The organism is Lyngbya sp. PCC 8106, assembly GCF_000169095.1.
Taxonomy (GTDB): Bacteria; Cyanobacteriota; Cyanobacteriia; order Cyanobacteriales; family Microcoleaceae; genus Capilliphycus.
In genome coordinates, this window is sequence record NZ_AAVU01000054.1 from 1 (window position 1) to 41,412 (window position 41,412).

Below are 41,412 nucleotides of genomic sequence, written 5' to 3' on the forward strand. Positions count from 1 at the left end.
ACAAAATTTAGTAAAACTCCACATGAAAACCCTCTCACTCCCGGTTAATCAGGGAAACAATTCAACAACTAAATTTAATACAAAAAAAGTTGATATTTATTCCTCTCAGAATTCGTAAGTGTAGACGAAAAAAACATCCGGCGATTCACCCCTCGTTATCCTTTTGTAGTGCGACATTCAGCCTAGAACGGGATAGGTCATCCCCCAATTTTATCAGTCAAAATAATTTGATCAAAAGTTCAGTGTTAATACTGAAGCCAAATTCCCGGCTCAATGAAATAATAAAGTTAGAACAAGGTTCATTAAGCAAGTTAACAGATGACTTGGCAATTTCTGAACTTGCTATGAAATAGGAACTGCGATCAAAATTAGTTTTTCAGTATTCAATGGAGAAATCAATGGCTCAACAATTAGATCTGACAAAAGAGCTTGTTCATCCGGACTCTGAAGTCCAAAGTGGTCTACACGGTGAAAATCATATTGACCCCCAAAACTTGAGATATTTTCTAGGTAAAGTTTATCTAGAAATGATCCGGCAAGATAAGTTTGCAGAATACTTATTTTTAAGAGACCTAAAACTCAAAGAAGAGACAAAATTACCGCGAATTCTTCAAGTTCTGCGATCCTTTATACCTTTACTTTGGTTAATTGTCATTGTAGTGGTTATTATTCCTTTAATTGGTCAAATTGTCATTGCTAAAGCGTTTCAAACTCCCGATTCTGTTTCTTCTGAGTCTACAACAACTTTAGTTCAGACAGCCGGAACTTATGCTTCTACAAATGAACCTCAAAAAATTAACTGGGATCGGGTAGATTATGAAATTAAACTTTCTATGAAAAAAGCTCATAAAGTCGCGGAAGACTACGCTGAAAAAGAGCTAGAGATTTGGAAAGAAAGTTTAGTTGAGCGAGTCGATAACAATTTTTTAAATTGGTACTTTGGTTACTTTAATCAAAAGCAATTAGAGTATCAAAGTTTATTTTCAGGTCTTTCTGGTGGTGTTAATCATTGGTTAAATCCAGATAGTCCAACTGCTGAAGAAAAAATTGCTGAATCCGTCACAATTAGCTTTCAAACTGAATTTGCTAAACGAGTTATTGTTCCTACTATTTCTCAACTCCGACTGGAGTCAATTACGGATAGAACTGCAAAAGTTTATATGAATGAGTTGAATACGAATATCAGTCAAATTCCAACTCAACTCAAGATTCCGAAAGGAGATTGGAATCGCTACTTAGAGGACACATCTATTAATTTTGCTGATGTAGAAGGAAAAATGCTTAATCTTCCTTTAAAAGAGTTGGTGACGGCTGGTGCTTATGTTGCAATTAAACCTATAATTCTTCCTCTCGTTCCAAAAGTTGGTAGTGCAGTTGTCGCCAAACTTGCGGGTAAAGCCGGAGCCAAACTTGCTGCTAAAACCGGTAAAGTTCTAGCCGGACAAATTGGAGGTACAATGCTGGACTGTACGGTTGGTGTGGGAATCTTAATTTGGGATATTTGGGAGACCAATCACACTGCTAATATCGAAAAACCTATTCTACGTCAAAACTTAGTCGAGTATCTAGACGTAGTAAAAGATTCAATCTTAACCAATCCAGAGCATGGAATTATGGGAATAATTGATCAGATAGATCGGAGTATCCTTGACAGCATTCAACTGGCGAGAAGTGTGTCGTACAACTATTTTGATTAGAGAAAAATGACCGGAAAAATGTCAAGAAAAATATTGTCTTTAATTTTAGCAACTTTGTTTCTTTGGAGTAGCATTTTTTCTAACTTTAGATCGGTTGCATTTGCTTCTCCAGTAGCTAATTCACCGATTCAACCTACACTAACTTCAGTATTTACTGAATATGAACCCAGTTCAGAAGATAATTGGTACGAGATCGATACTTATCTTACAGAAGCCATCCGAAATGCTTACAAAATCACTGAAGAATTTGCTACGTCAGAATTCGATGGATGGGTATCTGATTTAATGGAGAGTGTTGACGATGAATTTTTGGATTGGTACTTTAATTACTTTAACCAAAAAGCGATGGAGTTTGGTGTTCCGTTTGCTTGGTTAGCTTTTAAAGTAGATTTCCTTGATGTCCTGAAAAATCAGGATGAGAAGAATCTAAATGCTGAACAAGTAATTCAAAAACGGATGCTAGAAGATTTCAATCACCAGTTTCGAGAATTAGTGATGAATGAAAAGGCAGAACAAAAACTGAGTAAAATTATTGAAAGAATTGGTCGAACCTATTCTTCTGCTATTGGTTTCCAGTTTGCTGCAATTCAATTTCAATATCAAGTTCCTGAAAAAGATTGGCAAAGACATCTTCAGAGTATTTCTGAGATGGTTTTTGATACGGGAAACAGTAAGGGAGCTTTAGACTCGGCTAGCTTTAATAGTAATTTGTCTACAAAAGTTTTGGCTGCCACAACGGCTATTATTAGTAGCAAGCTAGCCTTCAAGTTTGCTGCAAAAGCTGGAGCTAAATTAGCTACCAAATTTGGAGCATCTGCTGCCATTAAAATGGGTGCAAACTTGATCGATCCGGCTCTAGCGATCGCATTTCTGGCGTGGGATTTTTGGGATTATCATCATATGGTTGCCGAGTCTTGTCCCGCTTTACGCAAGAATATTGAGGATTATTTGAATGAAATGAAATTCTCGATTTTAGAAAGCGATCCAGAAAATAGTATTATGGCTGCGATCGCAGAAGTTCAGACTCAGTTACTTCACAGCTTCCTGTCTAATCGAGCTGTTTAAAAGTCAATTAGCCGAGAACAGGAGAATTTCTCTACTCTCGGCTTTGATTGTATCAGTTTGTAGCTAAGTTAAAAAATGACGACTGATCTCGGTTCAAAGAAAAAGAAAAGGAAGACAAACCCGGCATCGGCTTCCCAGTTCTGGCTTTAACGCCTTGGAAACAGACTCTCAAACCAGTTTGTCTCACCCTGGCTCTAGATTTTAACTTTGCACTCGTACATCAATTACGGTGGCGTTGAAGTTGTAGTCTTTGCCTTCGAGTTCTACGGTGCTGCCGATTTTAATCTTAATATTACCTAAAACAGGCCCGGTATCTGTAATTTGACCATTTCCAACTAAGGTCATTAAAACATTGTTGCTGTAAGTATACTCAGCAGTGGGATCAGGTTGAGCTTTAACAGTACCATCAGGTTGAGCCACAGGGATGAGTCGGGGTAACACCTCGGCTTTTTTAATATTGACTTCTCCGTAGGGTTGGTTACGGATAATCAAATTTGTCTTTTCGTCTGCTTTGATCATGGCACTGGGGTCACGTCCCTTCAAGCCCAAAGCAATCACATCCACTTCTACAGGTTTCGTGGTGACGCCGACTTGAGCAACAGAACCAGATGTTCCGGGATAGAAAAATATTCCCACAATGACCAACAAAATGACCAAAGCAGCGCCAACATCCAAAATGCTGACTTTTCCAAACAGACGACCTTTAGAATCTAATATATTCATCAAAAAAGTAGCAGCTCCTTGTTGAGATCAGACACAACAGCAGTCGGGGAGCAGTAACCCACTATCTGTTGTCAGTTGTCAGTTACTATGTTACACGTTATGGGTTCCGGATAAATCTGAGAGATTTGCAAGTAAAAGGTCAAAATGGTAATAGAGGGTGACTCTCAATCGGATCTGGGCTGGCTGTCATACTCACGGAGTCAACTGAGTCTATGAAGCTCATCTACAGCACTTTTGTTCTGAAAATCAGAGTCTTACCCAATAGCTACGTCACCAATATCTGGTGCATCTATAAATTCCATGCGTTTTTACTCTCCCAACTCAAGATTCACCATCGAGTACCTCTCACTGCTTTCCTATGTTAATTCCCTCTATCTCTCAAGCTATTGATCGCCATCCGGTGACTACAAAGCCAGAAACACCTGTTGAAGAAGTGATTCAGTTGATGAGTCGTACAGGTGCAAGCTATGTGCTGATCATAGAGGAATCGGAAGCTGTGGGGTGTAATCCATCTCTTTTGGGAATCTTTACTGAGCATGATATCATTCAACTCAACTCTATTGGTGATTCTTTGAAGGGATTTCCGATTTCACAGATTATGATTCGCTCTGTGATTGCGGTTCACCTCTGTGAAATTCCAGATGTTTTTGCTTTAGCTTCTCTTTTAAATAAACATCAAGTGAATCATCTTCCCATTTTGGATGATTTGGGGGGATTGTTTGGTTTGATCACACCGCTTCATCTTTTGAGACTCGCTCAATCTAAAACAACAGAATCTTCCTCGAAAACAAATCATTCTGATCATTCATCACATTTTTCTCGTTCTTCAACAGATTCAAGTTCTCAGTATTCGATTAATTCTCCGACTTTAATTCCCGATCATTTAATTAAAATCAATCAAATTTCTGCTCATGCTACTCGTATTGTTCATGCACCTCATCAAGCTTCGGGAAGTGATCTAACCCAGTTGATGTTTCAATATAAAGTAAACTGTGTTGTCATTATAGAAACTGTATCTTCTAATCGAGAAACGACTTCTGATTTTACAGGAGAATCTCAATTTTCCCGGAAAAATACCAGTAAAATAAAAGGAATTGTAACCAGTCATGATCTTGTTCAAGTCCAAGCACTCGGGCTTGATCTGAGTCAAATCAAGGCGAGTATGATTTGTAATAAGCCTCCTCTGTTAGTGCGATTGCAGGCTTCGGTACAATCGGCTGTGAATTTAATGCAAAAATATTATAATCAACTCCCTTTAATTATTATCGATGAAAGTGGTTATCCGATTAATTTAATCTCGCCGCGAAACATTCTGCTCCAAATGCTTTGTCCGAAATTAATGCACTCGACTATTTTAAGTCTGCAAGGACAAGTTGATCAGATGAAAACAAAAGTTCAAACCTTATCTCATCAAGTTAAAACTCAAAAAAAATCGATAGAAGAACAGTCACAATCAATTTTATCCAGTGATCAAAATGGATTATGGGATTGGAATTTAAAAACACAATGGGTTTTCTATTCTCCTCGTTGGAAACAGATGTTGGGCTATCAAAATGCTGAAATTTCGTCTAAAATTGAAGAATGGTTTGGTCGAATTCATAGCAAAGATTTAAAAGCTGTTCATGCGACACTTAAAGAACATTTTGCTAAAAAAATAGATTCCTGTATTCTAGAATATCGGATGCGATGTCAAGATGGTCACTACATCTGGGTACTCTGTCAAGGACAGATTATTTGGGCGGAAAATGGAGAACCTCTGCGGATGATTGGGACTCATCTTGATATTACCTCTCGCAAGAAAATTCCGCCCCTCTCTCAAAACAATAATTCTCAACAGATTTTAAAAACAAATTTAAAAACCATACTATTTCAGCTTAATACTGAAGGAAACTTAACCTTTTTAAATCCAATCTGGACTCAACAAACAGGATGCTTAGTGTCTGAAAGTATAGGAACAGCATTGATTGAATATATCCATTCAGATGATCGGATACAACTCAGTTCTCTGTTTTCAGCAATTTTAAACGGGGAGATTGAAACGATTTTTCAGGAAGTTCGACTTAAAAATGCTTCTACTTCTTTAGAAGAAAATCAATCCTCATATCAACCCGTTATCCTCTCAGGCTGTGCAATTTTAAATTCCGAACATCAGCGAGTTGGAATTACTGGAACTCTTAACTCCAATGTTCCCAAAGTCGCTATTACTGAAGACCTTACTGAAAAGTTAAAAGTTATTCATCAACTCTATGAAATTGCAATAAATTCTAATGCTAATTTTGAATCTCGCATCAATCAATTATTAGTCATGGGATGCAATCGTTTTAGAATGGATATTGGTTTATTAGGTCGAGTTAGAGCTGATCGTTATGAAGTCATTTCAGCTTATTTATCCCAAGATTTTCCTTTCGGATTTACAAAAGGTGATACATTTTCTCTCGAACAAACCTTTGAAAAAGAAGCGTTACGCGCTGATGATGTTGTCTGTATTGAATCGATTAAAAATTCCCCCTGGAAAGAACACGAAGCTTATACCATTCGACGCTTAGAAGCTTATATTGGAACGCCAGTAAAAGTAGAAGGACGAGTGTATGGTACTCTTAGTTTTATGAGTCGGAAAGCCCGTTCTTCATTTCAGCCGATTGATTTAGAAATTTTAAAATTGATGGCGAGTTACATTGGAAGTGAAATTGCGCGTGAAAATTCTCAACAAGATTTACAGCGACAGAATCAATACTTATTATTAATGAAACAAATCACCCAAAAGGTGCGTTCTAAACTCGAAACACAGGAAATATTTCAAACCACCGCAACTCAAATCGGTCGTGTTTTTGGAGTAAATCGCTGTTCTATTTATACCTATATTTCTCAACCTTATCCCCATTTAGCTTGTGTGGCTGAATATTTAGAAATCAGCTATGAATCGACTTTAAATTTAGAAATTTCTGTGAATTATAACCCCTATATTGAAAGACTACTCTCTGAAGATAAAGCTGTTGTTTCACCCGATGTATTTGCTGATCCTTTGTTAGAATCATCCGCCCCCATGTGTCGGCGTATGGGATTAAAATCAATGTTGGCAATTCGTACCTCTTATAATAGTGAACCCAACGGAATTATTATGTTACATCAATGTGATAATTTACGACAGTGGACAGATGAAGAAGTTGAATTTTTAGAAGATGTTGCGAGTCAAGTCGGTTTAACACTGTTCCAAGCTAAATTGTTAGAATTTGAAGTCAAAAGTCGTCAGCAATTAGCCGATAAAAATAAAGCCTTAGAAGAAGCTAGACTCGCCGCAGAAATCGCCAGTCGTGCTAAAAGTGAATTCCTCGCAACCATGAGTCACGAGATTCGTACACCCATGAATGCAGTCATTGGGATGACAGGTTTACTTCTGGATATGAACTTAAATCCAGAACAACGAGATTTTGTAGAAACGATTCGCACCAGTGGAGATGCTTTACTCACGATTATTAATGATATTCTTGATTTTTCTAAAATTGAATCGGGTAAATTAGAACTCGAACATCAACCCTTTAAACTCCGAACTTGTATTGAAGAATCCTTAGATTTACTCTCGGCTAGAGCGTCTGAAAAAGGCTTAGAACTGGCTTATATTGTCGATCCCAATACACCGGAAGTTATGGTTGGAGATGTGACTCGCTTACGTCAAGTTTTAGTGAATTTACTCAGTAATGCGGTTAAATTTACCAATCAAGGTGAAGTGATTGTCTCCGTGACTTCTAGCTTAATTCAAGACTCTGCACAATCGTTAATATCTTCTGAAGAAAAGAATGAAAGTCAACCCTCAATCTCCCCTCCTATTTATGAAGTCCAATTTGCCGTTAAAGATACAGGAATTGGGATTCCTCCTGATCGAATGCACCGTTTATTTAAAGCTTTTTCTCAAGTGGATGCTTCTACCACTCGACAGTATGGAGGAACAGGTTTAGGATTAGCGATTAGCCAACGTTTAAGTGAAATGATGGGTGGAAAAATGTGGGTTGTGAGTTGGGTAAAACCGCTTGAAGAATCCTCAAACTCTCAATCTCTGATTTCTAGTATCACGGGAAATCCCCCTCCGTCTTTTGATATTCCTCGTTTAGATATTACCGGATCAATTTTCTACTTTACGATTAATTCATCCGCTATCGAAACCTCACTCTCTGATGAATTTGCGGATCAATTATTCACAGGTAAGCAAATTTTAATTGTCGAAAATCATGGCATCAATCAAACCGTTATCACTCGACAAGTCAAAGCTTGGGGAATGAAACCTCTCGTAGCCAAAACAGGAATTGATGCTCTAAAATGTATTCAGGAGAATCCAAACATAGATTTAGTGATTATTGGAATTAACTTACCCGATATTGATGAAATTGAACTCGCCCGTAAAATCCGGTTACTCGAAAAAGATTTAAGCCGAAATCATCCGGATAGGCAACCCGTTCATTTAGTTCTGTTTAACTATGCAAGTAATACTAATATTGTCAAACGGATTGAGCGCACGAATATTAACTGTGCCGGATTTGTCAATAAACCCCTAAAACAATCTCAGTTTTATAACACATTAGTTCAAATTTTTGCGGGAAATGAAATCATAGAACATTCATCATCCCTGAAGCTTACTGATGAGTCTGGGCCTCTTAATCCTCCTCAAAATCACGCTGCTTTACGCATTTTACTCGCTGAAGATAATGTCACTAATCAAAAAGTGGCAACAAAATTATTACAAAGATTAGGATATCGAGCGGATATTGCTGGAAATGGGGTGGAAGTATTAGATGCACTCAAACGACAACCCTATGATGTGGTTTTGATGGATGTTCAAATGCCTCAAATGGATGGTTTAGAAGCCTCTCGTCGTATTTGTAAAGAATATGGAGAGGGTTCTGATGGACGCCAGAAAAAACCTTGGATTATTGCCATGACAGCGAATGCTATGCGAGGCGATCGCGAAATGTGTTTGGAGGCAGGAATGGATGATTATGTCACTAAACCTGTTCGTCGAGAAGAACTCGCTCAAGCTTTAGCAAAATGTCAACCTTTGTATCCGCTCTCCCCGGAACATTTTCCCTTAGAAAAACACTCCTCTAATAACGGCTATTCATCACCGGAAATGACTAATACACCTAACGAACAACCCTTTTCTGATGTGCCTTCTATTGATGCTCAAGTCTTACAAACGCTAAGAGAATATGATGATGAAGATGATCCTTTTGTTGATATTTTAATTGAAACTTATCTCAATGAAGCCCCTCAACATTTAGGCGGAATTCGCTTGGCTGTTGAGTCTCAAGATGCAAAACTTCTGAAAGAATCTGCTCATACTCTCAAATCTAGTAGCGCTCAATTGGGTGCGATGAGATTTTCTCAAATCTGTAAAGAAATTGAACAAATGGGACGAATAGGAATGGAAACTAACTCCACAGAAATTGAATGTTTTGTTTCTGGCGCTGCGGCTCAAAGACTCTCAGAAGTTGAGACAGAATGGCAAAGAGTTGAAACAGGTTTACGTGAAGAAATCAAAGTAAAAGAGTAAAGAAAATATCGACAACGGAGAAAAATAGACAGATTGGGTCTGACGGTTTTCAAGTCTTTTGAGGTACAACTGCTATACACCGTTAAAAAGGTTCTTACTCAAAATACTTGATTGATCATATTGATTTGAGTTATAACTGAAATATCTGAGGGTTGATGAGTCAATATTCATGTCCATCTCATCTTCATTTTCAGGACAATTTTTAACGGTTCAAAAGTGCACCAAGGAGAAATTATGGCTAACTTAGAAGCCATTAGTTCAGTTGAAACCCCTGCAAATCAGGCGATGAGTCCAGACGATAAACTTCCCGGAATTTACCTTTTCCTCAAGATAGTTGAGTATCTGATCCTGGCAGCTTCTATTGGTACTGTTATCTTGTTATTTGCGCTAGGAGAAGATCGACTCCGCATCTATGCAGCAGTTTTTACCTCTCTATTCATTTTTCTGTTTCTCACCAATAGCCAATTGAGGCAGAATTATCAAAAAAGTGCAGTTGAGTCTAAGTTAGCTCAACATTCCGAACTATACAATTATATGTATACACCGGAAACAGACGGTCTCTCCTCAAATGCCTCCCTACAATTCTCGAGAAAAAAGGCATTAAAATATTCTATGGAGTTGATTGAAGATTACAAAAAAACCAGAGATAACTCCAGAAATATCTATTACGTTTCACAAATTGCTACGATTATTCTCTCAGGTGTGACACCGATTTTAGTCTTGCTAGAACGCTTAGATACGGGTTCAGGCTGGTTAAAGTGGCTTCCCGTGCTGTTTCCCGCATTAGCCTCCATTGTTACCAGTATCGTCACTTCTTTTCCCTTCCAAGAAACTTGGATCGCGGCTAATAAAACTGTTGAGTTATTAGAAGCAGAACAAGAGAAATTTATCTTAGGAATTACTCCGGCTTATCGTTGCTACGATATCAATGACCCTACCCAACGACAACAAATGCCGAAAAAAGCCATTGAAAACTTTATTAGTCTGGTCAACAATATTCATCTCAAGCAACTGCAACAGGGGGGTTCAGAGCAGTTAGAAACGGAGAAAAAAGAGGAAAATAAATCCGCTTCTCCAGTCGCTTAGTAAGTTATAGCTCACGTTTAACCCATTGACTCTGTATAGACGCCCTCTGAGGGCGTCTCTAACTATATGAAGAGGATTTGACTTGACATTTTAGATAAAATATGTATATGCTCAAATATATAAACTCATAACGAGTATGAGTTAACCAGCAAGGAAAAGAACGATGGCTAAACTTAAACAACGTCGCTCCGAAAACGAGAGCGGTAACTTTTACGTCGATCAAACCTGTATTGACTGCGATACCTGTCGCCCGATGGCGCCGGAGGTTTTTCGTCGAGCAGGTGAACAGTCAGCGGTGTATCATCAACCCAGTAACGAAACCGAACAATTACGAGCAATGCAGGCGTTGTTATCCTGTCCAACGGCTTCAATTGGTACGGTTGAAAAACCCGAAGATATTAAAAGTATACACCAAAGTTTCCCCATTTTAATCGCAGATAACGTTTATCATTGTGGCTACCATTCTGAAAGTTCGTTTGCTGCGGCGAGTTATTTTATTCAACGTCAAGACGGTAATATTCTCATCGACTCCCCTCGGTTTGCGCCGCCTTTAGTTAAACGTTTGGAAGAATTAGGCGGAATACGCTATCTCTATCTGACTCATCGGGATGATGTCGCCGATCATCAAAAATTTCGCGATCATTTTGGATGCGATCGCATTCTTCATGTCGATGATATTACCGCTAAAACCCAATCTGTAGAAATCCAACTTTCTGGTTTTGAAGATATTCAACTCGCACCCAATATATTAATGATTCCCGTTCCTGGACACAGTAAAGGTCATACGGTTTTATTGTACAATCACAAGTTTTTATTTACAGGCGATCATCTGGCTTGGTCAAGTCAATTAAACCAACTTTATGCTTTTCGTCGCTACTGTTGGTATTCATGGTCAGAGCAAATTAATTCAATGAAAAAATTAGCAAATTATGCGTTTGAGTGGGTGCTTCCCGGTCACGGTCATCGTCATCATACTAATAGTATCACGATGCAAAAACAAATGCAAGAATGCGTCAGTTGGATGCCTTAAAATTAGTTGGATAGGTTGCTGTAAGCGTATCTGATCACAACACTTAAACGCCTATTTTGACCTCACCCCTTCCCCTCTCCTAGAAGGCGAGGGGTTTTTGTATTCCAACCCATCACAACCCATAGACCCCAAAAATTAACTGTCGGATCGGTTAAACCCTATTTTTACCTGATCCCTTTCATACCTACGTGATCTTCACAAGTTTAAGAGTATTCTAAAATTTTTTATTTTTCAGTGGTTGTACGGATGACAGCGATAAATATTTAGCTTTAAACTAGACGCATAAGTTTAGTTAGGGGAAAAAGACAGGTTTGATCTGAAGGGGACAGCAAAATTAGTTTTGCTAAAAGACTGTATTTATTATCGTTACGTTGCCAGATTTTTATCGATTCAGAGTTCTTGTCTAAACAAGCAAAATTTGATGAATAAGAAAGACATTCATAACCTGATTGATGCTAATCAGAATCATTCATACTTTGGACGCTTATTGTATCATCGAGATCGCAAAAATAAGAAGGTCTTGCATTACTCAGTACAACTGAATGATACGGAGTCATTAGCTTGGGAACCTGTTCATAGCGATCGCCAAAAAGATCAAGGTGAAATAGACATTTGGAAAATTAACAAGCATTTTCACCCCGCTAAATACGTTCATCATTGGTCTAGAAATAAAATTATTCAGGCTTTACATATTTCTGTTGATGAGTTTCACAAAAATTGGCAGTATGAACTCTTTCGATTTAACTGTGAACACTGGGCGCGTTTAGTAACAACAGGTGATTGTCGCTGTTTCCAAATTCACGAATTTAAGAAATTGCAGAAAATCCCAGTGGCGGGTTTAGCTATCGTTGGTGTTGCCGGCTTTGTAACAGGTGCTTGGGAACATAATGGCTATCCACAAAAAGCAATTACTAAAGGTCTTTAGGTTGAGTTTTGTACAAGGTATATTTTGGAATTTAGAGGATCAATTCAGATGAATTATACAACAGCACCAAGTCAAGAAGTAGATATCAGTAAAAGTCTGGAATTGGCGATGAAAACTGCTATAAATTTACGCGGCAATGTCAATCTTTTAATAGCGGGTAAAACGGGTGTTGGTAAAAGTACCTTAATTAATGCTGTTTTCCATGAAAATCTAGCCGAAACAGGTCAAGGTAAACCTGTCACACCCACTACACGAGAGATTAAAAAAGAAGGTTTCCCCCTAACAATTTTTGATAGTAGAGGTTTGGAGGTTGCCAAGTACAAGGAAACAATTTGTGAATTAGAAAACCTCATAAAAGAACGTTGCAATCATTCAGATCCCAACCGCCATATTCATATTGCATGGGTGTGTATTTGTGAAGATATCAGACGGGTTGAAGATGCAGATCAAGAGCTTGTGGAAATGCTCAGTCGATATGTACCTGTTGTTGGTGTAATTACTAAAGCCAGAGCAGATAATGGCTTTCGAGCAGAGGTACAACAACAACTTTCTCTAGCTAAAAATGTAGTTCGTGTAAGAGCAATTTCTGAGCAGTTAGATGATGGTCATTTGCAACCCATTATGGGTTTAAAAGAATTGATTGATATAACTATGCAAATCGTTCCTGAGGGGCAAAGAAATGCAGTAGCAGCCGCTCAAAAAGTATCTCTTCGAGAAAAAGTCAAACGCTCTCATTTAATTGTAACTACCGCAGCAACGAGTGCTGCTGGTGTGGGTGCTGTTCCCATACCATTTTCTCATGCTGTAGCTTTAGTTCCTGTACAGATGACAATGTTAGCGAGTATCAGTGCAGTGTTCGGTTTAGACTTAAGCCAAGCATCTTTAGGAACACTCATCTCTAGTGTAATTGCTGGAGGAGGGGGTACACTGGGAGGTCATATGTTGCTCGGTGGTTTAGCGAAACTGATTCCGGGTGCAGGTAGCCTTGTCGGTGGAGTTTTAGCAGGAAGTACGGCTGCGTTGCTGACAACACTTTTTGGAGAAGCCTATATTGCTGCTTTATGCGCTATTTTTGGTGGACATCCTGATGCTCAACCGACACCACAGGAAGTTGCAGAAACTTTCAAGACAGAACTATCCAGAAATAATTTCCCTGTATTGTCCAAATAGCTAACTGTCGTCAATGAATGGGGTGTGTTACACGGAGCTAGCGCACCCAACACAGCACTAATTAAGTTTTTATACTTAGAAATTGAGATTTGTTTCAATTGTTGCTAGAACTTAACGCTTGTTCTTTCTCCTTAACATTGTCTATCTTGTAGGGATTTCCAAGCCTAATTTATTCGGTTAACCGCCTCCCAAAAGCTGTAACACAACTTGAAAAATTGTAAATATTCTTTGAGTGCAAATAAATATTGCAAGACCACACAATCCCTGTTATTTCCTTTATTATAAAAGAGTAGAGGATAAATATACACTTACAGAGACAGAGGTGACAAGATATGAATATTTTCCATGCACTTGCAGATATGATTGTTTATGTCTCCGAAGCAGCAGCTCGCATTTTTACACCTAGCGATAATATTTACCCAGTGATTGGTGTACAACCCTTTGAGGGCTTTATTTCTGGCAGTTCTGAATGGGAAGACTAATCTCAATACAAGTTAATTTCAGTGAGTTTTTCAATAGAGTCTAAGCAAATATAAGCCCTCAACCTACACGTTGTAGGAGAGGGTTTGATTGTTTTTTTAAAAAAGCTTGAATACAAAGTTTCATCAAAGTTTCATCCGAGATGACCCAATTCCCCCTAACCCAACAGTAGGGTTTTTTTTGCAGCTTCTTGACTATGTAGTATTTATGTACTGCAATAGATAAGCAGTAATTAAGCAAAGGTGAATGATGCGCCCTTATACAGACAGCGATCTAGATGCGATTGTTGGAATTACCATAATTTCACCGTTGAGAAATTTCTACACAATACCCAACATCCAGAGTTCAGTTCAGAGTTAAGCTTAATTGCGATTGGCTCCGCCAGTGACGCTACTGCGTCAATCGCCCCCGATGGTAAATTCGCCGCCTTTTGTGAATCTCGCATTCATACTGAAGATAACAAACGCAATGGACGTAACGAAGGCTGGATAGGGGTATTGGGAACCCGACGGGGATTTCGTCAGCAGGGGTTAGGACAAGCGATGTTATTAACCGCAATGCAACGTTTAAAAGCAAAAGGAATAGATACCGCACTTTTAGGGGTTGATGCTGAAAATCCATCCGGTGCGTTACGATTTTATGAATCAGTCGGTTTTGAGAAAGTTTACACCAATATTTCCTATGTTAAAAATTTGTAGGAAAAGTCAACTCAACCAGAAATTACGATCAGGGCTAAGTTTTAGCCCCTTTGTTGTGATGGAAATCGGGAATCTCTCCGAAAACAGCCAGAAATTTGACTAAATTTTTTTACAATTAAGATAGCAGTAATCCTCCTGCGGCTTTCTCCTTTAGACGGTTAAGTGGGATCAAATTAATAACTTAAGAAAAAATCCATGAATAAAGTTGGAATTAGTTATTTATTGTGGGCGGCTTGTTTTGTCACGCCATTTCATGGACTGCACCGTTTTTATAATGGCAAAATCGGAACAGGTGTGTTGTGGTTGTGTACCTTTGGTTTATTTGGGTTTGGGCAATTATTAGATTTATTTTTAATTCCAGGTATGGTGGAGGAACACAATGCCAAAATTAAAGCAAAATTAGGCGTTTCCAGTACGGGTGTACCTTTATATCCGTCGATTTCTACCGTTAGTTATAATATCACGCCAACTTCTCAAGAACAATACCGAGTCAAATTATTAAAAGCCGCCGCAAGCCGAGGCGGAAAACTCTCAGTAACACAAGGCGTTATGGCGACAGGAGCGAGTTTTGAGGAAGTAGAAAAGGTTCTCAATCAAATGCTCAAAAGTGGCTATGTGGGAATTGGCAATGATCCAGAGACAGGAATTATTTTGTATGACTTTTATGAATTATAGCTCAAATATTCGTTATTCTATTCCTGTAGTGGTTTTGCGTAAAAGGACGAACAATCATGTTTTTAGTAACCGGAGCAACAGGTGGACTTGGTAGCCGGATTGTACGCCGACTACGCCAACAAGAAAAAGAGGTTCGAGGATTTGTGCGGTTAACTTCTCGATATTCTGAATTGGAAAGTCGGGGAGCAAATATTTTTATCGGAGATTTAGAACGAGATAAGGATATTTCTAAGGCTTGTCAAGGGGTAAAATATGTGATTAGTTCCCATGGTTCGGGGGGTAAACCTCAAGCGGTTGAATATCGGGCTAATATTGAATTAATTGATGCGGCGAAGGAAGCAGGTGTCGAACATTTTGTCTTAACTTCTGTGTTAGGTGCTGATCGCGGTTATGAAGATTCACCTGTTTTTAAAGCCAAACGAGAGGTTGAAAAGTATCTACAAAATAGTGGTTTAAATTATACTATTTTACGTCCGTCTGCGTTTGCTTCGAGCTTATTACCTCTGGCTGAACGGTTCAAACAAACGGGAATTTATTTGTTAATTGGAGATCCTCAAAATCGGACTTCTGTTGTTAGTACGGATGATATTGCTCGTATTGCAATTGATTCGGTTTTTGTAGAAGCTGCAAAAAATAAAATCTTGTCTATTGGAGGGCCAGAAATTATTACTCGGGGAGATATTTCTCAGATTTTTAGCCGCATTTTTAACCGAGATCCGATTGTGATTAATCCGCCGTTGTTTGTATTTGATGGATTACGGAGTACAATTGGTGTATTAAATTCTGATGTTGAACGGAGTTTAGGAACATTACGAGTGTTACTCGGAAATGAGTTTTTCTGTACTCCTGAAGAAATCAACACTTTAGAAATGATGTTTGATATGAAGATGGAATCGTTAGAAAGTTTTATTCGTCGTTATTTGGGAGCGTAGTTGTTAGAATTTAACATTTTAGTTCAAGGGCTAATCTTTACGGTTAGCCTTTTTTGAGTTCTAGAAATGGGATTGATGGAGAATTAATGAAAGTTAGACTGATGTGGTATTTGGGTTGGGTTTTAATGGGTTCTGCTCTGCTTTTTCCCGCTTCTCAACGATTAGAAGTTCAGGCACAATTTATTGATAATCCTAAAAATTCTCCTAATAATATTACACAAACTCTCACCAAAGATGAACTTTATTTTGGATTATCTAAACAGCAAGGACAAGTCAGTGAAGCAGAATGGAAAGTTTTTTTAGAAGAAGTGATTACACCTCGGTTTCAAGCTGGACTCACCGTTATTGATGCAAATGGACAATACCTGAATGCTGCGGGAATTTTAACCCGAGAACAAACTAAACTGGTCATTTTAATTCACTCCGATACTCCCCAAGAAAAACAATTCATTCAAGAGATCATCACTCAATACAAACAAAGATTTAATCAAGAGTCTGTTTTGCGTGTAACCAGTTCAGTCGCTGTTTCTTTTTAAGTTCTTACTCTAGATTTAGTTTAACTTTAAAGCGCTCACCGGAACTTCATCCCAAGATTCAACCGTCCTCATTCTGGCGACCCAACCCTGTTGTTTTTGAGTGTCTGTCAAGTTATTCTCAAAAGATTCGTGACAGGCTTTGGCTTGTTCTTCGTCACAGCAAGCAATACAAGAATAAATTAATCCGGATGGATCAAGTTGTTCATTAATCCAAATTTTCATGGGTGACTCTCCCTTAAAACTCTATCGATTGATTTGAAAATTCAACCCTATCTATGTTATCATTATATTAGATTAGCGATTGGGAAGTTGTTGACTCATTTGAATCAAAGCTTCACCTGTCACCCGACAAATTCGCCATTCTTCGAGGAGAGATGCACCCATATATTTATAGAAATCAATTGCAGGTTGATTCCAATCTAAAACACTCCATTCAAAGCGTCCACAACCTCGCAACACCGCTAACTGAGCCACATAAACAATTAAAGCTTTACCAATACCCAGACCGCGATATTCAGGTAAAACAAATAAATCTTCTAAATAAATCCCCGGTTGTGTTAAAAAGGTAGAATAGTTATGGAAAAATAGAGCAAAACCAATTGCTTTTTCCTCAGACTCCGCTAGAACAACTTCAGCATAGGGATGTTCACCAAATAGATGTTGCTTCAACTCCTCAACACTACCACTGACCTGATCAGATAATTTTTCATATTCTGCTAAAGCTTTAATCAGATTAAAGATAGCTGGAACATCATCAGGTGTGGCAAAACGCAAAATAAAGTCTAAAGCCATAAAAGTAAAAAGGAGAAGGATAGATGCGAGCAAACTCATAAAATCTCTGCTCGAAAATTGTCAGTTATAGCGCTAGGGAACAGGGAACAGGGAACAGGGAACAGCGCTTGCCTTGCGGCCCGGCGCGGTTTCCATCAAGGAGCAACTTTGCAATCTTAGGGAACAGTAGACTGGGCGGGGTTTTAGGATTTAGAAATGACAATCATGTATTTGCGTAGTGCTATATCTGATCATCAATCAAAACAATCATTATACAATAAGAAGCAGATCAACACAGGAAAAATGAAGATTGACCCATGAAAAAACGTAGAGATTGATGAATCCCCTCGTTAATTTAATCCGCTACTTCTGTTTTTTGTCCGTTTCTAACCCTCTCCCCAATCCCAAATCTTACTTAATCCATCCTTTCAAGCGTTCGGCGACTTGGGGACGACGAAGTTTTCGCATGGCTTTAGCTTGAATTTGACGAACTCGTTCACGAGAGAGGCTACACATCCCGCTGACTTCATCTAAAGTATAGGGAACTCCAGTCGTTAAACCATAGCGCAGGGATAAAATATCTTGCTCTCGTTCATTTAAAACCGAACGCAACACTTCTAGCAACTCTTGTCGCATCATCAGTTCATTAATTTGCGACTCTGGTGAGAGACTTTCATAGTCTTCCAACAAATCCATTAATTCTGAGTTTTCCTCTGAACCAACTCGATGATTAAGAGATAGAGATTTGCGACGGACTTGTTCGAGGAGACGGAGTTGTTGGGGAGAAATAGATAAGGCTTCTGCGAGTTCATCTTCTGTTGGTTTTCGACGCAGAGAACGTCTTAAATCTTGATGAATTCCTTGTAATTTATTGAGTTGTTCAACCACATGAACCGGAAGGCGAACAGTCCGTCCTTGGTTGGCAATTGTGCGGGTAATTCCCTGACGAATCCACCAATAGGCATAGGTTGAGAATTTATATCCTTTATCGGGATCAAATTTTTCTGTCGCTCGATTTAAACCTAATGCGCCTTCTTGAATCAAATCTAAAAACGGAACACCTCTATTAAGATAACGTTTGGCAATAGAAACGACCAATCGCAAATTCGAGCTAATCATTTTCTGCTTGGCAATTATACCTTGCTGAAACTGGTGGTTCAGTTCGGCTTCACTCAAGCCCGTCGCCGTTGCTAATTCTGAAGATTGCGGACATCTTCCGAGTTCATGGGTTAATTCTTCTTCTAACTCCTTAAACGTCACTAACGCTTTAATCTGTCGAGCGAGTTCGATTTCCTCATTTGCTTTCAAAAGAGGATAACGAGCCATTCGTTTGAATAATGCCCCGACAGCATCATCCATTTTCGTTAAATTCTCTGCCGTCGGAATAGTTGCAGTCTCTAAGTTCATGGGAAAATTCTCCCTTTTGAGGTTGGCTTTGCTGAACGTTGTAGCGTCACTGCGTCATTTAAGCGCAGGATTTTAGCATTTGAGTTCACGGCATATTCTGACATTATAATCAAATTTTCTCATCTCTTCAATGTACCGATGTTACAATTGATCTCACGATTGATTTCAGAGTTTGAGTGAATTGAATTTAAACTTGTGAAAGTAAAATTGAGCTAAGTTTACACAATGTCATCTTAAGATTTGATGAACTGTTACTAATGAGACTGATTAACTTACACCGATCTGAAATGCAGCACGGTCAAGATTCAGGTGAATTTGGCTTTACGGTTTTGTCTGCAAATATTTCTCGCTGTTTACCTCAGTTGAAAATTGGGTTGATCGCAAACCCCAAAACCCGGTTTATTCTAGAAACAGGATTTTTAATCTCCACAATGTTCGCAATTCTCCAGATATTCTAATGATCGCGATCGCCAAAGTCAACCCTCTAGTTTTTCCAAGATCCGAATCAAATCAATTTTCTCAACCACATAAACCCCATTGATATTATTTTTAGAAAATACAACTTTAGCTTGAGTAAAACACAACATAGGAATCACCCATTTGACTTGTTTGAGTCGCGCTACCTCCGACGCTTGACCCCTCACCTTGCTTAATAAATCACCCTCATAAAAATCATAAATATTATCCCCTTTAGCCCGTTTTAACTGATTATTTTCTCTAACGATTCTCCCCCGGTGAGACTTGACATCAATCACATACCAATTTCCCCGAGGTGAACATAAAACAACATCCGCATCACCCCAACGTTTCAACGGAAGATTATATTCAACTTGCCAATTTTTAGCCGTTAAAATCCGCAAAATAACCGCAACTTCCTGTTCCGCTTTTGCACCTTGTAAAGCTTGTTCGGAACGTCTCATCCAATATTCACCTTTTTTCCAATAATAATAAGCCGCAACTCCTCCAGCGACACCCAAGAATAACCCAACATCCGATATTTTAAAGACTAAAAAGATTAACCCAACGCCGACTAAAAAAAATAACCCAATCCCATAAAAACCCATCGCCTTTTGACGACGATCTAAACTCATTTGACGAACAAATTCCCCGGCTTTTTTATTCTGGCTATGCTTTGTCATCGGTTAATCTCTCAATCAGAAATCGTTCTATTTTTGAAATCCTAGCGTCTTATGATGTTATAATCAACCTTAATCGTGAAATCCAGATAATTAGTTTCAATGATGCCAGATCCGCTTCAAATTGTGAAAACGAAAAGACCGATTGCTGTTGACTTATTTGCCGGATCGGGAGGAATGACACTCGGCTTTGAACAGGCGGGTTTTGACGTTCTTGCTGCTGTTGAAATTGATCCCATTCATTGTGCAGTTCACCAATACAATTTTCCACTTTGGTCAGTGTTTTGTGAAGATATTAGCAAACTTTCTAGTGATAAAATTAGAATTTATTCTAGTATTAAAAATCAAGACATAGATGTGGTTTTTGGAGGGCCACCCTGTCAAGGATTTTCACTGATGGGTAAACGGTTATTAGAAGATCCGCGAAATTTGTTAGTCTTTCATTTTGTGCGAATTGTTGCTGAACTAAAACCCAAATTTTTTGTATTTGAAAATGTCAAAGGAATGGCATCAGGAAAGCATCAGAACTTTATTCAAGAATTGATTAATAAATTTGAATATTATGGTTATCAAGTGCAGCAACCCTATCAAGTTTTAAATGCAGCTTATTATGGTGTTCCTCAGAAGCGGGAACGATTATTTTTACTCGGATGTCGGGAAGATTTAGCCTTACCCAATTATCCTGAACCGACTTTTCAACCGCCCTATTCTCAAGTTGCAAAACGTTATTCTCACCTTCCTCCAACCCCCACAGTTAGAGAAGCCTTACAAGATTTACCTAAAATCGAGAATTATCCCGAATTAACACAACAAGATTGGGCAGATGTTTGTTTTGATAAACCGAGTTTTTATGGTAAGATATTGAGAGGAATTGCTAAAAATGTTAATGATTATTCTTATCCTCGTCAATACAATTCTCGACGACTCACCTCTAGTTTAAGAACCGAACACAGCATAGAATCTATCGAAAGATTCGCTGCAACACCTCCCGGAAAAACCGAACCCATTAGCCGTTTTCATAAACTTGATCCTGATGGTTTATGTAATACCTTAAGGGCGGGAACTCCGAGTAGTCGAGGGGCTTATACTTCTCCTCGTCCCATTCATCCTTTTATCCCTCGATGTATTACCGTCAGAGAAGCCGCTAGACTCCATTCTTACCCAGATTGGTTTAGATTTCATGTGACAAAATGGCATGGTTGTCGCCAAATTGGTAACTCTGTTCCGCCTTTACTCGCCCAAGCTGTCGCGGCTGAAATGATTAAATTATTGAAGATTCAACCCAAAAAACCCGAAAATAAAATTAAACTCGGAGATGAAGAATTACTGCGGTTTGATATGTCAAAAGCTGCACAGTATTATGGTGTAGATCCTCATATAATTGCACCGAGAACTCGTAGAATCAATCAAGTTGCGACGATACCTTAGAACTCCTATTTTTTGATGATATTAAGCCCCATTTGGGGCAATTTAAAATTTATCCAAATCCAACACAATCAACCCATTAACTTTTTAACGGTAAGAAAATCGTCATCACTTTACCCTGTTGAGATCGTTGTCGCACGACTAATTTACCGCCAAGCGCTTCAAATAGATTTTTTGTAACCGCCATATTTAGACTTAACGCACCCGTTTCTGGCTGAAACATTAACAACCGTCCAATCGACTTCAGAGAAGACTTTGTTGCTGTTCCAAATGGACAAGGTTGCTGAGATTTAGATTGAGATTCTAGTTGTAATTTCAACTGATGTCCAGCCAAACGAACTTCCACCTGAATATGACTTCCCGAAGGTAAACTGCGAGTAAAATTTTCAATCACACCCGTCAAAACTTGATCCAACATCGTCGGGTCACTGACAACATGAGGTAACTTTTGAGGTAAATTAACTTCTAGAGTATGATTGCGTTGAGTTGCTTGTTTTTGCCAACGCGGAAGACTACTTTGTAAGATATCTCCAAGCGACATCGGCGTGAGTTGAACAGAGGGTTTTTGAGTTTTGTTGTCCGAGGCTTGTTTAGTTTGAGATAGTTCTAACTCAACCGCTCGAAAAATCAGGTTAAACCGATCAATTTGTGTGGTACATTCATGATCGATCATCTCTAACCGTTTCCGAACAATTTCCGGATCGAATTTTTGACGCTTTAACAATAATCGAGTTAACGTGCGAATCGTTGCCAGGGGTGTCCGAACTTCATGGGAGATGGCTTGGATCAACTCCACTTGAGAAGCATCCAAACTGCCATCAGCAGCGGTTTGAGAGTGGGGTAAATGACCATTAGAATGCTGAGGGCCAGAGACATTGACAAAGACTTCCTGAGACTGAGATTTAGGTTGGGAAGCCGGGTTTAGCATTCTCATGGTTTCCCGGGGTTTTTCGGAGTCTAAAGGCAAATTCTCTAATAGTAAACGAGAGAATTGCATCACAGTTTTGTAGTTTGGATCAACAAGGGGAAATTGTTCGATCCAACGGTCAAGTACCTTCACCGGATCAGGTAATTGATCAGAAGATTGACCTTCGGCTTGAGAACGAATAGATCGCGATCGCCGTCGTAACAATTCTAATGCTTGTTCAACCACATCCGGATCAAAAGAAAATTGAAACGCAGGACAACCTTTTGCATCTTCTCCCAAAACCATAACCAAACTAAACCGAGAAGTTAAAACAATACAAAACGGTTCATTCGCTTGAGGATCATCGCGCAATAAGGGAAACGCAAAAGTTGGGGGAACTGAAGTCTCAAAATCCTTAGAAGTAGATGGAAGTAAAGATAATCTTTGTCGAGTCGGTATGGAAAACTCTTCCCAATCCGGTATTTGGGGAACAAAAACTTGAGTCGCAAAATTCAACGCTAAGGCGGGATGGACTAAAACCGGAGAAGGCCCAGAAAGGACTAATCCCTGACAAGTAGAAGGGTGACTCACAGGAGGCGTTGTCAACTGAGGTGGGGGTCTATCCTCCGTTAGCGTCTCTCGTCCTGTGGCGTGAGTCAAGTCTTTTTTCCTAACTTCAGAACAAGAAGTACGTGATCGTTCCTGGCCTTGTTGGATGATCAATTGTCTGAGGAGTTGATGAATAGCTTTGATCGCCCCACACCACTCCCGTTCGGCTTTGAGTTGTTGTTTGCTGGCATAATAAACAGTGTAAGGACTAGAGCCACCAGAGGGGACTGTATTTTGATAGAAATCTAGAGAACTTTCTAACCCTTGACGCGCTAAAATTTCACTAATGGTTGGTAGAAGCTGGTTCACGGTCATTTCCTGCCTTTGACTTTAAAAACTGCAAAAACTTTATCGTTAACTTAACTCAGTTCCAGCCTACCCAATATAAACTTTTAATTTTTAATATAGAAGTTGGAAGACTGAACCTTCGACACTATTTTTTAATATTCTTAGCATCCTCTCTGACTCTCAGGATATCTAGATCGAGACGACTTGGAGATTCGTAGAACCGAACCAATTAGTCGCAATCACCGCTTTTACAGTCAACAGTGACCAATAACCAGTGACCAGTCAACTGTTTTTTCCTGATCTGACGACCTCCCCATCTCTCCATCTCCCATAGTCTGATACAAAATAGTAGGAACATACTGTTAACGTTGCTTCAAAATTATGCCCACTTTGCTCACCGATCTCAAAAATGTACTGGCTGATTTAATTAAACGCTATCGTTCTCAGGTCGATTATTTAGCAATTCGAGTCGAAGAAGCTGAAGAAACGGATATTTTACTCAGAGGCGATCGCATTGAAACCCTCAGTGAAGGACTTTCAATTGGGGGACAAGTTCGCGCCTGTCATAAAGGGGGATGGGGTTTTGCCAGTTTTAATCGACTTGAAGGACTAGAAGAACGCATTTCTGAGGCGATCACTGCGGCGAAACTCATCGGTGAGGAAGAAACCCTACTGGCACCGATTCCGATTGTACAAGAAACTCGGATTTTACCCTTAACTGGAACCGATCCCCGTCAAGTTCCTCTGGCGCAAAAAAAAGAACTCTGCGATCGCTATGGCCATATTTTACGAAGTGTTGATTCCCGAATTACCACGATTTCAGTTCGTTACAATGACAGCACTCAACGCATTCTTCTGGCGACTTCTGAAGGAACATTCCTCGAACAAGCTTGGGTAGATATGGAAATGCGCTTCGCTGCGACAGCCCGCAATGGGGAAACCGTACAAACGGGACGGGAAACCACCGGATCACGTCGAGCCTATGAAGATTTAACTCTCCTCGATGATCAAGTTCAGAGTGCAGCACAACGGGCGGTAAATTCCCTAGATCTTCCTCCCGTTAAAGGAAATACTTACACTGTAGTTATTGATCCGATTTTAACGGGTTTATTTGTTCACGAAGCGTTTGGTCATCTTTCGGAAGCGGATATGACCTATGAAAATCCAGATTTATTGGAAGTAATGACTTTAGGGCGGCAGTTTGGGCCGAAAAACCTACAAATTTTTGATGGGGCGGAACCTCCTGGACACCGGGGAAGCTATTTTTACGATGATGAAGGAACACCAGGAACAACAACGCAATTAATCAAAGATGGGGCGTTAGTAGGTCGTCTACACTCTCGGGAAACGGCTGGAAAGTTAGGAGAAGTGCCGACTGGAAATGCTCGCTGTTTAAATTATCATTATCCACCTTTGGTTCGCATGACAAATACTTGGATCGAACGGGGAGATACTGCGGTTGAGGATTTATTCAGTGAAGTCAAGCAAGGGGTTTATGCGCGAAATTGGTTGGGGGGAATGACGAATGGTGAGATGTTTACGTTTAGTGCGGGTGAAGCTTGGATGATTCGCAATGGTAAGCTCGCTGAACCTGTGCGAGATGTGACGTTATCAGGAAATGTGTTTACGACTTTAGCTGATATTGAAGCGATTGGAAATGATTTTTATTGGGATGAATCTGGCGGTTGTGGAAAAGGCGGACAAAATGGTTTACCAGTCGGTTGTGGCGGGCCAAGTTTGAGAATTCGGAATGTGGTTGTCGGAGGCGAAGTTTCCTAATCTCTTGTTGTGAGATTTTCTATCCGTTCAAAAAGATATCGGAATTCCTACAGAGGAATTCCGGCTGGAGTAAGTCTAGCTTGTATGATGTGTTGGTAGTTGTCGGGATTAATCTCCAGTCAATAAACGATGAGACACTTTCTGATCTCAAAACTATGATGAAGTTCGACGAGTATCACCTCGGCTGGCATCAGGCGCAGCATCTTCTGTGTCTGTGTTGTAGTATTGGAAAGTCAACCCATTGGACTCAGATTTTGTCTGAGAAACTTGGAGTTCACTCAACAAGAGTGACTGAGTGAGAAGATTCTGTTGAAAGAACGGAGAAGAAGTAACCAAGCCGAAAGAGAGTAAGCTAAAAACAGACACTAAAATAGGTTTTAGCATGGTATGAACGGGGCTAAGGGGTCACTTATGAGTTCAAATTATTTGCCATTTGATCAGGACAAATTTAAAAATTGACTCCCCAAATCCGCTTTTTAACAACTTCTTTTGACTACTTTTTGACTCCGTTCCAGATTAACGTCCACTTCCGCGATGAGGATCAGGACAATTAGTAGTACAGTTAATTTCACTGCTATCTTGAGCAATCAATAATGAGGAAGCAGCTTGGACACCTTTTATTGCATCAGCATAAGCGATTGACAAAAGGCTGAATAACAGGATGAAAGTGTAGAACCGCATGAGTCTGTCCGTCTAAGTATGTCCATTCTCTAATACAGACAATTTGTTCGAGATCCGGTTAAAATAATCAAGTGGTTTATCAATTCAGTATTTAGGATTAATGATGATTGCAAATATACATAACTTCACTAAAAAATCCCGTCCAGTGGGTAGACGGGATCAGAAATAATTATTCAGGTTTTTAAAGATAATAACCTCTGAGAAGATTTTGAAGATTTTTGAAGTTTATTAATGTTTAACTTCACTCAATTCAACGGCTACACAATCCAACTTAGGATTCACAATAAGCTGGAGATTCAACAACTTTGGGTAAAAGCAAGGTTAAAATACCGTTGAAGTAGTCTGATTTTATACCTGCACTCCGAATCGGTTGCGGAAGGGCGATTATTTTCCGAAACTTTTGGGAATTTTTTACAACAGTCTGAGACGGCATTTTTTGGGTTTTTGGAAGATCATACAATTTCCCCGAAAGCACGATTGATTCTGCGGTTACTTGCATTTCTAAACTGTTTTCCTCTAAAGTCGGTAAAATCACTTTAATCACAATGATCTCTTCTTTTTCCTGCATTTTAATCACCGGAACTTGAAAATTAGTATTCCCCAAAAGTTCAGGTTCATTAAAAACTTGATCAACCTGGCGATCAATATTTTCTAGCTCTTGAAAGGATTGATAGTGTGTCAGTACCATGTGGGTTAAAACTCCTCAAAAAAATCAATGTTAACTTCAAAGTGAGATTTGTGATCTGCAATTCATTTCAATCAGAGTCTGATCTCAAGCTAAGATTAGTTCAAACTTCAGGAGAAAGACATTAAACCAACGTTGTTGAAAAATAGGTTAAAACCCGCACATTAAAATGCACGTAAACCGATATGATTAACAACTTTTTCTCAAGTCAAATGAGAACGGTTCAGTCTGATTAAAGACCTACCCTTTGACTCAAAAAACTGAAAACAATCCGGCTATTTTATAAGAAAAAATTCCCTAAAAAAAAGAAGAATTAAAGTTAATCTAGATCGGGAATTTTAAATGTCTTTTCTGCACTCATTCCTCATCTAAAGGCAAAGTAGGAGCTGCCGGAGGAACAACAGAACGTTCGACGATGACTTTATGACTTTCTCGTTGAGTCTGCATCTCAACTGCGATCGCCTCAAATTGAACCTCTAAACTGCCGTAAGCAATCTCTAAGTTCACTGTGGTTTCAATCTGGTCTAAACCGTTGGGTGAAAACTCGGTTAACCAGCGTGGCCCGTCTACAATACTGCGAGACTGGCGATCATACACCCATATTTTGACATAAATTCGCGGTAAATTCTCGCTCATCCGTACCCGAACTTTTACCGTTCGACCTGCTATAATTTCGGGATTGATCACTTCTAACATCGGAGCAGGAATCGGTTCATCTTCTGATATGGCGCTGAAAGATTCAGACATCGAGGATTGACTCTGACGAGAATCTAACACTCGCAAAGGGGGTCGGGAAGCAACAGAGGATGGCGGAGTCTCCAATGACTCATCATCTACCACAATTTCTTGAGACTCTAAATCATCATCAAAGGAAGGAAATAACGGTTCAGCCTCAGCAGAGGGGGAAGAAACACTCGGTTTTGGAGATTCATCCGGGCGAGTTTGAACAAAAGAAGTGTCGGGTAAAGGAGTCGGTTTGGCTTGCTTCATCCACTGAGACAAATCTTGATCGTGAGCTAAAGAATTTAACCGCGACCAAAAACGATTTTCTAACCTCAACGCTTGAAAAGCCGGATCAATGGGTGAAACGGGGACTAACTGAACTTCTTCACTCTCCTCGTCGTCTGTTTCTGAGGAAATGATTTCTGGGGATGTTTCATCAGTGGGGGTGAGAATTTCTGCATCCGCAGTCTCTGGAGAAGTCGTTGGAGTCTTTTCTGAGGAGGAAGCTGTCGAGTCAACCGACTGTTCGCTATTCCCAGAGAGAAAATAACCAAAACTCGGGAGTTCGAGGGAGGATGAGGACGTTGTTTCATCAATGGAGGTTTGAGAGTTTGCGGGAACAACGGGAACAGTGGGACGGCGAGAATTGGGTTTGGATACTGACGGTTCGGGTTCGGGACTGGCGTTTGGATCAATCAGATGTAAGCGGTTTTCGAGTTCAACTTCGTCCGGTTCATCCGTTGTTTCGTCTATCTCTGCTGGAGAACTAAAATCGGTTTCTAAAGCTTGGAGAAGATGTTCAACTTGAGTGGCGACGCTAAAGGAATGGCGAGTCAGTTGATCTCCGTGACTGGAAATCACCACTTCTCCTAAGATCAGACGAGTTTGACATTCAAAGGGAATATAAATCAAACAAGCAAAAGAGATCGGGAGAATCGATTGGGGAATTGCTTGTTGAACTTGTAATAAAATATTGGAGTTGTGGGGATCACGTAGATAAACTTCTACATGAGGCTGATCGATAGAATATTGGGTCGGTTCAGGATTCAACGGTTCTGAAGATGTTGCGGCTTCAACCCGTCCTGAAATTAATAACGCTTGTCCTAATTTAGCGACAAAAGAATCTTGTTCAAGGGTGAGTTGGATATCATCTACTTCAACACAGAGAGGATCATCAGACTCTAGTAAAACGGCTTCTGAAGGCTCTGGGGATGGCTCGGCGGCGATCGCAAAGTCTGTGTCGGATGACTCGTCGGAGGGTTCACGCTCAAAGTTTGGAGTCGAGTCGGTGTCGTCGATAGACTCTATTGAGGTGTATTCCGGTTGTGTTTCTGGGGGTTGTGTTTCTGGGGTGGTGTTACGTTCGTCAACAATCTCAACGATGGATTTTGCGGTTACGGTTGTCTGGCTGTCGTCTTCGTAATCATTTTCATCTAAAACCGCTTCATCTGAGTCTGAGGAGAGATCATCATCAAAAGTGGGAAGGTGTTCTAACGGTTCAGAGTCATTGGAGAGAACCCGCAGTTTAACGCCGTTATCAGAAGACAAATTGACAAGAGCCGCTGGCCGATGAGGTGAACAGGACAGTTCCCAAATTCCCGGTTTGAGTCGAGTGTAGGGAATCACAACCATTAATCCTTCAGCAGAGGTGTTTGTGTTGCGAGTTTGTACACGCCGAACAGGGGGAGTCTCCTCCAAAGCATGATGAACAATCCGAATTTCGATTTTAGCGTTCGGATAGCTAGAACGAGCTACAACTCGATAACGTCCTTCTAGAATTTCCACATCTGGAGTTTCTAAAGGTAGCCAAGTGGTATCTCCTTCTTTTTGAAGCAGAAATTCCCAATTTTTCATCTGCATCTCCCGCCCTAGTTCTGCTACACCCATTTATAATAGCTGACGAGAGCAACCCCAAAAGAGATCAAAAAAAAATTAGAATTGAAACGTTTAGGTTTTCCCTCAAAGATCAAAAGCTAATCGATCACTCATCCCTCGCCAAACCCACAGAGGGTTGTGGCGTGGGAACACCATTACATCAAACCTGTATTCATTCCAGGCTTACCTGTGGCTAACTCAACCTTAACGATTTTCCCGCCCATTTTCATAATTCGTTGCTGTTCACGGAACCAGTTATCGTAAGGAACTAATTTGGTAAAGTATGTATTTTGTAATTCCCGCTGAGTCCGAATTCGAGTTTGGCTCGGAACACAAGCGGTCACTTTAAACATTCGCATGGCAAGGATTCTCCTAAAATAAAAGTCCTAGTCTTTACAGTCTTTTTAAAACGATCGAAGGCTGGGAGTCAGGGGTCAATACTAGCTCACGAAAACTCATCATTCTACAACAGACAAGCCTTTAGCGTTCTAGAACTCACGACTGACTTCCCAAGCCTTGCTTCTGAGACGATAAGCAATACACAACAACGGAAAGAATCACGTCTAGATTCTCAATCCCTGTTGAACAGGTTCGTCTTTTAAAGAGTTCTAGCTTAAGCCAGAGCAGATGTAGTCGAAATAGACACCCATTTCTTTACCCGCATCAGCACCGACTAAACCGGCTGTGACTTCTTTCATAGCTTGAATAGCTTGTACTGTTGAACCAATGGGTACACCCAGAGAGTTGTAAGTTTCTTTTAAACCATTGAGTACACGCTCATCCAAGATGGAAACATCACCCGCTAACATGGCGTAGGTGGAATAACGGAGGTAGTAGTCCAAGTCGCGGATGCAGGCTGCATAACGACGAGTGGTGTACATATTTCCGCCGGGACGGGTAACATCAGAATACAACAGAGACTTAGCAACTGCTTCTTTAACGATGGAAGCAGCGTTAGCACTAATTGTGCTTGCAGCCCGAACACGCAGTTCGCCAGTTGCAAAATAAGCTTTGAGCTTATCGAGAGCGCTGGAATCGAGGTACTTACCTTGAACGTCAGAGGAGTTGATTACGGAAGTAATTGCGTCTTGCATGATTGACTCTAATATTTCTTAAGTGTTGCTGCTGAATCTGAGATTCTTAAGGGTTGGGTCACAAAGATCAAGGTTGATCCGATGACGTTACTGCATTGCACCGACAACATAGTCGAAGTATGATGCGGCTTCAGATGCGTCTTCACCAGACAGCAAGGAAGTAGCAACGCCTTTCATTGCGCGAATTCCTTCTGCAACGGCTTCAATGGGAGTACCGAGAGACTTGTACATTTCACGGACGCCAACGATACCAATTTCTTCAATCGGGGTAACGTCGCCTGCTACGATTCCGTAGGTGATCAGACGGAGGTAGTAGTCTAAATCACGCAAGCAAGTTGCGGTCATTTCTTCACCGTAAGCGTTACCACCAGGAGAAACAACATCAGGACGCTTCTGGAACAGTTGGTTTCCAGCTTCTTTGATGATACGTTCACGAGCGGAGGTCATGGTTTCTGCAATGCGAACCCGACGCTCACCTGTAGTGACAAATGATTTGATTCGATCTAACTCACCAGGGCTGAGATAACGAGCCTCAGCATCTGCATTTACGATGGATTTAGTGACGATACTCATTTTTTACCAAAGAGTTTTAGCTAACGTGTTCATGATTTTACCCTCGACTGGTGCAGATGGTTGATCTGTTGTCGGAGCTAATCATTTTGGGGGTTAACCCGAATGAAACCCTGTTAAGTGCTGTCCTGTCAAGAGGACTAGCATTCGCTGTTTGACACTTAACTTTGCTGATTTGTCCCGTCTTAGCAGCTTTTGAAGCCCGTTGCTAATCTCTGAGAGCCGCAACATAAAGTTACATTGTCTGCCTAACGATCCAATCTCTAGTCAGGTAGTTAACCGGGACAATCGCCCGATAATTTTTCACTACCTACCGGATGTATTTTGAGGCATCAGGCTCACATTATTAGGGGTATCGTAATATTTTTTTACATAACCTCTCATTCTCAGGGGATTTGGGAGGTTGGGAGTTTGGGAGGTTGGGAGGTTGGGAGTTGGGAAGTTGGGAGGTTGGGAAGTTGGGAGGTTGGGAGGTTGGGAGGTTGGGAGGTTGGGAAGTTGGGAGGTTGGGAAGTTGGGAGGTTGGGAGGTTGGGAGGTTGGGAGTTGGGAGTTGGGAGGTTGGGGGAATGAATTTAGCTTTGGGTGTTATTCTGGCGTTGTTGATCGGCTTGCTTTTGCATCAGAATCCGTTTTTCTATCTCTTGAGAATTGAGTCGATAAAGGGTTAATTTCTCTTGAACTTGAGGCGCAATAAAAGTATCATTGGGGATGGTTTCGAGTAAGTTAATTGCGGTTTGCCATTTTTTTTCGGCTTGTTGCCAAACTTCTAAAGAATCAGGTGGATTTTTGACCAGAACTGAGGCTTCTAATGCTGATTTTTTGGCACTATTAAAATTGGCGATCGCAGTTTGTTCTTGAATTAATTTTTGACTAGCCCAGCGATAATCTTCTTGATAAATTGCTAGTTGTTTTTGAACGGGTTCTGATTGCACTTGACGAGTCGGCATTTCTTGTAAGACTGTGATTGCATCTTCCCATTTTCCTTGCGCTTCTCTCCAAGCTGTTAACGGTAAAGGTGGATTTTCTACCGCTTCACTGGCTTTCATTGCTAACGCTTGAGCGGATTTTAATCGCAGTTCTAACGGTTGATTTTCAGCCATTGCACTAATTTGTTTTCGAGAGTTTACTGAGGCTTTAGGGAGAAACTGAACCCCGCCTAAAATCCCAATCACAACGGCTAATAACAGCAGGGGACTCCAACCCAAACGCTGACGATTTTTAGCAGGTTTTTTGTCAATTACTGCGTCGGATTTTACCGGGGAAAAAGATTCAATATTTGGCTGTAGTAATGTTGGCTGTTGTCGTTGCAGTGCTATTTTTTGTTCTTCTAACCGGGCTTGCTGTTGGCGAAGTTCGGCTTTTTGCTCTTCTAACCAAGCTTCTTGTTGACGTTTCAGTTCTTCTTGTTGTTGATACCACTGTTGTTTTTGACGTTCAAATTCGGCTTTTTCTTGGGCAAATAATTCGGCTTGGGGGTGAATAATAGACTGATATTCTTCCAAGTCTAAAAGAATGCTATACAGTCGTTTGTGTTTTCGTTTAAGATTCTCTGTGGGGAGCTGTTTTCTGAGTGCATTGACAAACTGCTTGATTTCAGATATTAAGGTTTCTATTCCTTCGTAAGTGATGGTTAAATAGGGAAAATAAGCATAACGACGAATATCAATTGCAATAAATTCGAGTAAATGATGTAAAAGCGAACTTGGATTTAAAGTCTCTTTGTAGGAATTGTATCGAATAAAATCACCAAAACACAACAGTAGATTATTATGGATCAGTAATCGTTCTAAAAGTTCTTCTTGTTGTTCTCGTTTTTGATACCACTTTTGTTTAGTTTGTTCATCCGCCCAGAGAATTTCTAATTTATCCAAATCTCCAAAGTTTGCATGATTTTGTTTTTCGGTTTCCAAACGACTCTGAAGATTTTTTAAGGGAACTGTGAATTGTAGAATATCATAGGCGCGTTGCTGAATACCATCCTGGGGACAGAAGACAATTTTCATCTGTTCAACTACAATCTGAAATTCTCGTTTAAGCGATCGCAGTACGTCTGTATTCATCGCTGCACCTCATCTAACCTTTAGAGCGAACGGTAATACTTTAGTTTGCCATAGAATCAATTATTTAGCCAAAATGTTAGAAAATTTTAAACTCTGTGTCGGTTAGCTTTTACTTCCTTCAATTCCTTTATCTCCCTTAAAAATAAATTCTGTAGGTTGGGTTTTGTACCTCAATCCAACATTTAAAAACAATTCTTGGGTTGAACAAAGTGAAACCCAACCTACCGATCATTTATGGGTTGAGATATTCTGTTTTTATTTCTTATTCCTGGATTTGGCTTTCTAACTCGTTGATTTGTTTTTGAATCCGTTCTTTTTCTTCCAGTTTTAGTTGAGATTCTCGCCGTTTAAGCTGATCTTGATATTGACTTTGAAGTTCGGCTTCTCGTTGCTGAAGTTGCTCTTGATATTGACTTTGAAGTTCGGCTTCTCGCTGCTGAAGTTGCTCTTGATATTGACTTTGAAGTTCGGCTTCTCGCTGCTGAAGTTGTTCTTGATATTGACGTTTTAATTGACTTTCAGATTTTTCAAGCTGTTCTTGATATTTAAGTGAAAGTTCGGCTTCTCGCTGCTGAAGTTGCTCTTGATGTTGGCGTTTTAAGTCGCTGATTTGCTGTTGAAGTTCTTCGACTTGCTGGCGTTGCAATTCCAATTCTTCTTGAAGTTTAACCTCGACTTCTTCCCGGCTAACTTTTTCCAATTTTTCTTGAGTGAATAACTGATAATGCTCAACCTTTGATTTGAGTTCATCAATTAATAATTTTACCGCCTGTTCTCCTTGAACTTGATCGGCTTGACTGACAAATGTGTTTAGAGCGGCTTGCAAACGCCCAAAATCTTCAATCGAGTAGTTTAAATGACTATCTTGGTTTTCCAAACTTGCAAGTTCTTTCTGGATAAACGAAACAATCTCGCGAAGCAATTGCAAAACAAAATTAAAGGTTTTTTCAGCCCAGATAAACGAAACAATCTCGCGAAGCAATTGCAGAACAAAATCAAAGTTTTTTTGAGAAGGATTGGACTGAAGAATTTGGCAAAGCAATATCAAAAGCGAACTTTGTTCAATCATTCGATCTGTCACTTTCTCAAGCTTTTCTCGATTTTGATACCAAGCATTTTGCTCTGATTCATTGGCAAACATCAACTCCATTTTATCCAATTCACCAAAGGCTTGATGATTTTTTTGTTCATTTTTAAGAGGAGTATTAATCCAGAGAAGTTTACTATAAAATGCTTTAATTTGCTCGATAGTCTGCGGTTCCATAGCATGGGGCTTTTCGCAGAACGTGTTCATCGAGTCCAACAAACTTTCAAATTCACCTTTGAGGTGTAAAACCGTTGCAGTGTTCATAAGATTTAGTCCAAATGAGGTTAATAATCACGCACAGTTCTCCAACCCGAACTGCTGTTGAAAAGATGCAGTCAAAAAATTGACTTAAACTTGAAACTTAAACCGAGAGAACAACCCAGCGAACCCAGGCGGATAAAATGCGATCGCGCCTTTACAATCATCAAAGAAAATCTAACAATAGTATAACCCCACGATTCTTTACTGGCTATCAACGAATTGATAATTGTTTTCAAACTGGATGTTGGAATGTTCAAATTCCTTCTAAGAGACGAAACCCAACGTTAAAAAATAATAGTTGGGTTTCACCGAATTTAATCTAACCCGCAGATCATCAATGATTTATTGGTTCTGAGATTCCCTTTGAACCCGTTGGCGAATCATTTCCAAATTAGTTTGATAAAGCTCTAATTTTTGTCGGGCTTCTGATGCCATAAAAGCATCTTCTGGTATACTTTCTAAAAGATTAACTGCTTTTTGCCATTTCTCCTCTGCGTTTTCCCAAGTATTGAGAGGATAGGGCGGATTTTGCACCATTACGGATGCTTCTAATGCCAATTGTTGAGACGCTTCTAAATTGTTAACTGCTTTTTGTTCTTGGGCGATTTTTTGAGTGACTGAATTGTAGTCTGTTCGATAAATTTCGAGTCGCTTTTCAATTTCTTCGGAATTGGCTGTATCATCATAAACCGCTTCTAATAATTGAATCGATTTTCGCCATTTATCTTGTGAAGTTTGCCAAACTGTGAGGGGATGGGGTGGATTTTTGATCATCTCACTGGCTTCTTCTGCTAAGATTTGAGCTGATTTTAAGTTGTCTTGTACATTGACTTCACTGGAAATAGCAAGACTATCTGGTTGTTGTTCTTTAAATTGATTTCGAGTCACAAAGCCAATAGTAGCTAGTAAAGGAATCAGCACTATTAACAAAATCGGTAATTTATAACTTGACTTCAGTTTGGGTTTTTCTTCTGAATTTTCCTGAATATCAATATCAGCTTTTGTTTCTTGTGGGTTTGGAAGACTTTCTAATTCATTGATTTGTGCTTTAACTGGTTCTTGATGTGCAAATTCAGCCTCTCTCTGTTGAAGTTGTTCTTGGTATAGATTTTCAAGTTCGGCTTCTCGTTGTTGAAGTTGTTGTTGATGTTGGAGTTTTAATTGACTTTCATAATTTTTAAGTTGTTCTTGGTATAGATTTTCAAGTTCGGCTTCTCGTTGTTGAAGTTGTTGTTGATATTGACTTTTAAGTTCGGCTTCTTGGCGTTTAAGTTGTTCTTGATGTTTGAGTTTTAACTGACTTTCATAATTGGTAAGTTGTTGTTGATGTTGAAGTGAAAGTTCGGCTTCTGTTTGCTTTATTTTTTCGGCTTCCTGAGTTCTTAATTTGGTGATATGTTGTTGAAGTTGGTTAATTTTTAGTGTATTCTCCTCTTGTTTTTGAAGTTGTTGTTGATGTTGATGTTTTAACTCACTGATTTGTTTTTGCAGTTGTTGATTTTGAGTTAAAAGTTCAGTTTCTTGTTGCTGAAGTTGTTGTTGATTTTGACTTTTTAATTGGGTTATTTGTTTTTGCAGTTGGTTAATTTGGGCTAAAAGTTCAGTTTCTCGTTGCTGAAGTTGTTCTTGATATTGACTTTTAAGTTCGGCTTCTCGTTGTTGAAGTTGTTGTTGATGTTGAAGTTTTAATTCACTGATTTGTTTTTGCAGTTGTTGATTTTGAGTTAAAAGTTCAGTTTCTCGTTGCTGAAGTTGTTGTTGATATTGACTTTTAAGTTCGGCTTCTTGGCGTTTAAGTTGTTCTTGATGTTTGAGTTTTAACTGACTTTCATAATTGGTAAGTTGTTGTTGATGTTGAAGTGAAAGTTCGGCTTCTGTTTGCTTTATTTTTTCGGCTTCCTGAGTTCTTAATTTGGTGATATGTTGTTGAAGTTCGTTTATTTTAAGTGTAGATTCCGCTTCTCCTTGACGAGTTTTATCTTGGTGTTGACGCTGTACCTCAGTTATTTGTTTTTGCAGTTGGTTAATTTGGGCTAAAAGTTCAGTTTCTCGCCGTTTAAGTTGTTCTTGATGTTGATGTTTTAATTGACTTTCAGATTTTTCAAGTTGTTCTTGATGTTGAAGTGAAAGTTCGGCTTCTCGTTGGCGAATTTGTTCTTTATATTTAACTGAAAGTTCGGCTTCTCGGTTTTGAAGTTGTTCTTGATGTTGGCGTTTTAAGTCGCTGATTTGCTGTTGAATATCTTCAGCTTGCTGGTGTTTTGATTCTAATTGTTTTTGGGGTTTAACCTCGGCTTCTTGCGGAAGAACTTTTTCCAATTTTTCTTGAGTGAATAACTGATAATGCTCAACTTTTAATTTGAGTTCATCAATTAATTTTATCGCTTGTTCTCCTTTAACTTGATCGGCTTGACTGACAAATGTGTTTAGAGCGGCTTGCAAACGCCCAAAATCTTCAATCGAGTCGTTGAAATGACTATCTTGGTTTTCCAAACTTGCAAGTTCTTTCTGGATAAACGAAACAATCTCGCGAAGCAATTGCAGAACAAAATTACAGGTTTTTTCAGCCCAGATAAACGAAACAATCTCGCGAAGCAATTGCAGAACAAAATCAAAGGTTTTTTGAGAAGGATTGGACTGAAGAATTTGACAAAGCAGTATCAAAACAGAACTTTGTTCGATCATTCGAGCCGTCATTTTCTCAAGCTTTGATCGATTTTGATACCAGGTATTTTGCTCGGATTCATTGGCTATCAACCCCTGTTTATCTAGTTCACCAAAGGCTTGATGATTTTTTTGTTCATTTTTAAGAGGACTATTAATCCAGAGAAGTTTACTGTAAAATCCTTTAACTTGTTCGATAGTCTGCGGTTCAACAGCATGGGGCTTTTCACAGAACGTGTTCATTGAGTCCAACAAACTTTCAAATTCACCTTTGAGGTGTAAAACCGTTGCAGTGTTCATAAAATTGAGTCCAAATGAAGTTAAGGTTCAAACAGTTCTCCAACCCGAACTGCTGTTGAAAAGATGCAGTCAAAAAATTGACTCAAACTAGAAACTCACTCCCCAGAGAACAACCCAGCGAACCCAGGCGGATCAGATGCGATCGCGCCTTTACAATCATCAAAGAAAATCTAACAATAGTATAAGCCCACGATTCTTTACTGGCTATCAACGAATTGATGATTGTTTTCAAACCTGTTTCTCGAATGTTCAAACCGCTTCTAAGCCGTCTGGGGCGAACTTTTTTGACTCGCCTGACTATCCTCTGTCTAACCCTGAGTCTGGGGCTTCTGATGGCGGTTTCCCCTGCGTGGGCGAATATCGACGATGATCGCTTTGATGGGAATATTTTCGCCTTGTATGGGGGAAATGGTTCTTTAGTTCCGCCCCGAGTGACTCTAGCGGAATCTTTCAAACGTTCAAAACCTGCGTTACTCGTCTTTTTTCTTGATGATAGCCGTGACTGTAAACAATTTTCGACCACTGTTTCGCAGCTTCAAGAATTTTACGGGAGAGCGGCGGATTTTATTCCGGTGAATGTAGATGCAATTCCCCCCGAAACCCCAGAAGATCCGAGCGATCCCGCCCACTACTATCGAGGTTTTGTCCCTCAAACGGTTTTAATCGATCAATCCGGTAAAATCGTTTTAGATGAAGTGGGTTTAGTCGCCTATGAGAAAGTTGACGATCAGTTTCGCAAAGTATTTGATTTACTTCCGCGTTCCCAGTCGGTAGAACTTAAACGGAAACCGATCAACGAGATTAATACTGAATTAGTGGAAATCGAGAAGTAATTTTTAATTCCAGTGTTCGGTATTTTCGGAAACAGGAACTAGCAAATGTAAAGATAAAACCGTTAACTTTGTTAGTATCCTAATCAGATGTCTTGATCAACCCTTCGCTAAAATAATCATCAATTTTGATATGAGTTCTACACCAACTCCTTCTTCTACCCCGACTCAAACCCCTGATGCTGTTGAGACTCCCAAAAAAACCGAACCGCAACCGAGTTATGTCAAACTGGCAATGCGAAATATGGTGAGAAAAGGCGGTAAGTCTTTATTTCACTTTTCGTTAACAGCAATCACGCTGTTGGGTTTTTTAGTCGGTGTATCTTATATCACCCGATAACGAGATGTGATCCGGAATGAGGTCAGGGGAAAGCATCAATTGAGGAAAATTGAGCAACAAATTTAGAATGTTAATTTGATCAATTTTTTCCACAATTTCCCCCCCTGATTCCTTATAATTGCGACAGAATCAGCGAGCATCGGTGCGCGAATCCATGAGTCAAGTTTCACTAGAAGTTAATGTTCAAGACTGTTTCTGGTTGAGTGAGGAGTCAGAAACCGCCCCAAAACAACAGAAACCGCCCGTCGATGGATCTGTGGAAAATCTCTCCTGTCCCATTTCCCCTCAAACCTGGGAACAATGGTTCACTCAATGGTTTTCTATCCTGAATCCGAATATTCCGCAAGTTAGAAGTTACGAGTTAAATCTACGTCTGACGGATAATACGGAAATTCAACAACTCAATGCTCAATATCGTTCCCTAGATGTACCGACAGATGTTTTAGCCTTTGCTACATTAGAGGTGGGTTTTCCTAAACTTCCCGCCTCGGAGATGAAGGCATCTCAATCTCTTGATCTGGGTGATTTGGTGATTTCTGTAGAAACGGCGGCCCGACAAGCCCAACAACAGGGACATTCTTTGAAGATTGAACTAGGATGGCTGGCGGCTCATGGATTCTTGCATCTTTTGGGTTGGGATCATCCGGATGACAGGACACTGATCCAAATGCTTGATCAGCAGGTGATCATGCTGCAATCAGTCGGTTTAGAAGTGCATAAGACTGCTATCGAAAATGTCAATTGAGTAGAATATTCACGGACTCCCGTTGTAGATCAAGGAAGAAACGTCTGAAGACTGTGTTAGAGAGGAGTATATTTTGAGTAGTGTACTTAAGATGAAAATTTCACTAACGATAACTTCTGACTCGACATGGAAACAGAGCATCGGCTCTCAATCCGTAAAAACCGATCAAGATCCGTGTTAAATTTCTGGCAACGTGTTAAATTTCTTCAAACATCGATAGCAAAATTTATTTGAATATCTCAACAGTACCCAGTGAAGGATATATGCCTAATGAATCTAAATGAACCTTCCGTAGCACCGCTCCAAGCCCGATTGCTTTCGGTTTCTCAACATCGTTCCGCAAAGATGAATACGGCTCCTGAACCTCCCCTGAGTTCGAGCCATAGTCGCTCTAGTTCCTCTTGGACGGTTGCTTCTAATCTGTTGGTGAGTTTTCAATACGCTTGGACAGGCATTACCTACGCCTACAAAACTCAACGCAATTTTCGCATTCATACCGTCATCGGTACCCTCGCGATCGGCTTGGGCTTTTTTTTGCACCTGTCTTCGGTAAAATTAGCGGTGATTGGTTTAACAATTGCAGCCGTGATGGCGATGGAACTGTTAAATACAGCGATTGAATCTGTTGTTGATTTAACCGTTGGTCAGTCCTACCACGAACTCGCAAAAATTGCCAAAGACTGTGCCGCAGGAGCGGTGTTAATCTTTGCGATCGCAGCGTTGTTAGTGGCGATGATGTTGCTGATTCCTCCGCTCTTGGTGCAACTGGGGCTAGTGACAGTAGGAGTATAGTCTTGATTATTGTGATTGATAATTATGACAGTTTCACCTACAACATCGTTCAGTATTTAGGTGAACTGGGTGCAGAGTTCCCGGTTGCTTCTGAGGTTCGCGTTGTCCGCAACGATCAAATAAGCGTTGATCAAATTAACCAAATTCAACCCCAGGGTGTGGTTATTTCTCCGGGGCCAGGTCGTCCGGAAAATGCAGGGATTTCCCTGGAACTCATCGAACGCTTAGGCCCCAAATTACCCATTCTGGGCGTGTGTTTAGGTCATCAAAGTCTAGGTCAGGTGTTTGGAGGGAAAATCGTCTCTGCACCGGAACTGATGCACGGTAAAACTTCTACAGTTCATCACACCGGACAGGGGGTTTTTCAAGGTTTAGAAAATCCTTTGAGCGCGACTCGCTATCATAGTTTAGTGATTGACCGTCAAACTTGCCCGGAGGTTTTGGAGATTACGGCTTGGATAGACGATGGTACGATTATGGCTGTCCGACATCGGAACTATCCTCATCTGCAAGGCGTCCAGTTTCATCCAGAGAGCATTTTAACCACCAGTGGTAAACAGCTTCTCAAAAACTTCCTGCGATCTCTGTCGGAAGTTTAGCTCATTGCTTTCTGTTTGTCCTTGATTTTTCATCCTCGCTTTCTATGAAACGGCGAAAATTTATCCGTCTGCTGCAAACTGGTGCATTAGCTAGTGTTACAACTCTGGGGATATCGCGATCGCGATCGGTGATTGCTCAAACCCCCAATTCTAATAGTGGCTTAACTGTACGCTGGCTGGGTCATACTTGTTATTTATTCACGGGTGGCGGTTTACGAGTTTTGATCAACCCCTTCCGTCAAATTGGCTGTACTGCGGGGTATCGTGACCCGAAGCTGAATACTGACTTGGTTTTGATCAGTAGTCGCTTACTCGATGAAGGGTCTATTGATGGGTTTTCAGGAAATCCGGCGTTACTCTACGAACCTGGAGTTTATCAGTTTAACGGCTCTCAAATTCAAGGAATTCGGACGATTAAAGATCGCCAACAAGGACGCAGGTTCGGGACTAATGTGGCGTGGATGTGGAAACAAGGCGGAATCAAAATTCTGCATCTCGGTGGACTCGCCGGGCCAATTGATATTGAGGAACGGATTCTCATTGGTCGTCCAGATGTGATGTTTGTTCCCGTTGGAGGTGGCCCGAAGTCCTACACTCCGGAAGAAGCTAAACAAATTATTAAAACCCTCAATCCTAAAGTGGTGATTCCCATGCACTACAAAACTTTAGCGGCTGATCCGGCAACTTGTGATCTGGTGCCGTTAGAGAATTTTATCGAAGTGATGGGGGAAACTCCTGTGCAGAGAGTGGCGAGCGATACAGTTACTTTTCAGCCGGGAAATTTGCCCTCAGACGGTTCGGTGATTGAGGTCTTGAGTTATCAGTTTGGTAACGGTTCAACGGTAAATTCAGTCACAGAACCTAACACCCCTGAGACTCAACTTTAAGCCCAATCATTACCAAAAAAAACGAAAAATAGATGCAAATTGAGAGAGGGTTCTTTCTGGAGAGAGAATTTATCCCTTTTGATTAAATTTATTTGAACCAATTAATCGCCAACAAAGTCTAAAGTAAAATTTTGATTTATTCTTGACTCTCTCAAAAGATAGAGTTAGAAAAAATTTGTGTGAATTAGCTTGACATTTGTTGATATTTTGTGAACAATCTTAAATATCGCTGTGACAAATCTTTACAAAAAAAGCGGAGTTATTATGACTATTTTCCATCGTTTCAAGGGATTCAAGACTGTTGCTTTGATGGGTGTCATCGCTGCAAGCACTCTC

The 41,412-nt window shown here is 40.1% G+C and carries 37 protein-coding genes; 21 read left to right on the plus strand and 16 right to left on the minus strand.

Features of this window, described 5'->3' with window-relative positions:
* Nucleotides 1-398: 398 nt before the first annotated feature.
* Both L8106_RS25490 and L8106_RS25495 read left to right on the plus strand, forming a co-directional pair.
* On the plus strand, nucleotides 399-1,697 hold the full coding sequence (locus tag L8106_RS25490; RefSeq protein WP_009787408.1) for a hypothetical protein: 1,299 nt from the start codon (nucleotides 399-401) through the stop codon (nucleotides 1,695-1,697).
* Between the two features lie 18 nt (nucleotides 1,698-1,715).
* Entirely contained in the window at nucleotides 1,716-2,762 is a 1,047-nt protein-coding gene (locus tag L8106_RS25495; protein ID WP_156803828.1) for a hypothetical protein, read from the plus strand.
* 201 nt (nucleotides 2,763-2,963) lie between these two features.
* Here the strand turns inward: L8106_RS25495 and L8106_RS25500 are convergent, their stop codons facing one another.
* On the minus strand, nucleotides 2,964-3,485 hold the full coding sequence (locus tag L8106_RS25500; RefSeq protein WP_009787410.1) for a DUF4330 domain-containing protein: 522 nt from the start codon (nucleotides 3,483-3,485) through the stop codon (nucleotides 2,964-2,966).
* Between the two features lie 358 nt (nucleotides 3,486-3,843).
* Here L8106_RS25500 and L8106_RS25505 point away from each other — a divergent pair, with 358 nt between their 5' ends.
* The 10 genes from L8106_RS25505 to L8106_RS25550 all read left to right on the plus strand — a co-directional run bounded on the left by L8106_RS25505 (nucleotide 3,844) and on the right by L8106_RS25550 (nucleotide 16,559).
* Nucleotides 3,844-9,027, plus strand: a complete 5,184-nt coding sequence (locus L8106_RS25505) for a response regulator (protein ID WP_009787411.1) — start codon at nucleotides 3,844-3,846, stop codon at nucleotides 9,025-9,027.
* 234 nt (nucleotides 9,028-9,261) lie between these two features.
* Nucleotides 9,262-10,113, plus strand: a complete 852-nt coding sequence (locus L8106_RS25510; RefSeq protein WP_009787412.1) for a DUF4231 domain-containing protein — start codon at nucleotides 9,262-9,264, stop codon at nucleotides 10,111-10,113.
* Between the two features lie 163 nt (nucleotides 10,114-10,276).
* A complete protein-coding gene (locus L8106_RS25515; protein WP_009787413.1) occupies nucleotides 10,277-11,143 on the plus strand; it encodes an MBL fold metallo-hydrolase in 867 nt (288 codons plus the stop codon).
* Nucleotides 11,144-11,564: 421 nt separating this feature from the next.
* Nucleotides 11,565-12,068: a hypothetical protein gene (locus L8106_RS25520; RefSeq protein WP_009787414.1), complete on the plus strand. Its 504-nt coding sequence runs from the start codon at nucleotides 11,565-11,567 to the stop codon at nucleotides 12,066-12,068.
* A 48-nt stretch (nucleotides 12,069-12,116) separates the two neighbouring features.
* On the plus strand, nucleotides 12,117-13,238 hold the full coding sequence (locus L8106_RS25525) for a YcjF family protein (RefSeq protein WP_009787415.1): 1,122 nt from the start codon (nucleotides 12,117-12,119) through the stop codon (nucleotides 13,236-13,238).
* A gap of 332 nt (nucleotides 13,239-13,570) precedes the next feature.
* A complete protein-coding gene (locus tag L8106_RS25530; RefSeq protein WP_009787416.1) occupies nucleotides 13,571-13,720 on the plus strand; it encodes a hypothetical protein in 150 nt (49 codons plus the stop codon).
* A gap of 240 nt (nucleotides 13,721-13,960) precedes the next feature.
* Nucleotides 13,961-14,416, plus strand: coding sequence for an N-acetyltransferase (locus L8106_RS25535; protein WP_009787417.1), 456 nt, complete (start codon nucleotides 13,961-13,963; stop codon nucleotides 14,414-14,416).
* Nucleotides 14,417-14,611: 195 nt separating this feature from the next.
* Nucleotides 14,612-15,091, plus strand: a complete 480-nt coding sequence (locus L8106_RS25540; RefSeq protein WP_009787418.1) for a TM2 domain-containing protein — start codon at nucleotides 14,612-14,614, stop codon at nucleotides 15,089-15,091.
* 56 nt (nucleotides 15,092-15,147) lie between these two features.
* Nucleotides 15,148-16,023 (plus strand): SDR family oxidoreductase, encoded by an 876-nt coding sequence (locus tag L8106_RS25545; protein ID WP_009787419.1) that lies wholly within the window; start codon nucleotides 15,148-15,150, stop codon nucleotides 16,021-16,023.
* 86 nt (nucleotides 16,024-16,109) lie between these two features.
* Nucleotides 16,110-16,559, plus strand: coding sequence for a DUF3574 domain-containing protein (locus L8106_RS25550; RefSeq protein WP_009787420.1), 450 nt, complete (start codon nucleotides 16,110-16,112; stop codon nucleotides 16,557-16,559).
* A 15-nt stretch (nucleotides 16,560-16,574) separates the two neighbouring features.
* Here L8106_RS25550 and L8106_RS25555 read toward each other — a convergent pair whose 3' ends face one another.
* The 3 genes from L8106_RS25555 to L8106_RS25565 all read right to left on the minus strand — a co-directional run bounded on the left by L8106_RS25555 (nucleotide 16,575) and on the right by L8106_RS25565 (nucleotide 18,737).
* On the minus strand, nucleotides 16,575-16,781 hold the full coding sequence (locus L8106_RS25555; protein WP_009787421.1) for a hypothetical protein: 207 nt from the start codon (nucleotides 16,779-16,781) through the stop codon (nucleotides 16,575-16,577).
* 72 nt (nucleotides 16,782-16,853) lie between these two features.
* Entirely contained in the window at nucleotides 16,854-17,351 is a 498-nt protein-coding gene (locus L8106_RS25560; RefSeq protein ID WP_009787422.1) for a GNAT family N-acetyltransferase, read from the minus strand.
* Between the two features lie 390 nt (nucleotides 17,352-17,741).
* Nucleotides 17,742-18,737: a sigma-70 family RNA polymerase sigma factor gene (locus L8106_RS25565; RefSeq protein WP_009787423.1), complete on the minus strand. Its 996-nt coding sequence runs from the start codon at nucleotides 18,735-18,737 to the stop codon at nucleotides 17,742-17,744.
* Nucleotides 18,738-18,994: 257 nt separating this feature from the next.
* On the opposite strand from L8106_RS25565, the gene L8106_RS25570 reads away from it, so the two are divergent.
* Nucleotides 18,995-19,195, plus strand: coding sequence for a hypothetical protein (locus tag L8106_RS25570; protein WP_009787424.1), 201 nt, complete (start codon nucleotides 18,995-18,997; stop codon nucleotides 19,193-19,195).
* A gap of 18 nt (nucleotides 19,196-19,213) precedes the next feature.
* On the opposite strand, the gene L8106_RS25575 is transcribed toward L8106_RS25570, so the two are convergent.
* On the minus strand, nucleotides 19,214-19,876 hold the full coding sequence (locus tag L8106_RS25575; protein WP_009787425.1) for a nuclease-related domain-containing protein: 663 nt from the start codon (nucleotides 19,874-19,876) through the stop codon (nucleotides 19,214-19,216).
* A 99-nt stretch (nucleotides 19,877-19,975) separates the two neighbouring features.
* Here L8106_RS25575 and L8106_RS25580 point away from each other — a divergent pair, with 99 nt between their 5' ends.
* Nucleotides 19,976-21,301 carry a DNA cytosine methyltransferase gene (locus tag L8106_RS25580; RefSeq protein ID WP_009787426.1) on the plus strand — a complete coding sequence of 442 codons (1,326 nt, stop codon included), beginning with the start codon at nucleotides 19,976-19,978 and terminating at the stop codon, nucleotides 21,299-21,301.
* Between the two features lie 76 nt (nucleotides 21,302-21,377).
* Here the strand turns inward: L8106_RS25580 and L8106_RS25585 are convergent, their stop codons facing one another.
* Nucleotides 21,378-23,129: a HAMP domain-containing sensor histidine kinase gene (locus L8106_RS25585; protein WP_039897251.1), complete on the minus strand. Its 1,752-nt coding sequence runs from the start codon at nucleotides 23,127-23,129 to the stop codon at nucleotides 21,378-21,380.
* Nucleotides 23,130-23,483: 354 nt separating this feature from the next.
* Here L8106_RS25585 and L8106_RS25590 point away from each other — a divergent pair, with 354 nt between their 5' ends.
* Complete coding sequence (locus L8106_RS25590; protein ID WP_009787428.1) at nucleotides 23,484-24,881, plus strand: TldD/PmbA family protein; 1,398 nt, start codon at nucleotides 23,484-23,486, stop codon at nucleotides 24,879-24,881.
* 153 nt (nucleotides 24,882-25,034) lie between these two features.
* Here the strand turns inward: L8106_RS25590 and L8106_RS25595 are convergent, their stop codons facing one another.
* From L8106_RS25595 to L8106_RS25640, 10 genes are all read right to left on the minus strand, one after another.
* Nucleotides 25,035-25,265, minus strand: a complete 231-nt coding sequence (locus L8106_RS25595; RefSeq protein WP_009787429.1) for a hypothetical protein — start codon at nucleotides 25,263-25,265, stop codon at nucleotides 25,035-25,037.
* A 132-nt stretch (nucleotides 25,266-25,397) separates the two neighbouring features.
* Nucleotides 25,398-25,562, minus strand: a complete 165-nt coding sequence (locus tag L8106_RS32620) for a hypothetical protein (RefSeq protein ID WP_156803829.1) — start codon at nucleotides 25,560-25,562, stop codon at nucleotides 25,398-25,400.
* 271 nt (nucleotides 25,563-25,833) lie between these two features.
* Nucleotides 25,834-26,250 (minus strand): Hsp20/alpha crystallin family protein, encoded by a 417-nt coding sequence (locus L8106_RS25600; protein WP_009787430.1) that lies wholly within the window; start codon nucleotides 26,248-26,250, stop codon nucleotides 25,834-25,836.
* A 354-nt stretch (nucleotides 26,251-26,604) separates the two neighbouring features.
* A complete protein-coding gene (locus L8106_RS25605) occupies nucleotides 26,605-28,857 on the minus strand; it encodes a hypothetical protein (RefSeq protein ID WP_039897252.1) in 2,253 nt (750 codons plus the stop codon).
* Nucleotides 28,858-29,000: 143 nt separating this feature from the next.
* The gene (locus L8106_RS25610) at nucleotides 29,001-29,204 is read right to left on the minus strand and encodes a phycobilisome linker polypeptide (protein ID WP_009787432.1); all 204 of its coding nucleotides are present in this window, start codon (nucleotides 29,202-29,204) and stop codon (nucleotides 29,001-29,003) included.
* A 249-nt stretch (nucleotides 29,205-29,453) separates the two neighbouring features.
* Complete coding sequence (gene apcB, locus L8106_RS25615; RefSeq protein ID WP_009787433.1) at nucleotides 29,454-29,939, minus strand: allophycocyanin subunit beta; 486 nt, start codon at nucleotides 29,937-29,939, stop codon at nucleotides 29,454-29,456.
* Between the two features lie 87 nt (nucleotides 29,940-30,026).
* Nucleotides 30,027-30,512: an allophycocyanin subunit alpha gene (gene apcA / locus L8106_RS25620; RefSeq protein ID WP_009787434.1), complete on the minus strand. Its 486-nt coding sequence runs from the start codon at nucleotides 30,510-30,512 to the stop codon at nucleotides 30,027-30,029.
* A gap of 571 nt (nucleotides 30,513-31,083) precedes the next feature.
* Nucleotides 31,084-32,571 carry a hypothetical protein gene (locus L8106_RS25630; RefSeq protein WP_009787436.1) on the minus strand — a complete coding sequence of 496 codons (1,488 nt, stop codon included), beginning with the start codon at nucleotides 32,569-32,571 and terminating at the stop codon, nucleotides 31,084-31,086.
* Nucleotides 32,572-32,833: 262 nt separating this feature from the next.
* Nucleotides 32,834-33,922: a hypothetical protein gene (locus tag L8106_RS33240; protein ID WP_009787437.1), complete on the minus strand. Its 1,089-nt coding sequence runs from the start codon at nucleotides 33,920-33,922 to the stop codon at nucleotides 32,834-32,836.
* A 339-nt stretch (nucleotides 33,923-34,261) separates the two neighbouring features.
* Nucleotides 34,262-36,883, minus strand: a complete 2,622-nt coding sequence (locus L8106_RS25640) for a hypothetical protein (RefSeq protein ID WP_009787438.1) — start codon at nucleotides 36,881-36,883, stop codon at nucleotides 34,262-34,264.
* A 332-nt stretch (nucleotides 36,884-37,215) separates the two neighbouring features.
* On the opposite strand from L8106_RS25640, the gene L8106_RS25645 reads away from it, so the two are divergent.
* From L8106_RS25645 to L8106_RS25670, 6 genes are all read left to right on the plus strand, one after another.
* Nucleotides 37,216-37,716: a thylakoid membrane photosystem I accumulation factor gene (locus tag L8106_RS25645; protein WP_039897264.1), complete on the plus strand. Its 501-nt coding sequence runs from the start codon at nucleotides 37,216-37,218 to the stop codon at nucleotides 37,714-37,716.
* Between the two features lie 130 nt (nucleotides 37,717-37,846).
* The gene (locus L8106_RS25650; protein WP_009787440.1) at nucleotides 37,847-38,053 is read left to right on the plus strand and encodes a DUF3285 domain-containing protein; all 207 of its coding nucleotides are present in this window, start codon (nucleotides 37,847-37,849) and stop codon (nucleotides 38,051-38,053) included.
* 154 nt (nucleotides 38,054-38,207) lie between these two features.
* Nucleotides 38,208-38,798, plus strand: coding sequence for an rRNA maturation RNase YbeY (gene ybeY / locus L8106_RS25655; protein ID WP_009787441.1), 591 nt, complete (start codon nucleotides 38,208-38,210; stop codon nucleotides 38,796-38,798).
* A gap of 270 nt (nucleotides 38,799-39,068) precedes the next feature.
* The gene (locus L8106_RS25660; protein ID WP_009787442.1) at nucleotides 39,069-39,590 is read left to right on the plus strand and encodes a diacylglycerol kinase family protein; all 522 of its coding nucleotides are present in this window, start codon (nucleotides 39,069-39,071) and stop codon (nucleotides 39,588-39,590) included.
* A gap of 2 nt (nucleotides 39,591-39,592) precedes the next feature.
* Nucleotides 39,593-40,189, plus strand: coding sequence for an aminodeoxychorismate/anthranilate synthase component II (locus L8106_RS25665; protein WP_009787443.1), 597 nt, complete (start codon nucleotides 39,593-39,595; stop codon nucleotides 40,187-40,189).
* Between the two features lie 44 nt (nucleotides 40,190-40,233).
* Nucleotides 40,234-41,076: an MBL fold metallo-hydrolase gene (locus L8106_RS25670; RefSeq protein ID WP_050779182.1), complete on the plus strand. Its 843-nt coding sequence runs from the start codon at nucleotides 40,234-40,236 to the stop codon at nucleotides 41,074-41,076.
* Nucleotides 41,077-41,412: the final 336 nt, after the last annotated feature.

What these genes read in the sequence shown, in the direction of transcription:
- L8106_RS25490 (WP_009787408.1), top strand. Translation starts at nt 399, where the DNA reads ATGGCTCAACAATTAGATCTGACAAAAGAGCTTGTTCATCCGGACTCT.
- L8106_RS25570 (WP_009787424.1), top strand. Translation starts at nt 18,995, where the DNA reads ATGAGACTGATTAACTTACACCGATCTGAAATGCAGCACGGTCAAGAT.
- L8106_RS25575 (WP_009787425.1), bottom strand. Translation starts at nt 19,876, where the DNA reads ATGACAAAGCATAGCCAGAATAAAAAAGCCGGGGAATTTGTTCGTCAA.
- L8106_RS25565 (WP_009787423.1), bottom strand. Translation starts at nt 18,737, where the DNA reads ATGAACTTAGAGACTGCAACTATTCCGACGGCAGAGAATTTAACGAAA.
- L8106_RS25560 (WP_009787422.1), bottom strand. Translation starts at nt 17,351, where the DNA reads ATGGCTTTAGACTTTATTTTGCGTTTTGCCACACCTGATGATGTTCCA.
- L8106_RS25595 (WP_009787429.1), bottom strand. Translation starts at nt 25,265, where the DNA reads ATGCTAAAACCTATTTTAGTGTCTGTTTTTAGCTTACTCTCTTTCGGC.
- L8106_RS25545 (WP_009787419.1), top strand. Translation starts at nt 15,148, where the DNA reads ATGTTTTTAGTAACCGGAGCAACAGGTGGACTTGGTAGCCGGATTGTA.
- L8106_RS25600 (WP_009787430.1), bottom strand. Translation starts at nt 26,250, where the DNA reads ATGGTACTGACACACTATCAATCCTTTCAAGAGCTAGAAAATATTGAT.
- L8106_RS25650 (WP_009787440.1), top strand. Translation starts at nt 37,847, where the DNA reads ATGAGTTCTACACCAACTCCTTCTTCTACCCCGACTCAAACCCCTGAT.
- ybeY (WP_009787441.1), top strand. Translation starts at nt 38,208, where the DNA reads ATGAGTCAAGTTTCACTAGAAGTTAATGTTCAAGACTGTTTCTGGTTG.
- L8106_RS25640 (WP_009787438.1), bottom strand. Translation starts at nt 36,883, where the DNA reads ATGAACACTGCAACGGTTTTACACCTCAAAGGTGAATTTGAAAGTTTG.
- apcA (WP_009787434.1), bottom strand. Translation starts at nt 30,512, where the DNA reads ATGAGTATCGTCACTAAATCCATCGTAAATGCAGATGCTGAGGCTCGT.
- L8106_RS25530 (WP_009787416.1), top strand. Translation starts at nt 13,571, where the DNA reads ATGAATATTTTCCATGCACTTGCAGATATGATTGTTTATGTCTCCGAA.
- L8106_RS25660 (WP_009787442.1), top strand. Translation starts at nt 39,069, where the DNA reads ATGAATCTAAATGAACCTTCCGTAGCACCGCTCCAAGCCCGATTGCTT.
- L8106_RS25515 (WP_009787413.1), top strand. Translation starts at nt 10,277, where the DNA reads ATGGCTAAACTTAAACAACGTCGCTCCGAAAACGAGAGCGGTAACTTT.
- L8106_RS25610 (WP_009787432.1), bottom strand. Translation starts at nt 29,204, where the DNA reads ATGCGAATGTTTAAAGTGACCGCTTGTGTTCCGAGCCAAACTCGAATT.
- L8106_RS25670 (WP_050779182.1), top strand. Translation starts at nt 40,234, where the DNA reads ATGAAACGGCGAAAATTTATCCGTCTGCTGCAAACTGGTGCATTAGCT.
- L8106_RS25540 (WP_009787418.1), top strand. Translation starts at nt 14,612, where the DNA reads ATGAATAAAGTTGGAATTAGTTATTTATTGTGGGCGGCTTGTTTTGTC.
- L8106_RS25630 (WP_009787436.1), bottom strand. Translation starts at nt 32,571, where the DNA reads ATGAATACAGACGTACTGCGATCGCTTAAACGAGAATTTCAGATTGTA.
- L8106_RS25645 (WP_039897264.1), top strand. Translation starts at nt 37,216, where the DNA reads ATGGCGGTTTCCCCTGCGTGGGCGAATATCGACGATGATCGCTTTGAT.
- L8106_RS25585 (WP_039897251.1), bottom strand. Translation starts at nt 23,129, where the DNA reads ATGACCGTGAACCAGCTTCTACCAACCATTAGTGAAATTTTAGCGCGT.
- L8106_RS25590 (WP_009787428.1), top strand. Translation starts at nt 23,484, where the DNA reads ATGCCCACTTTGCTCACCGATCTCAAAAATGTACTGGCTGATTTAATT.
- apcB (WP_009787433.1), bottom strand. Translation starts at nt 29,939, where the DNA reads ATGCAAGACGCAATTACTTCCGTAATCAACTCCTCTGACGTTCAAGGT.
- L8106_RS32620 (WP_156803829.1), bottom strand. Translation starts at nt 25,562, where the DNA reads ATGCGGTTCTACACTTTCATCCTGTTATTCAGCCTTTTGTCAATCGCT.
- L8106_RS25510 (WP_009787412.1), top strand. Translation starts at nt 9,262, where the DNA reads ATGGCTAACTTAGAAGCCATTAGTTCAGTTGAAACCCCTGCAAATCAG.
- L8106_RS25495 (WP_156803828.1), top strand. Translation starts at nt 1,716, where the DNA reads ATGTCAAGAAAAATATTGTCTTTAATTTTAGCAACTTTGTTTCTTTGG.
- L8106_RS25525 (WP_009787415.1), top strand. Translation starts at nt 12,117, where the DNA reads ATGAATTATACAACAGCACCAAGTCAAGAAGTAGATATCAGTAAAAGT.
- L8106_RS25555 (WP_009787421.1), bottom strand. Translation starts at nt 16,781, where the DNA reads ATGAAAATTTGGATTAATGAACAACTTGATCCATCCGGATTAATTTAT.
- L8106_RS25500 (WP_009787410.1), bottom strand. Translation starts at nt 3,485, where the DNA reads ATGAATATATTAGATTCTAAAGGTCGTCTGTTTGGAAAAGTCAGCATT.
- L8106_RS25605 (WP_039897252.1), bottom strand. Translation starts at nt 28,857, where the DNA reads ATGGGTGTAGCAGAACTAGGGCGGGAGATGCAGATGAAAAATTGGGAA.
- L8106_RS33240 (WP_009787437.1), bottom strand. Translation starts at nt 33,922, where the DNA reads ATGAACACTGCAACGGTTTTACACCTCAAAGGTGAATTTGAAAGTTTG.
- L8106_RS25520 (WP_009787414.1), top strand. Translation starts at nt 11,565, where the DNA reads ATGAATAAGAAAGACATTCATAACCTGATTGATGCTAATCAGAATCAT.
- L8106_RS25550 (WP_009787420.1), top strand. Translation starts at nt 16,110, where the DNA reads ATGAAAGTTAGACTGATGTGGTATTTGGGTTGGGTTTTAATGGGTTCT.
- L8106_RS25505 (WP_009787411.1), top strand. Translation starts at nt 3,844, where the DNA reads ATGTTAATTCCCTCTATCTCTCAAGCTATTGATCGCCATCCGGTGACT.
- L8106_RS25580 (WP_009787426.1), top strand. Translation starts at nt 19,976, where the DNA reads ATGATGCCAGATCCGCTTCAAATTGTGAAAACGAAAAGACCGATTGCT.